Source organism: Phreatobacter sp. (genome assembly GCF_016793595.1).
GTDB lineage: Bacteria > Pseudomonadota > Alphaproteobacteria > Rhizobiales > Phreatobacteraceae > Phreatobacter.
In genome coordinates, this window is record NZ_JAEULY010000018.1 from 1 (window position 1) to 55,300 (window position 55,300).

Annotated in this window: 53 protein-coding genes (1 of these 53 cut by a window edge); 27 read left to right on the top strand and 26 right to left on the bottom strand. The window is 68.1% G+C overall.

What is annotated here, in order from left to right; genetic code table 11:
- Positions 1-136: 136 nt before the first annotated feature.
- Together JNK84_RS18440 and JNK84_RS18445 are read right to left on the bottom strand one after the other, a co-directional pair.
- Complete coding sequence (locus JNK84_RS18440; RefSeq protein ID WP_293426423.1) at positions 137-547, bottom strand: GFA family protein; 411 nt, start codon at positions 545-547, stop codon at positions 137-139.
- Positions 548-638: 91 nt separating this feature from the next.
- Complete coding sequence (locus JNK84_RS18445; RefSeq protein ID WP_293426426.1) at positions 639-6,905, bottom strand: hypothetical protein; 6,267 nt, start codon at positions 6,903-6,905, stop codon at positions 639-641.
- A 194-nt stretch (positions 6,906-7,099) separates the two neighbouring features.
- Here JNK84_RS18445 and JNK84_RS18450 point away from each other — a divergent pair, with 194 nt between their 5' ends.
- From JNK84_RS18450 to JNK84_RS18485, 8 genes are all read left to right on the top strand, one after another.
- The gene (locus JNK84_RS18450) at positions 7,100-7,399 is read left to right on the top strand and encodes a hypothetical protein (RefSeq protein WP_293426429.1); all 300 of its coding nucleotides are present in this window, start codon (positions 7,100-7,102) and stop codon (positions 7,397-7,399) included.
- Between the two features lie 161 nt (positions 7,400-7,560).
- The gene (locus JNK84_RS18455) at positions 7,561-7,935 is read left to right on the top strand and encodes an Hpt domain-containing protein (protein ID WP_293426432.1); all 375 of its coding nucleotides are present in this window, start codon (positions 7,561-7,563) and stop codon (positions 7,933-7,935) included.
- Positions 7,936-8,141: 206 nt separating this feature from the next.
- A complete protein-coding gene (locus JNK84_RS18460) occupies positions 8,142-8,462 on the top strand; it encodes a 2Fe-2S iron-sulfur cluster-binding protein (RefSeq protein ID WP_293426435.1) in 321 nt (106 codons plus the stop codon).
- A gap of 154 nt (positions 8,463-8,616) precedes the next feature.
- Entirely contained in the window at positions 8,617-9,492 is an 876-nt protein-coding gene (locus JNK84_RS18465) for a DMT family transporter (RefSeq protein WP_293426438.1), read from the top strand.
- Between the two features lie 70 nt (positions 9,493-9,562).
- A complete protein-coding gene (locus tag JNK84_RS18470; RefSeq protein ID WP_293426440.1) occupies positions 9,563-10,087 on the top strand; it encodes a SixA phosphatase family protein in 525 nt (174 codons plus the stop codon).
- A complete protein-coding gene (locus tag JNK84_RS18475) occupies positions 10,088-11,524 on the top strand; it encodes a YcjX family protein (RefSeq protein WP_293426443.1) in 1,437 nt (478 codons plus the stop codon).
- Positions 11,521-12,540 (top strand): YcjF family protein, encoded by a 1,020-nt coding sequence (locus JNK84_RS18480; protein ID WP_293426446.1) that lies wholly within the window; start codon positions 11,521-11,523, stop codon positions 12,538-12,540. The genes JNK84_RS18475 and JNK84_RS18480 overlap by 4 nt, the downstream gene beginning before the upstream one ends.
- 139 nt (positions 12,541-12,679) lie before the next feature.
- Positions 12,680-13,117, top strand: a complete 438-nt coding sequence (locus JNK84_RS18485) for a universal stress protein (RefSeq protein WP_293426449.1) — start codon at positions 12,680-12,682, stop codon at positions 13,115-13,117.
- Here the strand turns inward: JNK84_RS18485 and JNK84_RS18490 are convergent.
- Positions 13,089-13,724, bottom strand: a complete 636-nt coding sequence (locus tag JNK84_RS18490; protein WP_293426452.1) for a hypothetical protein — start codon at positions 13,722-13,724, stop codon at positions 13,089-13,091. The two genes, JNK84_RS18485 and JNK84_RS18490, sit on opposite strands and share 29 nt — an antisense overlap.
- Before the next feature lie 162 nt (positions 13,725-13,886).
- Between JNK84_RS18490 and JNK84_RS18495 the strand changes: the two genes are divergently transcribed.
- Complete coding sequence (locus JNK84_RS18495) at positions 13,887-14,315, top strand: hypothetical protein (protein WP_293426455.1); 429 nt, start codon at positions 13,887-13,889, stop codon at positions 14,313-14,315.
- A gap of 38 nt (positions 14,316-14,353) precedes the next feature.
- Here JNK84_RS18495 and JNK84_RS18500 read toward each other — a convergent pair whose 3' ends face one another.
- From JNK84_RS18500 to JNK84_RS18515, 4 genes are read right to left on the bottom strand one after another with little or no spacing between them, the layout of a single operon-like run.
- Positions 14,354-15,529, bottom strand: a complete 1,176-nt coding sequence (locus JNK84_RS18500) for a vWA domain-containing protein (RefSeq protein WP_293426457.1) — start codon at positions 15,527-15,529, stop codon at positions 14,354-14,356.
- A gap of 51 nt (positions 15,530-15,580) precedes the next feature.
- Complete coding sequence (locus JNK84_RS18505) at positions 15,581-15,922, bottom strand: hypothetical protein (RefSeq protein ID WP_293426460.1); 342 nt, start codon at positions 15,920-15,922, stop codon at positions 15,581-15,583.
- Positions 15,919-16,158, bottom strand: coding sequence for a helix-turn-helix domain-containing protein (locus tag JNK84_RS18510; RefSeq protein ID WP_293426463.1), 240 nt, complete (start codon positions 16,156-16,158; stop codon positions 15,919-15,921). Before JNK84_RS18510 ends, JNK84_RS18505 begins: the two co-directional genes overlap by 4 nt.
- Positions 16,158-16,721: a hypothetical protein gene (locus tag JNK84_RS18515; protein WP_293426466.1), complete on the bottom strand. Its 564-nt coding sequence runs from the start codon at positions 16,719-16,721 to the stop codon at positions 16,158-16,160. The genes JNK84_RS18510 and JNK84_RS18515 overlap by 1 nt, the downstream gene beginning before the upstream one ends.
- A 74-nt stretch (positions 16,722-16,795) precedes the next feature.
- Between JNK84_RS18515 and JNK84_RS18520 the strand changes: the two genes are divergently transcribed.
- Positions 16,796-17,392 carry a hypothetical protein gene (locus JNK84_RS18520; protein WP_293426469.1) on the top strand — a complete coding sequence of 199 codons (597 nt, stop codon included), beginning with the start codon at positions 16,796-16,798 and terminating at the stop codon, positions 17,390-17,392.
- 7 nt (positions 17,393-17,399) lie between these two features.
- Here JNK84_RS18520 and JNK84_RS18525 read toward each other — a convergent pair whose 3' ends face one another.
- From JNK84_RS18525 to JNK84_RS18535, 3 genes are all read right to left on the bottom strand, one after another.
- A complete protein-coding gene (locus JNK84_RS18525) occupies positions 17,400-17,564 on the bottom strand; it encodes a hypothetical protein (RefSeq protein WP_293426472.1) in 165 nt (54 codons plus the stop codon).
- Between the two features lie 187 nt (positions 17,565-17,751).
- Positions 17,752-18,339 carry a hypothetical protein gene (locus JNK84_RS18530; RefSeq protein ID WP_293426475.1) on the bottom strand — a complete coding sequence of 196 codons (588 nt, stop codon included), beginning with the start codon at positions 18,337-18,339 and terminating at the stop codon, positions 17,752-17,754.
- Positions 18,340-18,386: 47 nt separating this feature from the next.
- On the bottom strand, positions 18,387-19,235 hold the full coding sequence (locus tag JNK84_RS18535) for an AAA family ATPase (RefSeq protein ID WP_293426478.1): 849 nt from the start codon (positions 19,233-19,235) through the stop codon (positions 18,387-18,389).
- A 282-nt stretch (positions 19,236-19,517) separates the two neighbouring features.
- Between JNK84_RS18535 and JNK84_RS18540 the strand changes: the two genes are divergently transcribed.
- Genes JNK84_RS18540 through JNK84_RS18550 form a run of 3 tightly spaced genes read left to right on the top strand, consistent with a single transcriptional unit; the run spans position 19,518 to position 24,391 of the window.
- On the top strand, positions 19,518-20,873 hold the full coding sequence (locus JNK84_RS18540; RefSeq protein ID WP_293426481.1) for a flagellar hook protein FlgE: 1,356 nt from the start codon (positions 19,518-19,520) through the stop codon (positions 20,871-20,873).
- 35 nt (positions 20,874-20,908) lie between these two features.
- Positions 20,909-22,798: a flagellar hook-associated protein FlgK gene (gene flgK / locus JNK84_RS18545; RefSeq protein ID WP_293426483.1), complete on the top strand. Its 1,890-nt coding sequence runs from the start codon at positions 20,909-20,911 to the stop codon at positions 22,796-22,798.
- 9 nt (positions 22,799-22,807) lie between these two features.
- Positions 22,808-24,391, top strand: coding sequence for a hypothetical protein (locus JNK84_RS18550; protein ID WP_293426486.1), 1,584 nt, complete (start codon positions 22,808-22,810; stop codon positions 24,389-24,391).
- A 47-nt stretch (positions 24,392-24,438) separates the two neighbouring features.
- On the opposite strand, the gene flaF is transcribed toward JNK84_RS18550, so the two are convergent.
- From flaF to JNK84_RS18570, 4 genes are all read right to left on the bottom strand, one after another.
- Positions 24,439-24,810, bottom strand: a complete 372-nt coding sequence (gene flaF / locus JNK84_RS18555; protein WP_293426488.1) for a flagellar biosynthesis regulator FlaF — start codon at positions 24,808-24,810, stop codon at positions 24,439-24,441.
- Positions 24,773-25,186: a flagellar biosynthesis repressor FlbT gene (gene flbT, locus JNK84_RS18560; RefSeq protein WP_293426491.1), complete on the bottom strand. Its 414-nt coding sequence runs from the start codon at positions 25,184-25,186 to the stop codon at positions 24,773-24,775. The genes flaF and flbT overlap by 38 nt, the downstream gene beginning before the upstream one ends.
- 108 nt (positions 25,187-25,294) lie before the next feature.
- A complete protein-coding gene (locus tag JNK84_RS18565; protein ID WP_293426494.1) occupies positions 25,295-26,749 on the bottom strand; it encodes an LCCL domain-containing protein in 1,455 nt (484 codons plus the stop codon).
- A gap of 145 nt (positions 26,750-26,894) precedes the next feature.
- On the bottom strand, positions 26,895-28,121 hold the full coding sequence (locus JNK84_RS18570) for a flagellin N-terminal helical domain-containing protein (RefSeq protein ID WP_293426497.1): 1,227 nt from the start codon (positions 28,119-28,121) through the stop codon (positions 26,895-26,897).
- A gap of 331 nt (positions 28,122-28,452) precedes the next feature.
- Here JNK84_RS18570 and fumC point away from each other — a divergent pair, with 331 nt between their 5' ends.
- Together fumC and JNK84_RS18580 are read left to right on the top strand one after the other, a co-directional pair.
- Complete coding sequence (gene fumC / locus JNK84_RS18575; protein ID WP_293426500.1) at positions 28,453-29,844, top strand: class II fumarate hydratase; 1,392 nt, start codon at positions 28,453-28,455, stop codon at positions 29,842-29,844.
- 87 nt (positions 29,845-29,931) lie between these two features.
- Positions 29,932-30,804: a DMT family transporter gene (locus tag JNK84_RS18580; RefSeq protein WP_293426503.1), complete on the top strand. Its 873-nt coding sequence runs from the start codon at positions 29,932-29,934 to the stop codon at positions 30,802-30,804.
- A gap of 50 nt (positions 30,805-30,854) precedes the next feature.
- On the opposite strand, the gene JNK84_RS18585 is transcribed toward JNK84_RS18580, so the two are convergent.
- The 4 genes from JNK84_RS18585 to JNK84_RS18600 form a co-directional block, all read right to left on the bottom strand.
- Complete coding sequence (locus JNK84_RS18585; protein ID WP_293426506.1) at positions 30,855-31,289, bottom strand: flagellar protein FlaG; 435 nt, start codon at positions 31,287-31,289, stop codon at positions 30,855-30,857.
- Positions 31,290-31,460: 171 nt separating this feature from the next.
- Positions 31,461-31,940 carry a hypothetical protein gene (locus tag JNK84_RS18590; protein ID WP_293426509.1) on the bottom strand — a complete coding sequence of 160 codons (480 nt, stop codon included), beginning with the start codon at positions 31,938-31,940 and terminating at the stop codon, positions 31,461-31,463.
- Complete coding sequence (locus JNK84_RS18595) at positions 31,940-32,302, bottom strand: rod-binding protein (protein ID WP_293426512.1); 363 nt, start codon at positions 32,300-32,302, stop codon at positions 31,940-31,942. Before JNK84_RS18595 ends, JNK84_RS18590 begins: the two co-directional genes overlap by 1 nt.
- Positions 32,302-33,423, bottom strand: coding sequence for a flagellar basal body P-ring protein FlgI (locus JNK84_RS18600; RefSeq protein ID WP_293426515.1), 1,122 nt, complete (start codon positions 33,421-33,423; stop codon positions 32,302-32,304). Before JNK84_RS18600 ends, JNK84_RS18595 begins: the two co-directional genes overlap by 1 nt.
- Before the next feature lie 238 nt (positions 33,424-33,661).
- On the opposite strand from JNK84_RS18600, the gene JNK84_RS18605 reads away from it, so the two are divergent.
- On the top strand, positions 33,662-34,102 hold the full coding sequence (locus tag JNK84_RS18605) for a flagellar assembly protein FliX (protein WP_293426518.1): 441 nt from the start codon (positions 33,662-33,664) through the stop codon (positions 34,100-34,102).
- A gap of 185 nt (positions 34,103-34,287) precedes the next feature.
- Positions 34,288-34,704: an RNA polymerase-binding protein DksA gene (gene dksA, locus JNK84_RS18610; RefSeq protein WP_293426521.1), complete on the top strand. Its 417-nt coding sequence runs from the start codon at positions 34,288-34,290 to the stop codon at positions 34,702-34,704.
- Between the two features lie 198 nt (positions 34,705-34,902).
- Here the strand turns inward: dksA and flgH are convergent, their stop codons facing one another.
- The 4 genes from flgH to flgF form a co-directional block, all read right to left on the bottom strand.
- Positions 34,903-35,637, bottom strand: a complete 735-nt coding sequence (gene flgH / locus JNK84_RS18615) for a flagellar basal body L-ring protein FlgH (protein ID WP_441343271.1) — start codon at positions 35,635-35,637, stop codon at positions 34,903-34,905.
- Positions 35,638-35,702: 65 nt separating this feature from the next.
- A complete protein-coding gene (gene flgA, locus JNK84_RS18620; protein ID WP_293426524.1) occupies positions 35,703-36,683 on the bottom strand; it encodes a flagellar basal body P-ring formation chaperone FlgA in 981 nt (326 codons plus the stop codon).
- 8 nt (positions 36,684-36,691) lie between these two features.
- Entirely contained in the window at positions 36,692-37,480 is a 789-nt protein-coding gene (flgG, locus tag JNK84_RS18625; protein ID WP_293426527.1) for a flagellar basal-body rod protein FlgG, read from the bottom strand.
- Positions 37,481-37,492: 12 nt separating this feature from the next.
- Positions 37,493-38,260 carry a flagellar basal-body rod protein FlgF gene (gene flgF, locus JNK84_RS18630; RefSeq protein ID WP_293426529.1) on the bottom strand — a complete coding sequence of 256 codons (768 nt, stop codon included), beginning with the start codon at positions 38,258-38,260 and terminating at the stop codon, positions 37,493-37,495.
- A gap of 319 nt (positions 38,261-38,579) precedes the next feature.
- Between flgF and fliL the strand changes: the two genes are divergently transcribed.
- From fliL to JNK84_RS18660, 6 genes are all read left to right on the top strand, one after another.
- Positions 38,580-39,086 carry a flagellar basal body-associated protein FliL gene (fliL, locus tag JNK84_RS18635; RefSeq protein WP_293426532.1) on the top strand — a complete coding sequence of 169 codons (507 nt, stop codon included), beginning with the start codon at positions 38,580-38,582 and terminating at the stop codon, positions 39,084-39,086.
- A 13-nt stretch (positions 39,087-39,099) separates the two neighbouring features.
- Positions 39,100-40,254 carry a flagellar motor switch protein FliM gene (fliM, locus tag JNK84_RS18640; RefSeq protein ID WP_293426535.1) on the top strand — a complete coding sequence of 385 codons (1,155 nt, stop codon included), beginning with the start codon at positions 39,100-39,102 and terminating at the stop codon, positions 40,252-40,254.
- Complete coding sequence (locus tag JNK84_RS18645) at positions 40,254-40,736, top strand: DUF6468 domain-containing protein (RefSeq protein WP_293426538.1); 483 nt, start codon at positions 40,254-40,256, stop codon at positions 40,734-40,736. Before fliM ends, JNK84_RS18645 begins: the two co-directional genes overlap by 1 nt.
- A 7-nt stretch (positions 40,737-40,743) precedes the next feature.
- Positions 40,744-41,508, top strand: coding sequence for a MotE family protein (locus tag JNK84_RS18650; protein ID WP_293426541.1), 765 nt, complete (start codon positions 40,744-40,746; stop codon positions 41,506-41,508).
- Between the two features lie 166 nt (positions 41,509-41,674).
- Positions 41,675-45,190: a hypothetical protein gene (locus tag JNK84_RS18655; protein ID WP_293426544.1), complete on the top strand. Its 3,516-nt coding sequence runs from the start codon at positions 41,675-41,677 to the stop codon at positions 45,188-45,190.
- Between the two features lie 127 nt (positions 45,191-45,317).
- Entirely contained in the window at positions 45,318-46,520 is a 1,203-nt protein-coding gene (locus JNK84_RS18660) for an MFS transporter (RefSeq protein ID WP_293426549.1), read from the top strand.
- Here the strand turns inward: JNK84_RS18660 and JNK84_RS18665 are convergent, their stop codons facing one another.
- Complete coding sequence (locus tag JNK84_RS18665; RefSeq protein ID WP_293426552.1) at positions 46,521-47,801, bottom strand: MFS transporter; 1,281 nt, start codon at positions 47,799-47,801, stop codon at positions 46,521-46,523.
- Positions 47,802-47,962: 161 nt separating this feature from the next.
- Here JNK84_RS18665 and JNK84_RS18670 point away from each other — a divergent pair, with 161 nt between their 5' ends.
- Positions 47,963-49,153, top strand: coding sequence for a TrmJ/YjtD family RNA methyltransferase (locus JNK84_RS18670; RefSeq protein ID WP_293426555.1), 1,191 nt, complete (start codon positions 47,963-47,965; stop codon positions 49,151-49,153).
- 1 nt (position 49,154) lies between these two features.
- Here the strand turns inward: JNK84_RS18670 and JNK84_RS18675 are convergent, their stop codons facing one another.
- Entirely contained in the window at positions 49,155-50,099 is a 945-nt protein-coding gene (locus JNK84_RS18675; protein ID WP_293426558.1) for a DMT family transporter, read from the bottom strand.
- A gap of 175 nt (positions 50,100-50,274) precedes the next feature.
- Between JNK84_RS18675 and JNK84_RS18680 the strand changes: the two genes are divergently transcribed.
- Positions 50,275-51,777, top strand: a complete 1,503-nt coding sequence (locus JNK84_RS18680; RefSeq protein WP_293426561.1) for a flavin-containing monooxygenase — start codon at positions 50,275-50,277, stop codon at positions 51,775-51,777.
- 6 nt (positions 51,778-51,783) lie between these two features.
- Here JNK84_RS18680 and JNK84_RS18685 read toward each other — a convergent pair whose 3' ends face one another.
- Complete coding sequence (locus JNK84_RS18685) at positions 51,784-52,968, bottom strand: citrate/2-methylcitrate synthase (RefSeq protein WP_293426564.1); 1,185 nt, start codon at positions 52,966-52,968, stop codon at positions 51,784-51,786.
- 74 nt (positions 52,969-53,042) lie between these two features.
- On the opposite strand from JNK84_RS18685, the gene JNK84_RS18690 reads away from it, so the two are divergent.
- Entirely contained in the window at positions 53,043-54,149 is a 1,107-nt protein-coding gene (locus JNK84_RS18690) for a citrate synthase (protein WP_293426567.1), read from the top strand.
- 48 nt (positions 54,150-54,197) lie between these two features.
- Here JNK84_RS18690 and JNK84_RS18695 read toward each other — a convergent pair whose 3' ends face one another.
- Positions 54,198-54,518, bottom strand: coding sequence for a DUF1476 domain-containing protein (locus tag JNK84_RS18695; RefSeq protein WP_293426570.1), 321 nt, complete (start codon positions 54,516-54,518; stop codon positions 54,198-54,200).
- Between the two features lie 307 nt (positions 54,519-54,825).
- On the opposite strand from JNK84_RS18695, the gene purC reads away from it, so the two are divergent.
- A protein-coding gene (gene purC / locus JNK84_RS18700; RefSeq protein ID WP_293426573.1) for a phosphoribosylaminoimidazolesuccinocarboxamide synthase crosses the window boundary here: on the top strand, positions 54,826-55,300 show its 5' portion. It continues 314 nt past the right edge of the window; 475 of the gene's 789 nt are visible here — the first part of the coding sequence; its start codon is at positions 54,826-54,828; the stop codon falls past the right edge of the window.

Consider the following 55,300-nt stretch of genomic DNA (forward strand, 5'->3'; position numbering starts at 1 on the left):
ACGCGGCAACAGAGGCTCGATACGAGCCCATTCCTCATCACTCAGCCATTGAACCCGCTTCGCCATCCCAAGACTCCTTCCAGGAGCCTTGAATCAGCAATGATCGATCCTCGCCAGAGCTTATCGAGTACGGACCCTAGCGGGTCGGCGGCAGCCCCTCGAACCAGGGCAGCCCCTCGGGAATGCAGTGGAACGGCTGCATCTCCGCGGTGAAGATCGCCATCTGCGGCATGCCGTAATCGGCGGGATTGTCCAGAGTGCCGACCTTCAGGATCACCATGGGCAGGCCGGGCCGCCGCGTCGCGACATGCGTGCCGCATTCGGCGCAGAATTCGCGCGTCACCGGGTTGTCGAGATCCTTGCGGGTAAACGTTTTCGGCGTGCCTGCCGTGTAGCTGAAGCCGTCGGGCGGCATCAGCATGAACATGTTCGGGGCGCCGCCGGAAATGTGCTGGCAGGCGCGGCAATGGCACTGGGCGCGCAACATCGGCTTGCCCTCGGCCCGGTAGCGTAGACCGCCGCAGTAACATCCGCCTTCGAGCTTCATGGGCTGCCCCTCACGCCGTCGCGCCCGGCGGAAGCGCCGGCTGCGCGAGAGGATCGCGCAGCCGCCGAGGCATGGCTATCGCCCGTTCGGCTCAGTCGAACCGGCCGCTCGAATGGGCGAGCAGGGTGAAGACCTTGCCCGTCTCCGACGTCAGGTAGGACCGGGCGAGCGAGCCGTCGCGGTCGTTGCGGTCGACATCGGCGAGCAGCCGCTGGAACTCGTCGATGTAGCGGTCGACGGTGTCGCGGAAGTCGCTTTCCCGGCGATAGCGGCGGCGCAGGTCGTCGAAGGTCTGCTGTCCCTGGGCCGTGTAGAGGCGACGCGAGAAGACGTTGCGCTCGCCGCGGCGCCAGCGGTCCCACAGCTCGACCACGGCGTCATGATCGACCATGCGGGCGATGTCCGACGACAGCGCGTCGAGATTGTCGAGGGCAGCCGGCGGCGGGTTCCGGCGCGACGCGGTGCGCATCGGCTGGTTGTCGCCATCCTCCGAGGCACGGGCGAGGAGGTCCGAGAGCCAGCCGGCATTGCGGTCGGCTGCTTTCGGCGCCTCGACGCGCGCTGTCTCGCGGCGGGGCTCGGCTTCGCGGCGCGGCTCCGGCGTGCGCTGGCGGGGCGTCTCGCGCACCGGTTCGACGCGCGGCGCCTCGGTGCGCGTGGGCTCGGCGCGGGGCGCTTCGGCGACCGCGCCGCGCAGCGGCACGGTCGGCTCGTCGCGCATCGCGCGGCGGGGCGTTGCAGGGGAGGCGTCGGTGACGTCGTAGGCGCGTCCAGACTTGGCGACGATGTCGTTCAGCTCGGCCAGGGCCTTGATCTGGTCGGCGACGACGCGGCGCATGGCGGCGGCGTTCTCCTGCGTCTCCTTCGGGATCTCCACCATGCCGCGCGTCAGTTCGGTTCGCGTTTCGGCGAGCTCCCGCTGGATTTCGGAGGTCATCGCCTTCATGCCGGAGGTGAGCGTCTCGAACCGCTCCGCAGCCTCGCGGAACAGCGCGTTCATCTCGCCTGTCGCCTGCTCGTAGGCCGAGCGCATGGCGTGGGTCGTGCGCTCGCGCTCCTTGCCGGTGGCAAGGCGCAGGGTCTCGGCCTGCTCGGAGATGGCCTGGGTCGTCTGGTTGGTCGATTCGACCAGCACGCGGCCGATCTCGCGGGCGCGGCTTTCGGCCGAGCCCAGATTGTCGTCGAGGAGGGCCGTGAACGAGCGGACGAGATTGTCCATGTCCTCGGTCTTGGAGGCGAGGTGGCCGACCAGCGCCTCGATGATTTCGCGGCGCGAGTCGAGCGAGGCGTCGAGGCGACCCTGCATGTCCTCGACCTGTTCGGCGGCGGCGCTGAGGAGCCGGGCCTGGTTGTCGAAGCGCTCGGCCAGCGAGCCGATGTCGCGCAGCACGGCGGTCGCCACCGTCGAAAGCTGACCGACCTGGCTGTTGAGCACGCGCGTCGAGGTCTCGGCGGCCGAGGAGGCCGTCTCGACCGAGGCCGCGAACTGGCCGATGCGCTCGCCGAGCTGGTCGTTGATGGCGGCGAGGTTGGTCTCGGTCTGGCCGGCGAGTTCGCGCAGCGAGCCGTTGGTCTCGCCGAGGCGCGAGATGACGGCGTTGATCTCGCCGCGCAGCTGCTCGTTGGTCGAGGTGAGGGCGAGTACGGATTCGCGCGCGCCGGTCTCGACATTGGCGCGGAAGCTCTCCGAACTCTCCGCCAGCAGGCGCGTGGCCTGCTCGGAGGAGTCGGCGATGCCGCGCGTCACGTCGACGCCGGTCTGCGACAGAGTGCGGGTGATCTCCGCGCCCTTCTGGCCGATGATCTCGGAGATGGCGTTGCCGCGGTTCTCCAGCGTGCGGACCACGAGATCGCCAACGCGGCTGACCTCGCCGGTGACCTGCAGGCCGTTTTCGGCGAGCCGTTCGACGAGGTTGCTGCCGCGATCGTCGAGCAGCGAGGCGAGCTCGGCCGAGCGGGCACCCAGCACCGCGTTGATCTCGTTGACGCGGGTCGAGAGGCCCTGCGTGATGTCGGTCGAAATGGTCGAGAGCGTGCGCTCGACCTCGTCGGCATTGGCGCGCAGCGTCGCGGTGACGGCCTCGACCTTGTCGGTGAGCGTCTCGGCGATATGCGATCCGCGTGCGTCAAGCGACTGCGAGACAGTCTCGAGGCGGCCGACCACGACCTCCTCGAAGCGGGCGACGCGGGTGTCCAGCGTCTCCGCGACCTCGATCGCCCGGCCGCCCAGCGTCCGGTTGATCTCGTCGGCCTTCTCCGACAGCGTGGTGGTGATGACGTCCGCCTTGGAGGTGAGGGTGTAGGTCACCTCGTCGGACTTGTCGGACAGAAGGCGGGTGATCTCCTCCGACTTGGCGGTCAGCGAATAGGCCACCTCGTCGGACTTGTCAGTGAGCAGGCGGGTGATCTCGCCGGACTTGACCGCCAGCGTGTAGGTCACGTCCGCCGACTTGTCGGACAGGACGCGGGTGATGTCCTCGGAGCGGGCGGCAAGGTTCTGCGCGATGTCCGCCGACGTGGTCGCCAGGTTCTGCGCGATCTGGTCCGACTTGGTCGCGAGGTCGCGGGCCATTTCCTCGGAACGGGACGTCAGATTGTAGACGATCTGGTCCGACTTGTCGTTGAGCAGGCGTGCCAGCTCGTCCGACTTGGTGGTCAGGTTGGAGGCGATCTCGTCCGAGCGGCTGGCGAGCGTCGAGGTGATCTCGCCGGAGCGGGTCGCCAGCGTGTTGGCGATCTCGTCCGACTTCGAGGCCAGCGTCGACGTGATCTCGTCCGACTTGGCGGTGAGGTTGAAGGTGATCTCCGCCGACTTGTTCTCCAGAGCTTCGGTCACCGCCTTGCCGCCTTCGCCCAGAACCTGGGCGAGTTCCAGCGTGCGGCTGGCGAGCGTGGCGTTGAACGCCTGCGCGCGGGTGTCCAGCGCCTGGTCGATGCGGGCGAGGCGGCCGTCGAGGGCCTCGGTGATCTCCGTCGACTGCTGGGCGACGCGATCGGCGAACTCGCGGGCATCGCCGGCGATCCGGTCGGCGAGGGCGGTGCCCTTGCCCGAGATCGTCTGGTCGAGGGCGGCGATATGGCCGGTCAGCTTGTGGTCGAGCAGGGCGGCATGGTTGGCGACGGACTCGGTCATGGTCGTCGCATGGCCGCCGACGCGGGCCTCGAAATCGGCCGACAGGCGGCCCACCGCATCCTCGAGATTGAGGGCGTGGCGGGAGACGGCGTCCTCCATGCCGGTCGCGTAGTGGGCGACACGGCCCTCGAACGCAGTCGTGTGGCGGCCGAAAGCCTCGTCGAAGTTCGATGCGTAGCGCGCGAGGTTCTCCTCGATGGAGGAGGCGTGCTGGCCGATGCGGCCGTCGAGATTGCCGGTGTGGCGGCTGAGCGTGTCCTCGAACAGGTTCGCGTGGCGCGACAGCGTCTCGTCGATGGCCGAGGCGTGCTGGCCGATGCGCCCTTCGAGAGTGCCGGCGTTGCGGCTGAACGTGTCCTCGAAGGCCGTCGCATGGCGCGACAGGCTTTCCTCGATGGCGGAGGCGTGCTGGCCGACGCGCCCGTCGATGTCGCCAGCATGGCGGCCGAAGACATCCTCGAAGGCCGCGGCGTGGCGCGACAGGCTCTCCTCGATGACGGAGGCATGCTGGCCGATGCGACCGTCGAGGCTGCCGGTGTGGCGCGTCAGCGTCTCGTCGATCCGCGCCGTGTGGTTGCCGAGGCGCGTGACGAAATCGGCGGTGTGGCGCGTGAACACGTCCTCGATATGGGCCGTGTGGTGCGCGGCGCTGGTGTCGAAGCCCGAGGCATAGCGGCTGAACGCATCTTCCAGCGCGCCGGTGTGCTGGGCGACGCGCGCCTCGAAACCGGAGGTGTGGCGGTTGATGGCATCGTCCAGCTGGATGACGTTCTGCGCGATGCGGGTGACGATGGCCTCGCCGTGGTCGGCGACGGCGCCGGAGATCTGCGCCGCCGTCTCTTCCATGCGCTGGGTGACGAATTCGCCGCGCGCGGAGAGGGCATTGGTGACCTCGGCGCCGATATGGCCGATGCGCTGGGTGAGGTCGGTGCCCTGCGAGGCGAAGCTCGCAAGCACGTCGGTACCGGCCAGTTCGATCTCCTGCCGCAGGTTGGCGGTGCGTTCGGAAATGGCTGTCGTGACCGTCTCGGAGGCGCGGTGCAGGGCGAGTTGCACGTCCTGCGCCTTCTCCGTGAGACTCTCGACCACCTGGATGCCGACATCGCCGATGGCGCCCTTGGCCTCGGCGGTGCGCTGGGTGATCGCCTCGGCGATGAGCTGGCCGGTGACGGCGAGGCGCTTGTCCAGCTCGTCGCCGTGGGTGGTGACGGTCTGGTGCAGCTTGTCGCCGGTCTCGGCGATGCGATCGGCAAGGGCGCCGCCGCGCACGGTGATGGTCTCGGCGACGTAGCTGCCGGTCGTGTCCAGCTTGGACGCGACTTCCGAGCCGCGCTCGGTCAGTTCGCCGACGAGACGCTCGCCGGTGTCGCGCAGGCGCGACGTGACCTCGTTGCCGCGCAGCGACAGTTCGGACACGAAGGCCTCGCCCGTCTCGCGGAGCGTCGAGGTGACCTCGCCGCCGCGGGTGGAAAGCTCATAGACCAGCGTCTCGGCGGTCGATTTCAGCTGCGAATTGACCTCGCCGCCACGGGTCGAGAGTTCGTAGACGAGGCTCTCGCCGGTGTCCTTCAGGCGGCTCGTGACCTCGTTGCCGCGCGTCGACAGCTCGGTGACGAAGGCTTCGCCCGTTTCGCGCAGGGTCGAGGTGACCTCGCCGCCGCGCGAGGACAGTTCGGAGATCAGGTTCTCGCCGGTCTCGCGCAGCGTGGACGACACGTAGTGGCCGCGCGTCGAGAGCTCGGTGATGAGGTTCTCGCCGGTTTCCTTGAGGGTGGAGGAGACGTAGTCGCCGCGCGACGACAGTTCGGAGATCAGCGCCTCGCCGGTGTCCTTGAGGGTCGCGGAGACATAGCCGCCGCGCTCGGACAGCTCGCCGATCAGCGCTTCGCCGGTAATCTTGAGGGTCGAGGAGACTTCGCCGCCGCGGGTCGCGAGTTCGCCGATCAGCGCCTCGCCGGTCTCGCGGAGCGTGGAAGAGACCTCGCCCGAGCGCATGGACAGTTCGGCGACGAGATTCTCGCCGGTTTCCTTCAGGCGCGAGGAGACGTCGTCGGCGCGGCTGGCGATGGCATGGGTGATCTCGGCGCTGGTCGCGGCGAGATGGTTGGTCATGGCCGTGCCGGTCTCGGAGAGCTTGGCCGCCATGGTGGTGCCGGTATCGGCCATCGTGACGGTGACGATGTTGCCGGTGTCGGTCAGCACCGAGGTGACGCGGTCGCCGGTGGTCGACAGGGCGCGGGTCACCTCGTCGCTGGTCGAGGCGAGGCGGTCGACGATGTCGGAGCCGCGACGCTGGATCTGGTCGATCATCGTGTCGCCGGCGCGGCCGAGCGCCAGCGTGATGGCTTCCGCCTTCTCGCCGAGCGAGCCGGTGACGCGCATGCCGGATTCGTCGATGCGGCGGGTCAGCTGGTCGCCGGCATCGGCGATCTGGCCGGCGAGCTGCTCGTGGACGCCGGTAATGGCGCCGCGGACGCGGTCGGCATTGGAGACGATGGCCTCGCGCTGGGTGACCAGCTCCTCGATCAGCGCGCGCACGCGCAGCTCGCTGTCGCTGTAGGCGCGCTCCAGCGAGGCGACCTCGTTGTGGACGAGGGATTCAAGCTCGCCCGCGCGGGCGAGCGCGCGCTCGACGCCGTCGCCCATGGCCGCGACCTCGCGGCGGATGGCCTGGCCGACCGAGACGACGCTCTCGCGCGCCATGGCCTCGGGCTCGGCGAGACGTACCGCGACCTGGCTCATGGCCTGGGCGACGAGGCGCATTTCCTGCGAGCGGCGGATCAGCGCGCCCATGACGAAGAAGAACAGGACGGGCAGGAAGACGACGGCGGCGAAGGTGAGGGTGGAGGGGGCGAGCAGGTCCGGCATCTGGCCGGCGAACATGCGCGAGCCGACGAACAGGCCGGCGCCGACCCAGGCGATGGAGAGGAACAGGGCGGTCCAGAGCGGCGTCGCGGAGGGCTTGCGCGTGAGGCTCTCGAGCAATTGGGCGATGTCGCGGCGATCGTCGTTGGCGGCCGGCTGGCTGGGCGCGACGACCTGATCGGAGCGGCGGGTGTCGGAAAACAGGTCGTCGTCGACCCTGACGTCGGGCGAGGGCGCCGATGCCTGGGCATTCGCACGCCCGGCCTTGCCCTGGTCCTCGTTGGCGAGATTCAGGGCATCCTGGATGGCGGCGAGAGCCGCTTCGGCCGGATCCTGAGCCTTCTTCGGAGTGTTCGCCATGGTGTCGCCCGCATCCTCAACTCACGCAGACAGGCATCACCCACCCAGGCACGCGCGCCCCAAGTGCCTCTTGGACGCAAACGCCACGGATGGCAGACAACGGTCCGCCGCAATGTGTAATCTACCGGTCGGTCCTTAGGAAAGAAACCAGCAGTCGCCGCAGTTTCCGAATCATCGTTAACGGATGAGTAACCATGTCCACGCGGAAAGACGGCATCAGAGACGGCGGAACGGCGAAGGGCGCTGCGTCACCTCACTCTCCGCCTACCGATGCGCAGCGCCGCTGGCTCACTCGTGGCGCGGACCAGCCCGGTGGAAAACTCCCCCTGTTCGACCGGCAGGGCCGTGAGATTCCGAGCGCGACGATCAGGGCCTGCATCGAGGCTGGCTGGGCCGAGCCCTGGTTTGCCAATCCGGTCAAGCCGGACTGGCTCGTGTGCAAGCTGACGACCGAGGGGTACCGGGTGATCGGGCGGCCGGCCGCGCCCCGCTGACATTTACCTGCGGTCAACCGCGCCGGGCATTTCCGCGCTCCCACACCCCGATTTTAACCCGTCATTGCCGGGATGACGCCGATCATCCGTCGCATCGGGGAGAGAGGGACAACCTCCTCAAGGCCAGAAAGGCCGCGTCAAAAAACGGGGACACGATGACCATGGCACGCATGATGAGCGACGACTTTCCGGGTGGCGGCAACGGCAAGCCCGTGGACCTGACCCATCTCTCCCGCCAGACCTTCGGCGATCATGCACTGGAGCGCGAGGTGCTGGTGCTGTTCGAGCGGCAGTCGCAGGCGATGATCGAGCGGCTGCGCGGCGCGACCACCGCCAAGAGCTGGGCGGAGGCGGCCCATACGCTGAAGGGCTCGGCGCTGGGCATCGGTGCCTTCCAGGTGGCGTCCGCGGCCGAGACGGTCGAGTGCGACCAGGTCGATCATCTCTCCTCGAAGGCCTGGGACGATCTTGGCCGGCTGGAAGATGCGGTCCGGCAGGCCAATGCCTTCATCGCCGACATCCTGAAGGCCGCCTGATCGGCGCGTTCGGGCCGAAATAGCTGTCATTCGGGCACGCCTCTGGCGTGCCGGCACGGCTTTCGCTATGTGAGCCGCATCGTTTGGAACCGCCGCAAACTAGCCGAGCGGCGGTTTCGTTTTGTCGGGAGCGGCGCCAGCCGAGGCCGGCAAGGCGGCGCTCACGACACAAGCCAGCACGGCGCAGACAGCAAGGCCTCCGACCCATGCCTCAGATCACCTTTGTCGACCATACCGGCGAAAAGCGCACCGTTTCGGCCGATACTGGCGCAACGGTGATGGAAGTCGCCATCAAGAACGGCATTCCCGGCATCGTCGCCGAATGCGGCGGGGCCTGCGCCTGCGCCACATGTCACGTCTATGTCGACGAGAGCTGGATGCCGACGGTCGGCGAGCCCTCGCACATGGAAGAGGACATGCTGGACTTCGCCTTCGAGGTGAAGCCGACGTCGCGCCTGTCCTGCCAGATCAAGATCACCGACGCCATGGAAGGCCTGACGGTGACGACGCCGGAGCGACAGGGCTGAGGCCTTCGGACGCTCGATGAGGCGGCGCTTAGCGCGCCGTCTCCAACATGACCGCCATATGGCCTGTACGCGCACGGCCACCATGCCCTGACGGCCCTTGGCTTCCGCGCGGGAGACCCTAAACCGGGAGGCAACGCGCGGAGAGAACAGCGCCATGCCCCCTCAGACGGCCGAGCGCCCGCTCGCCGCCATTGCCAGTCAGTTCGTCTGCTTCACCTTCATCTCGGCCAACGACGTGATCCTCAAGATCATCGTCGCTGACCTGCCGAGCTGGCAGATCATGACGATACGCTCGGGTTTCGGCATTCTGCTGCTGTTGCCCTTCGTCGCCGCGCAGGCGTTTCGCGGAACGGGAAGCATCCTGACGCGCCGTCCGGGCGCCCATCTGATGCGCGCGTGCCTGTCGGCCGTGTCCATCGTCAGCTATTTCGAGGCGCTGCGCGAACTCGACCTGCCGGTGGCCACCGCCATCCTGTTCGTCACGCCCTTCTTCGTCGTGGCTCTGTCAGGCATCGTGCTGCGCGAGCCGGTGACGCCCAATCGCTGGATCGCGGTCATCATCGGCTTCGTCGGTGCTGTCATCATCATCCGGCCGGGACCGGCCGGCGTTTCCGTCGCGGCGCTGCTGGCGGTGCTGTCGGCCGCGACATGGGGCTCGGCCATGGTCGCGATGCGCAATCTCGGCCGCACCGAGGGCACTTTGTCGGTGCTGTTCTACTTCAACCTGTTCATCTGCTGCATCGCCGGGGCCTTCGCCTATCCCGGCTGGCAGCCCGTATCGGGTCGGCTTGTGGCGATGATCGCGCTGGTCGCGGCGATCCAGCTGATCGCGCAGTTCTTCATGATGACCGCCTTCCGCTTCGCCTCCGCCTCGGTGACGGCGCCGGTGCAATATTCCCAGTTGCTCTGGTCGGTGGCGGCCGGCTGGTTCGTCTTTTCGGTGGTGCCAGGGCCGCATGTGGTGCTGGGCGCGGCTGTCATCGTGGCGAGCGGTCTCTATCTCATCCTGTCGGAACGGCGGGCCTCCTGATCTGTCGGGAGCCTTGCGGCCTTGCTTCGCGGGGGCGCTTCGCTCACATGAGAGACGAACGGGAGTGACCATGCGCCGGCTGATCCTGCTGCGCCACACCAAGTCGGACTGGCCGAACGGCATGGTCGATCGCGACCGGCCGCTGGCCAAGCGAGGCCGCCGCGCCGCGCCGCTGATGGGCCGCGTGCTCATCGAGCGGGACTTCGTGCCGGACAAGGTGCTGGTGTCGACGGCGCAGCGGACGGTGGAGACATGGGCGCTGGCCAGCGCCGGCCTGATCCGGTTCCCGCCGGCGACGCCGGAGCCGCGCATCTACGAGGCTGCGCCTCACGTTCTCGCCAATGTCATCCGCGAGACGAGCGACGAGGTGCGGACCCTGCTGCTCGTCGGCCACAATCCCGGCATCGAGGCCCTGGCCTACGATCTGATCGCAGAGGGGCAGGCGGACCTGCGCCAGCGGCTGTCGCGCAAATATCCGACCGGCGGCCTCGCCGTCATCGACTGCGCGATCGACCGCTGGACGCAGCTGGCGCGCGGCTGTGGCACGCTCGTCGCCTTCGTCGCGCCGTGCGATCTGGACCCGGAAGCCGAATAGATGGTCTGGACCGGCTGGTGGAACGAGACCCGGCTCGCGGCCAATTCCATCGCGGCCTATGCGACCGACTGGGTAAGCCCGACGCTCCGGCTCGGCGTGACCGGCCTGTCGCGCTCGGGCAAGACCGTGTTCATCACGGCGCTGGTTCATGGCCTGCTGACGGCCGCGCGCTGGCCGGTTTTCGAGGCACAGGCCCAGGGGCGTATCGCGCGGGTGCGCCTGGAGCCGCAGCCGGACGACGGCGTGCCGCGCTTTCCCTATGAGGACCATCTGGAGACGCTGACCGCCCGCCGGCAATGGCCCGAAGGCACCAAGCGAATCAGCGAAATCCGCCTTGCCATCGATTTCGCCTCCAATGCCGGGATCATGCGCGGCTCCGAGAAGACGCTGACGCTCGACATTGTCGACTATCCCGGCGAGTGGCTCCTGGACCTGCCGCTGCTGGCGCAGAGCTATGCCGAGTGGTCGCGCCTCGCCATCGAGGCGGCGCGCCGGCCGCCGCGCGCGGCGCTGGCGGCGCAATGGCTGGCCGCGACGACGGCCGCGCAGCCCTTCGACAAGGCGTCGGAGAGCGATGCGCGCAGGCTGTCCGAGCTGTTCACCGCCTACCTCAGGTCCTGCCGCGACGAGCGCGTCTCGCTCTCGACCCTGCCGCCGGGCCGTTTCCTGCTGCCGGGCGAGATGGAGGGTTCGCCCGCCCTGACCTTCGCGCCGCTCGACCTCGAAGGCCGGGAGCCCGCCGGCGACAGCCTCGCGGCGCTGATGGAGAAGCGGTTCGAGAGCTACAAGCGCCTCGTCGTCATGCCGTTCTACACCAGTCATTTCGCGACGCTGGACCGGCAGATCGTGCTGGTCGACGCGCTGGCGGCGCTGAATGCCGGGCCGGCGGCGCTTGCCGACCTCGAAATCGCGCTGGCCGATGTGCTGACCGCCTTCCGACCGGGCGCGAATTCGATCCTCTCCGCCATGCTGTCGCGGCGGATCGACCGCATCCTGTTCGCTGCCACCAAGGCCGATCATCTGCACCAGACCAGCCACGACCGGCTGGAAGGGCTGCTGAAGCGATTGACCGACAGGGCGATCAGGCGCGCCGAGTTCGCGGGCGCGCGGGTGGATGCGGTGGCTCTTGCCTCGCTGCGGGCGACGCGCGAGACCACGGTCACGCGGCTTGGCCGGCCGCTGTCCTGCATCGTCGGCACACCCATGCCGGGCGAGGCGACCGGCGGGGAGACCTTCGACGGGGCGTCCGAGGTCGCCGTCTTTCCGGGTGAGCTGCCGGCCGACCCGACCGGGCTCTTCGCCGGACCCGATGCGTTCCGGGGCGATGACTACCGCTTCGTGCGCTTCCTGCCGCCGAAGGCCGACCCGTCGCAGCCCTTGCCGCATATCCGCCTCGACCGCGCCGTGGAGTTCCTGATCGGGGACCGCCTCGCATGACCAGAAATTCGCCGCAGCGCCCGCAGGCCTTCCGCCTCGACGCCGAGGATGTCGAGATCGCTCCGCCGAGCGATGCGCCGGTGCCAGTGCACTCCGGCCCGTCTGCCGAGGCGCAGCTTGCGCCGCCCGGCCCGCCGCCGAAGACCGGTTTCTGGGTGAAGCTGTTCTGGACCGGGCTCGGCGGCATCGTTTCGCTGGCCTTCGGCATGGCGGTGTCGCGGCTGGTCGACGATCTCTTCGTGCGGGCCGAATGGCTCGGCTGGATCGGGGTTGCCGCCGTCGCGCTGTTCCTGCTGGCGGGGCTCGTCCTCGCGGGGCGGGAGATGCTGGCGCTGCGCCGTTTGCGGCGGCTCGACGACTTGCGCCAGCGCGCCGGCAGGGCGCTTGGCGAGAAGGACGACCGGGCGGCGGCCGCTGTCGCCGCCGACATCGTGACGGCGATGGCCGGCAATGCCCGCACCGCGAAGGGCAGGGCGGCCGTGGCGCTCGCCTTCGCCGACGGCGTGATCGATGGCCTGCAACGCCTGCGCATCGTCGAGCGCGAGATCATCGAACCGCTGGACCGCGAGGCGACGCGCCTCGTTGCCGAAGCGGCGCGACGCGTTTCGGTGGTCACCGCCATCTCGCCGCGCGCCGCGCTCGATCTTGCGGTGGTCTTCGGCACGGCGATGCAACTCATCCGGCGCATCGCAGAGCTTTATGGTGGCAGGCCGGGAACGTTCGGCCTGTTCAAGCTGGTGCGCCACGTGCTCGCCCATATGGCGCTGACCGGCGGCATGGCGGCGGGCGACACGATCCTCGATCAGCTGGTCGGCCATGGCCTCGCGGCCAAGCTCTCCGCGAAGCTCGGGGAGGGCGTGCTGAACGGCCTGCTCACGGCGCGGCTTGGCATTACCGCCATCGCCGTGACGCGGCCGCTGCCCTATATCGGCGCGCCGCGGCCGGATGTGCGCGACCTCGTCGGCGACGCCATCACGCTGACGCGGCAGAGCGAGGACGCCCGTTCGCCGGCTTGACGTGGCTCAATGCCGGAAATGCCGGGCCTGCGACGATGATCGAAAGCGGCTCGGCCATTCCTTTCCGGCCGATCTTGCCCGCCCGCGCGCCGGAACCGCGTGGGACGAGGTGCGCCGCTACGGCCAAAGAGGAGCAGCCATGTTCGCGTCCATTCTCTGCCCGGTCGACCCGAGCGAACTCGGCTTCGAGCAGAAGGCCGTGACGGCGGCCCGCCAGATGGGGGAAGCCGGGGCACTGGTCACGCTGGTCACGGTCATTCCCGCGCCGCACGCGGCGGTCGATCACTACCTGCCGGCCGATGTCGTCGCGCGGCAGGCGTCGGAGACGCAGGAAGCGATGGAAGCGATCGGCCGCGCCCTCGGCTTGCCAGAGGGGCGCGTCCAGATCCGTGTCCGGCATGGCCGCGCCGCCAACGAAATCCTGGAGGAGGCGAAGGATTCCGGAGCCGACCTGATCGTCATGGCCTCGCACCGGCCGGGCCTTGCGACCTATCTGATCGGTTCGACGGCGACGCATGTGGTGCGCCATGCGAACTGTTCCGTACTCGTCATCCGCGAGGAGAAGCCGGCGGCGTAGCTGGCTCCGGAAGCAGCGCTTCCGGCGGCGTCAGCGGGCTGAACTCCGCGGGCGGATTTTTCCTCAGCCACAGCGACATCTGCCAGACGGCATAGCCGCCGATGAAGGCAACGAGACCGATCAGGCCCCAATTGACCGTGGTCAGGGCGTTGAAGGCGAGATAGGCGAGGGACAGGCCAAGGCCGCTGCTGGCCCCCACCATGGCGATGTAGCGCCACAGCGGCTCGCCGGCGAGGAACCGCGCCTTGGGCGAAGCAGCCGCGACCGCGGCCAGCACCTCGCGCACGAAGGCGGAGTAGGCGTCGTCGTGCGCCTCCACCTCGATCATGTTGCGCCACGAGACGTTCGAGAACCAGATGCGCCGGCCGAGCCGCTGGCGCAGCTCGAAGCGATAGCGCTTCAGATAGAGATTGGACGGGCGAAAGGTGAGGCGGACATAGTCGATCTGATGCAGCGGAACCTTGCCGGAGAGGCGTCCGTCGGTCCAGGCGAGGTCGCGCTCCTCCAGCGTGAAGACGATCTCGCGGCCGACCAGCTTGGGACGGTGGCGGAAGATCGGTCGGCCGTCATGGTCGCGCCAGAGGGCGTCGGGGGTGGAATGGGTCATGCCGTCGAGCGAACCCGAAACAGGGGTGAAGGGAAGCTGATGGTCCGCTCGGTATCGCCGCAGCGGACACTTGTCGATAGCCGCGTCGATATGTAGTCGACCGAATGCGCGCATAGATTGAAATCGGTAGTGTCGCCCTTCTATCTAGGGCCGGAGACCACGATGAGATCGGTTTGGCTGAGCGTAGTCATTGCTCCTCTCCTGGTGTCGGCCGCTTCTGCGGCGGTTTTCGACTGCCAACTCTTCAGGGACGGCAGTTCGGTCTCCACCTGCACGATGGATTCCAGCGTGCCGAATGCAAAATGCGTTCTGAGTTATACAACCGCGCTCATGTCGGCTTGCGTGGCGCGCGGCGAGGGAACCAATGCCGATCAACTGATCTGCATGTTCACCAATCCGCAGGAGGCGCAGGCGCTGGCTTCGGGGGCTCTGCAGCCGGGCGATCAGGCCGACCCGGCCGCGCGGCTGGCGCCCAGAGGCTTTCTTGCGGCTTCGGTGACGATCGTGAACCCGTCCAGCCGCGTTGCGCGGCTTGTCTATAAAGAGAAGACAGGGGAACCCACGCTCAGCACGGTTTGCACTCGCCGCTAATCTCTGTGTCGCGGGTCCGGCATTCGGGCCGGGGCCTGCTACCGCACCAGTTCCTTCATCGCCTTGTCGAGTCCGTCCAGCGTCAGCGGGAACATGCGCTGCTCCATGATGTCGCGCATCATGCCGATGGAATGCGTGTAGTCCCAGTGCTTCTCCTTCACCGGGTTCAGCCAGACCATGGACGAGTAGATGCCGGCGATGCGCTTCATCCAGACGACGCCGGCTTCCTCGTTGAAATGCTCGACCGAGCCGCCGGGCTGGGCGATCTCATAGGGTGACATGGAGGCGTCGCCGACGAAGATCACCTTGTAGTCGTTGCCGTATTTGTGCAGCACATCCCAGGTCGGCTGGGTCTCGTCGAAGCGGCGGACGTTCTTCTTCCACACCTTCTCGTAGAGGCAGTTGTGGAAGTAGAAATATTCCATGTGCTTGAATTCGGCCTTGGCGGCCGAGAACAGCTCCTCGCAGAGCTGGATGTGCCAGTCCATGGAGCCGCCGACGTCGAAGAAGATCAGCACCTTGATGGCATTGCGCCGCTCGGGCCGCATCTGCACGTCGAGGAAGCCGTGGCGCGCGGTCTCGCGGATCGTGCCGTCGAGGTCGAGTTCGTCGGGAGAGCCGGTGCGGGCGAACTTGCGCAGCCGGCGCAGCGCGATCTTGATGTTGCGCGTGCCGAGCTCGACCGTGTCGTCGTAGTCCTTGAACTCGCGCTTGTCCCAGACCTTCACCGCGCGGAAATTGCGGTTGCCGTCCTGACCGATGCGGACGCCCTCGGGGTTGTAGCCATAGGCGCCGAAGGGCGAGGTGCCACCCGTTCCGATCCACTTGTTGCCGCCCTGATGGCGACCCTTCTGCTCCTCGAGACGCTTCTTCAGCGTCTCCATCAGCTTGTCCCAGCCGCCGAGGGCCTCGATCTGGGCCTTTTCCTCCTCGGTGAGGAATTTCTCGGTGAGCTTCCTCAGCCATTCCTCGGGAACATTGACCTCGATGCCCTCCGCGAGGCTCTCCAATCCCTTGAAGGTCGCGCCGAACACCTTGTCGAACTTGTCGATATTGCGCTCGTCCTTCACCAGCGCGGAGCGCGAGAGGTAGTAGAAGTCGGTCGGCGAACGCTCGATGATATCGGCGTCGAGCGCCTCCATCAGCGTCAGATATTCGCGCACCGTCACCGGCACGCCCGCCTTCTTTAGGTCGTGGAAGAAATTGATGAACATGAAGCGAGTGTAGGCGCTCGTCGGCGCTCCGTCATCCCGCCCTTCGGCGGATCAGCCGCCGTCGCCCGCGCTGCCGCCGCCGCAGTCGGCGCCCGCGGCGCCGCAATCGGCGCCCGCGCCACCCCCGGTCGAGACATGGCCGATGCCGGCCGCGAGGAAGAGGCTGCCACTGGGGTCCGCAATGACCCGATCCCGCGTGGGCGACCTGTCCTGACGGTGAAGAAGCCACCACGACAGGGGCAGCGAGACGAGGATTGCCAGAAATGCGAAGGCGCTGAGCACGGTCCTCATGTGGCAATCATAGGCGTTTTGTTGCTGTTTGGCAAAGCGGAACTGTTGGAGGCCGTGACGAGGGCACTGATCCCTCGTCACGGTGCGGGATTCGACGGTCACTCCCGGGAGTGCGGATCGAGGCGCGGATCGCCGTCGGCGACATGCTCCAGAAGGTCGCCCGGCTGGCAGCCGAGCGCTTCGCAGATGGCGTCCAACGTGTCGAAACGGACGCCCTTCACCTTGCCGGATTTCAGCAGCGACAGATTGGCTTCGGTGATGCCGACATGGGCGGCGAGCTCCTTCGACCGCATCTTGCGGCGCGCCAGCATCACATCGAGGTTCATCAGGATCGGCATCAGATGAAGCTCGCATTCTCCTCGGCGATTCGGGCCCCCTCGCGCAGCGTCCAGCCGATGGCGACGAGCAGCGCGCCAACGATGCCCCAGAGGACGTCGTCGAGGCCGATCGTGATCGCCAGGATCTTCTGGCCGGAGGGATTGGCCAGAGTCAGGATCACGCCCGCGGCCGCCCGCCATAGCGGCATCAGCACGCCCTTGGCGATCAGAATCCAGCCGATCCGTGCGACGCGGATGGCGACGAGGTCGGTGAAGCGCTGGCCGGTCGCGAAACCCTCGAACACCGCGCGCGCCTGCAGCAACAGGTAGACAAGCAGCGCGACGGGCGGCGCCGACAGTGCGAGGCCAGAAAGCTGCACCATGGGAGTGATGGTGATCGGGTGCCCGGCGAGACCGAAGTGCGGGGCAAGCAGCGAGGCGATCAGCTGCTTGTCGGTCCACACCCAGAAGGTGCCGGCCACGGCCGCCACGATGCCCGCCAGCGTTATCCCGGACATCCAGGCGGCAAGTCTGGAGTGACGCGCATCCACTCCGGCGGGGCGTCGATCGACAATGTGCGTCACAAGGGCATCTCCGTTTGACTCAGTAAGAAAATATCGTAAAACAATAAATCATTGTCGTCAAATGGAAGGTCCCCATGCGCGCTGCCTGCCTCGTTCGCCGTTCGGCCGTCATCGCCGCCGCCCTGTTTCTCGGCGGCTGTCTGTCCACCCCGATCACCAGCCTGCCGAGGCTGATGCGGCTCGACTTCGTGTCCATGGACATGGACGAGGTGCGCGCCGGCCTGAGGCTCCCGGACATGTTGCGCATACGCCCGGGCGATGCCGTCATGACCGTCCGGACAACCGGAGCCGGGCAGCCTGCCACCGAGGACCGCTTCGTTCTTGTCGAGACGACGGAGGAGCAGGACAGGGTGGCCATCGCGAGCGAGGCGCGACGCGGCCATGCGCTCAGCGTGTGGCGCGTCGCGCCGGCCGACGTGCCGCGCATCGCCGCGATCCAGCAGCGTGTCAGGGAGTCGCTGGTGCGCGGGCCGCGGGTTCGCGGCAGCATGGAGATCAAGGTTTCCGGCGGCTGCCGGACGGCGCCCATTCCCGCCGGGCCGGTGCCGATGTCGAGTTTCCTCAAGCCGGCGCGCGGCGAGACCTACATCACGCTCACCGACGGGCTCGATCTCAGGCAGGTCATCCCGCAATCGGACTGGCAGGCGAAAATGCCGGCCTGCGGGCCATGACGGGCTGCTAATCGCCGCCACCGCCGCCGTCGCCACCTCCGCCGCTGTCACTGCTGTCGGAGGAGTCGCTGCTGGAGCTGTCGCCGTCGGACGAACTGCTGCCGAACAGCACCGCAAGAAGCGCGATGCCGGCGCCGCCGACTGCCAGAAGGACCGCGAGTGTATTGCTCATGATCTCTTACCTTCCGTAGCGTCAGTATGCCCAATCCGACCCGTTGCGTATAGCTGTCTCGTTGCGGTTGAGCGGAAGGCCGGCTGTCAAACGGTTGTGCCAGGGGAGGGGCGTGGTCGTGACGGCGGTTCAAGCCGCCGCAAGTTTCGGCGGGTCCTGCGGCGGAACGCCGATTCCGGCAGGCGGCTCAGCTGGGCTCCCAGACGCCGCTCTGCGCCCGGCAGAGGCGCTGTTCCTCCAGCGTGGTGACCGGCGGTGCGCCGAGCAGAGCGCCCGCGGCATCGCCGAAGACGGTCAGTGTCGCGGACACCGTCCGGCACGGACGACCGGCGCTGGCTCCCGCCGGATAGACCGACAGCACGATCTCCCGCCGTGCGCCGGCGCGGCTCTGCCAGTTCGTCTCGAGGCCGCGCGCGCTCGCGGCGGTTGCCTGCGTCAGCGTGCGGATTTCTCCGACATCCTCGTCGGTTAGCGCCAGGACCGGGCCGCAGCTCTCGGGCGAATCCGTGCGCGATACGGCCGTGACGCCGCCGAACACGAACAGGCCACCGCCACCCGCCATCCCCGCGCGTGCGCCGCCGGATTGGGTCGCCCGGCAGCGGGCGACCTGCTGCTCGATGGCCCATGCCGATGCGCCGGGGCCGGACATGGGAAGGGGCGGGGAGGCATCGAGACCGGCCGAACAGCCGGCCAGAAGCAGGGCACCGCCCAAAAGGGCGGCACGGGCAGCCGAAGCGGAATGGCCGTTGGTCAGGAACATGGCACCTAGCGACATGTCAGGCGAAATCCGTCGCCGAGACATAGTGCGGCGCGCGGCGTCCCTCAACCGCGGCGCGCGAGAAAGGCGAGCCGCTCGAACAGGTGCACATCCTGCTCGTTCTTGAGCAGCGCGCCATGCAGCGGCGGGATCGCCTTGCGCGGGTCCTTCTCGCGCAAGGTATCGCCGTCGATGTCCTCGACCATCAAGAGCTTCAGCCAGTCGAGCAGTTCGGAGGTCGAGGGCTTCTTCTTCAGGCCCGGCACCTCGCGCACTTCGTAGAAGATGCGCAGGGCCTCGGCGACCAGCTTCTGCTTGATGCCGGGAAAGTGGACATCGACGATGGCCTTCATCGTCTCGGTGTCCGGGAACTTGATGTAGTGGAAGAAGCAGCGACGCAGGAAGGCGTCCGGCAGTTCCTTCTCGTTGTTCGAGGTGATGATGACGATCGGGCGCTGGGCGGCCTTCACCGTCTCGCTCGTCTCGTAGACGAAGAACTCCATGCGATCGAGCTCCTGCAGGAGATCGTTCGGGAACTCGATGTCGGCCTTGTCGATCTCGTCGATCAGCAGGACGGGCCGCTGCGGCGCGGTGAAACCTTCCCAGAGCTTGCCGCGCTTGATGTAGTTGGCGATGTCCTTGACCTTCTCGTCGCCGAGCTGGCTGTCGCGCAGGCGCGAGACCGCGTCGTATTCATAGAGGCCCTGCTGGGCCTTGGTGGTCGATTTGACGTGCCACTCGATCAGCGGCGCGCCGATCGCCTTGGCGATCTCGATGGCGAGCACGGTCTTGCCGGTGCCCGGCTCGCCCTTCACCAGCAGCGGACGCTGGAGCGTGATCGCCGCATTGACCGCAACCTTCAGGTCGTCAGTCGCGACATAGCCGCTCGTCCCCTCGAAACGTCCGGACGCCATGGAATTTCCTCGTATGGATCGGTTGGCGGGACAGGAGCCCCGCATGTGGGCGGCAGGGTAGGGGCCGGCAGGGGCGGCTGCAACACCCGGCAGAATCTGCCGATCGGCACAGGCGATACTGCCTCGCTGACCACCGGAAACGATCTGTTTACCACCTAAGCCTCTGACAAATAACGGCCTGGCCCGGCGAGCGACTGTGGCATGCCCGCTGCTAGGCATGGGACCGAATGCGGTGGCGCTCCATCGTGATCGGGTACCGGCAAGACGCCGGCGGAGGGGTTCATGGGTATCTTCGGCGCAATGACCACGGCGGTCAGCGGCCTCTCGGCGCAGGCCTATGCCCTGGAGAACATCTCCGGCAACATCGCCAACTCGCAGACCACCGCCTTCAAGCGGATCGAGACCAGCTTCATCGATCTGATCCCCGATTCCGGGCCGAAGCGCGAACTGTCCGGCTCGGTCACCGGCCAGTCGCGGGCGACCAACACGATCCAGGGCCAGATTTCCGCGACCTCGATCACCACGAACCTCGCCGTCAACGGCGACGGCTACTTCATTGTCCAGCAGCCGCAGGGCTTCGTCGACGGTCAGCCGAGCTTCGGCGCCGTCAACAATTTCACCCGGCGCGGCGACTTCACGATCGATGCCAACGGCTACATGGTCAACGGTGCCGGCTACTATCTGCGCGGCCTGCGTCTGGACCGGACGACGGGCAACCCGCTCGGCTCCTCGCCCGTGCCGATCCAGGTGACCAACGACGTCATCCCCGCGCGCGCCTCCACCCAGATCAACTACCGGGCCAGCCTGCCGACCGTGCCGGCCACGGCGAATGCCAGCTCGACCGTGCCCGGCAGCGAGCTGATGGCGTCCACGCTGATCGGCTCGGCGACGATCGGTCCGTCCAATTCGTCCGCCTTCGTCTCGACCTCGGTCGCCGGCGGCTCGGTGACGGTCTACGACGCGCTCGGCAACCAGGCCAACGTCCAGGTCCGCTGGGCGAAGACGGCCAATGCCGCCGCCGGTCCGCCGGCGGTTTCCGACACCTGGAGCGCCTATTACCAGTCCAACTCGGCCGCTGGCTCGGAAACCTGGACGCGGATCGGCGGTGATTTCACCTTCGGCCCGACCGGTCAGCTGACCTCGCCGACCACCAACCCCGTCATCACCGGCCTGACCGTCAACGGCACCAGCGTCGGCAACGTGACCCTCGACCTCGGCACCAGCGGCCTGTCGCAATATGCGCGCGCCGACGGCACGGTGCAGGTCACCGATATCGGCCAGAACGGCTACGCCGTCGGCGAGCTGATGAACGTCACCATCACCGATGCCGGCCGCGTGCGCGGCAACTATTCCAACGGCCAGTCGGTGGACCTGTTCTCGATCCCGCTCGCCTCGTTCAACGGCGACAACATGCTGAAGCGCCTCGACGGCGGCGCCTTCGCGGAGACGTCGGGCTCCGGCCCGCCGATCATGGGCGCGCCGGGCCGGATCATCTCGCAGAGCCTCGAGGGGTCGAACGTCGACATCTCCGAGGAGTTCACCAAGCTGATCATCACGCAGCAGGCCTATGCGGCCAATACGCGGATCGTCACGACGTCCAATTCCATGCTGCAGGAAACGATCAACATGATCCGCTGAGGCGGATCATGAGCCTCGTCAAGGAGTGACGGATCATGCTCACTAGCGCTCTGAACAATGCGCTGTCGGGGCTTCGGTTCACCTCGATCGCCACGTCGCTGACGTCGGCGAACATTTCGAACGCCGGCAACCCGTCCTATACGCGCAAGAGCATCGATCCGGTCCAGCTGCTTGCCGGCGACCAGATCTCGGGTATCGCGGTCGGGTCGATCCGGCGCGAATACGATGCTTTCGTGCAGCGCCAGCTGGTCACCGAACAGGCCAATGCGGGCTATGCCTCGACGCGGTCGCAGTTCCTGTCGCGCCTCGACCAGATGTTCGGCGCTCCGGGCTCGGCGCGCGCGCTCGACACCGTGCTGAACGATTTCTCGTCGTCGTTCCAGACGTTGCTGACCTCGCCGGAAAGCCAGACGGCGCGTTCCGGCGTCATCAACTCCGCCACCGTCGTCGCCCAGACGCTGCGCAGCCTGTCGACCTCGACGCAGGCGATGCGCCTCGATGCCGAGAAGGGGCTGGCCGACGCCACATCGCGCCTCAACAGCCTCCTGACCGACCTGTCCAAGGTCAACGGCCGCCTGAAAGTGTCGTTCGACGACGAGTCGCGCGTCGGCCTCCTCGACCAGCGCGACCAGCTCGTTTCCGAGATCAGCAGCTATGTCGATGTCCGCTCGGTCTATGACGATCGCGGCGCCGTGCAGCTCTACGGCGGCAGCGGTTTCGTCCTGCTTTCCACCAGCAAGCCGGAACTGAGCTTCGACGCCCGCGACATCATCGGCCCGACCAATCACTATGACGCGGATCCGGCGAAGCGGACGGTCGGCACGATCACGGCGGATACACCGTCCGGCAAGGTCGATCTGATCGCCGCCGGCGTGTTCAAGTCCGGCAAGATCGCCGCGCTGATCGATCTGCGCGACAAGGCCTTGCCGGCCGCCCAGGAGCAGCTCGATCAGATCGCCGCGGGCCTGGCGCAGGCGCTCGGAAGCTCGGCGACGACCACTCCGGCGACCGTTGCCGGACCCGGGCCGACGACCGGCTACGACATGGCGCTGGGCACGGGCCTTGCCGACGGCGATACGGTGACGCTGCAGCTCACCGCCAACGGCGTCACCCAGAAGATCACCTTCAAGCGGGTCGACGATACGACCGTGCCGATGTCGGACGACATGACGGCCGACCCGAACGACATCGTGTTCCGCCTGACGGGTTCGTCAGCCGCTGGTCATGCCAGCCAGATGCAGGCGGCGATCGACACCTGGGCTGCCAGCGCCGGCGCGCCGGCCGGCGCTTTCGGCGTATCGGTCAATGGCGGCAACCTTCGGCTGCTCGCCGACCCGACCGTGGCCGGTGGCGCGACCGTCAACAACGCAGCCGCCAACGTCACCGCGCAGTCGCTGACCGGCGGCGGCGCCGCCATGCCCTTCTTCGTCGACAATACGGCGGTCGGCGGCATCTATTCGGACCGGATCACCGGCTCGGGGTCGCAGTTCACCGGTCTCGCCGCGCGGATCGACGTCAATGGTGCGCTGAAGGCCGATCCGAGCGCGCTGGTGAAGATGAATTCCACGACGCTGGAGTCGGATTCGACCCGGCCGTCCTTCCTGGCCACCGCGCTCTCCCATGCCGGGCGCTACTACATGCCCGCCGGCGGGCTCGGCACCGAGACCAATCCGATGCAGGGCTCGGTGCTGTCCTATGCCCGCGCCGTGATCACCAACCAGACCAACGAAGCCGCGACCGCGAAGCAACTCGCCGAAGGCCAGCAGGCCGTCGTGACCCAGCTTCAGGCCCGGTTCGACAGCGTGGCGGCGGTCAATATCGATCAGGAAATGATGATGCTGATCACGCTCCAGACCTCCTACGGCGCCAATGCGCGCGTCATGTCGGCGGTGCGCGAGATGTTCGACATGCTGCGGCAGATGTGAGGATAAGCCATGGCCATCCGCACCTCCGGCATCCTGACGGGAATGGGTCCGAGCGACTTCGTCCGGATGAAGAACCAGGTCGCCGACCTGCAGCGCCAGCTTGGCTCCGGCCAGAAGTCGGAGACCTATGGCGGCCTCGGCGCAGACCGGGGCTTCGCGCTCGCTTTTCGCGCCTCCATGAGCCAGATCAGCTCGTGGCAGCAGAACATCTCGCTGGTCAGCACGCGCATTTCGATCATCGAAACTTCGCTCAACGGCGTGCAGAAGACCGCCGCCTCGGCCAAGACCTCGCTGCAGCCGAACGAGTTCACGCTGTCCTCAGGCCGGACCATCGGACAGGTGGCGGCGGCCGACGGCCTCGACGCCGTCGTGTCGATGCTGAATGCCAATGACGGCAGCCGCTACGTGTTCGGAGGTCGCAAGACCGCGACGCCGCCGGTGCGCGACAGTTCGGTCTTCCTCAACGGCGAGGGCTCCAAGAACGGCTTCAACACGACGCTGCTCCAGCGCATGCAGGCCGACCTCGGCGTCGCCACGGCGTCGCCGGAGCGCAATCCAGCGGCGACCGGGCGGCTCACCGTCTCGGCCTCCGGCGTCCAGCCGGTGACGATCGCCGAGGATGGCGCGCATCCGTTCGGCCTCAAGATCGGCACGGTTTCGGGCGCGGTGGACGGCATCGCGGCGACCACCACGGCCGGTCCGCCGGCCTCGGTGTCGATCGCGGCGGGCTCCGGCAATGCTTCGGTCGGGCAGTCGCTCAAGTTCAATTTCACCCTGCCGGACGGCACGACCGAGACGATCAGCCTGACGGCGACGGCCGCGGACGCCGATGTCGTCGCGTCGAACGAGTTCAGAATCGGCGCCACATCGGCCGAGACGCTGGACAATCTGAGGGGAGTGCTCGGCACCCAGCTGGGCAAGCTGGTCGGCGGCAAGCTGGCCGCCGCCTCCGCGGTGAAGGCCGGCGAGGACTTCTTCAAGGGCGAGACCAACCCGGCGGCGCTCGCCGGCCCGCCGCCGGTCGAGACCGGCGTCCCGAAGCGCCTCGTGGCTGGCGTCTCCGGAACCATGGCCGACGCGGTCGCCTACGACACGCCGCAGAATGCCGATGCGACCACCGTCCGCTGGTATCAGGGCGACCGGGAATCGACCAATCCGCGCCTCACCGCCTCCGCCGAGGTCGACAGCGCGCAGACCGTCTCATACGGCGCGCGCGCCGACGAGGAGGCGCTGCGGACGACTGTGCAATATCTCGCGGTGGCCGGCTCGCTGCGGTTCGACGCCAGCGATCCGAACGCGCTGGAGCGCTACCAGGCGCTGACCCCACGTGTCGTCTCCGGTCTCAGCATGGAGAAGGCAACCCAGACGGTCGAGTCGATCCGCGTGGAGATCGCGGCGGCCAATACCGGAGCGGCTTCCGCGAAGAAGCGGCACACCGACAGCACCGCCATGCTGGGCGGTCTGCTGACCGACATCGAGGGCGTCGATGACAACGAAGTCGCGGTGCAGATCCTCGCCATGCAGACGAATCTGCAGGCGAGCTTCCAGACGACGTCGATGCTGTCGCAGCTGTCGCTGTTGAAATATCTCTGACGGGGTCGGCGCGCCGGAGGGCGCGCCCCGCGCGATCCGGCTTGCGCTCAGCCGCGGCCGGCGAGGCCAGCGGCGATATTCGAATTGATCGACACCAGAATGCCCAGCTTCTCCGGCGCGGGCTCGATCTCGATATCGACCGTGCGCTGGAAGATGAACAGGCCGAGATTGGCGATGTTGTTCTTGATGGCCAGCGGCAGCGGATTGTCCGGCTTGGTCGCCGAGGTCGACAGGATGGTCCAGAGCTTGCGGTTATAGGCCAGCGCCGCGCCGAGCTCGCCGGCCTTCTGCGGCCACTGGTCCTTGACCGACTGGATCTTGGCGGCCGCCTTGAGCAACAGGCTGGCTTCCAGCTCGCGCGGACTGGCCGTTGCGGTGACCCTAGCCGTCGACGCGTACGCTGCTGCCCCGTGATGCATGACCCAACAGAGTCCCTTCGTACTCGATGAGGCCCTTGGTGGCCTTCAGGGCTTTGTAGAGGGAACCGGTTAATATGTAATTGTTGATCTCGTCGACAAAGCGAAGTGTTGAGGGCGCAGCCTTCACCACGTCGTTGACCAGGTCGAAATACATCTTGTGGTGCGCCGCAGGCTCGCGGGACAGGTACATGAGCTGGACGATCAGGTAGATCTTCTTGCAGGGCGTGTCGGCGGCCTCGACCGTCATCACGTCCTTCTCGCGCAGGATCGGCGCCTCTCCCTCGATGGTGAGCCGGGTGCGCTGATCATCGTTGACGATGACGCTGTCGCCGAGGATGAATTTCTCGCCGGGCTTCAGTTCGACCTTGAGCGCCATGCGGGCCTCCGCTCGATTCGATTCAGCGGCGATCCTAGCACGGCAGGCAGGGAAGGGAGCAGCGCGGCTGCACCCTTCCGCCAGGTGGTTAAGTGATGCCGACGGGCGCTACAGCCTGAGAGCCTGAACGCGGCGGTTCGCCGCGCGGCCGAACTCCGTGGCATTGTCCGCGAGGGGCTCGTTCGGGCCGCGCCCGTCGACCTGAACCCGGGCCGGCGAGATGCCCTGCGACATCAGCCAGTTGCGGACCGACTCGGCGCGGCGCAGCGACAGGGTCAGGTTGTGCTGCGGGGATCCCGTCGCGTCGGTGTGGCCGACCAGACCCAGCCGCAACGCGGGATCGTTCTTCAGGACATTGGCCAGCTCCTGCAGGGAGGCGGCCGCGGACAGTTCCAGCTCGGCCGAGTTGAGGCGGAACTGGATGTAGAGATCGACCTGACCGCGCTCGCGCAGGCCGGCGGTGATGTTCTGCTGCACCGGAGCAGCGCTCGGCGCCCGGACAGGTGCCGCGCGGACCACCGGCTCGCCCGCGAAGCGGAAGCTCGCGCCATAGCCGCCGAAATTGTTGGAGGAGACCCCGTTGCGGGTCACGCCGGGATAGGCGTTGCGACCGGCCTCCGGCACCACGGAAACGCGGCCGCCATTGCGGGCGACCATGCCGGCGTGGAGCGCGGCGCGGCAGATCGAGGAATCGGCCGTATAGACATCCGTGCCCCAGACCGCACCGCGGGCAAGCGCGTCGGAATCGCATGTGCAGGCCAGTGTTGCCCCCGAATCCGCCAAGGCGGCGAAATCGTCCGGGCAGACGGTGACCGCCGCCGCGGTGGCGGGCGCTGCAGCGCGCGGTTCGCCGGCGAAGCGGAAGCTTGCGCCGTAGTCCCCGTAGTTGCTGGAGGTGACGCCGTTGCGGGTCACGCCGGGATAGGTGTTGCGGCCGGGCTCCGGAACGACCGACACCTGGCCGCCATTGCGCGGGATCATGCCGGCATGGAGCGCTGCGCGGCAGATCGCGGAATCGGCGGTGTAGACACCCATGCCCCAGACGGCGCCGCGCGCTATCGAGTCGCCGTCGCAGGTGCAGGTCAGCGTCTCGCCGCCTTCGGCGAGGGCCGAGAAATCGTCCGGGCAGGGGCCGACGGCCGCGACCGGGGCAGAGGATCGCGCGGCACTCGTCGGCGTGGCCGGAGCGCCCGAGCGCGCGAAGCGGAAGCTCGAACCATAGGAGCCGTAGTTCGACGAGGAAATGCCGTTGCGGGTGATGCCGGGATAGCTGGTGCGCCCGGCTTCGGGCACTGCCGTTACCGTGCCGCCGCGCTGCGGGATGGCGCCGGCATGGGCGGCCGAGCGGCAGATGGAGGAATCGGCGGTATAGACATCCATGCCCCAGACCGAGCCGCGACGGACGGCGTCGGCATCGCAGATGCAGGTCAGTGGTTCGGCGTTGTTCGCGAAGGCCGCGAAGTCGTCCGGGCAGGCGGTGGGCGCGGATGATTGCGCGAAGGCGGATGAAACGGGAGCCGAAAGGAAGAGGCTGGCTGCGAGCAGCCAGAATGTGCGTGCCATGTGAAAACCGCCTGATTGCATGTGAAAGTCGCCACCGGCGGCTCATGCAGCATGCGACTTCCCCATGGTCAAGCTGACGTGCCGGGGCATGTCCCGTGGCAATTTCAGCCGCCTGCCATCCCGATCGGCAGTGCTCCGTGGACGGTTAGCCGCCGAAGAGGCGCAGCACGCTCTGGTCTGCCTGGTTGGCGAGGGACAGGGCCTGCGTCGACAGCTGCTGGCGGGTCTGGAGCGCCAGCATGTTGGCGCCTTCCTCGTTCATGTCGGCGAGGACGAGGTTGTCGGCGCCGGTCTTCAGCGTGCTCGCCATTTCCTGCGTGAACTTCTGGCGGATCTGCACCAGCGCGAGGTTCGAGCCGAAGGCACTCGACTGGGAGCGCAGCTTGGCCATGGCCTGCGACAGATCGGCCATCGCTTCGTTGATGTCCTTGTCGGTCTGGAAGCCGTTCATCTGGTCGCGGATCGCGAGGTCCTCGCTGACCGTGAAGCGCACGCCGGTAATGGTCAGCGACGACGTCTGCCGTTCGTTGAACATCGCCTGCAATGTGTCGGCCGCCAGCAGGTTCACGCCGTTGAAGCCGGCATCCTTGGCGAGCTGGTCGATCTGGCGGCGCAGTTCCGAGAACTGGGCGGCGATGTTCGTCCGCGTGACGTTCATCTCGCCCGCAGGCTTCGTACGGTCGGAGAGGGCAGGGAAGCCCATGTTGCTGAGCGCCGCGCCGGCATTGCTGGACGAGATGGTCAGCGGCTGGGTGCCGACGGTCTGGACGATCAGGCGGCCGTCGGGCGACAGAAGGGCGCGCGCGTCGGCGCCCGATGTGGAGCCGACCGCCACGCCGGCGCCGGTCGCCGTGCCGGCGCTGGTGTTGTTGTTGATAGCGTCGACGAGATCGCCGACCGTCGAGCCGGCGGCGATCGTCAGCGTCGTCGTCCGGTTGGTGCCGGTGTCGAGGGTGATCGTCTCGCCCGCCGCGAAGCCGATCGAGGTGAGGGTGGTGGTCGTCGTCAGCGCGCCCTGCACGCCACCGATGGTCGGCAGAATGCCGCCGAGGCGGGCGGTGGTCGCGGCCGAGCCCTGGGCCTGCCGGGCGAGGGCCTGCGCGTTCTCGACCACGCGGACGATGGAGCGGATGCCGTTGTCGGCGGCTTCCAGCGTCTTGATGGCGGTGCCGATGCCGTCCAGCAGATTGGTGATGTCGGTGGCGCGCGAGTTGAGCATCGCGGCCGAGAAGAAGTTGCCGGGATTGTCGAGCGCGGTGTTGACCTTCTTGCCGGTGGACAGGCGATACTGCGTGCGATCACGCAGATCCGCCGTGCTCATCAGCGAGAGGAGGTTGCCGCGAATGCCTTTCGAAAGGACGATATCGCTCATTCTGATGTCCCCGGCCGAACCCCGGCGATTCTCGCGGGGCCTTATTGATGAGGCAATCTGGCCCGTTAACCCTAATCAAAGGTTAATTTCCGTCTCGGAGGCGTTTTCGCGGGCGATTTTAATGCCTTAGGGCAGGGATGTGTGTCGCCTCCGACACGGCAATTGTTAACCCGGCAGGTTTTGCCGGGCGGCAGGAATGCCCGGGGCGGCCGCCGCCGCGAATTGCCTCCCGTGCCCGGCAGGCTTATCTCAGCGCCGATCGAGACCGCGCGGAAGGCGTCCGCGACGTCGATGACCCGCCAGCATCAGCCCGTCTCGAGGAGGCCTATCCATGCCGACAACCCGCACCGAAACCGATACGTTCGGCCCCATCCAGGTCGTCTCCGACCGTTACTGGGGCGCGCAGGCCGAGCGCTCGCTCGGCAATTTCAGGATCGGCTGGGAAAAGCAGCCCGTGCCGATCGTCCGGGCGCTCGGCATCGTCAAACGGGCCGCGGCCGAGACCAACATGGCGCTTGGCCGGCTGGACCGACCCATCGGCGAGACCATCGTCAAGGCGGCGCAGGAAGTGATCGAGGGCAAGCTCGACGCACATTTCCCGCTGGTCGTCTGGCAGACCGGCTCGGGTACCCAGTCGAACATGAACGCCAACGAGGTGATCTCGAACCGCGCCATCGAGATGCTGGGCGGCGAGATGGGCTCGAAGAATCCGGTCCATCCCAACGACCACGTCAACATGAGCCAGTCGTCGAACGACACCTATCCGACGGCCATGCACATTGCCTGCGCGGAGGAGATCGTTCATCGCCTGCTGCCGGCGCTCCAGCTGCTGCGCAACGCGCTGAACGACAAGGCCGTCGCCTGGAAGGACATCGTCAAGATCGGCCGTACCCACACGCAGGATGCCACGCCGCTCACCCTCGGGCAGGAGTTCTCCGGCTACACCCAGCAGATGGAGAACGGCATCGCCCGCATCGAGCAGACGCTGCCGGGCCTGATGCAGCTCGCGCAGGGCGGCACGGCGGTCGGCACCGGGCTCAATGCGCCGGTCGGCTTCGCGGAGATGGTGGCGGACCGCATCGCCGCGATCACCGGCCTCAAGTTCACCTCCGCGCCGAACAAGTTCGAGGCGCTGGCGGCCCACGACGCCATGGTGTTCTCGCATGGCGCGATCAACACGGTCGCCGCCTCGCTGTTCAAGATCGCCAACGATATCCGCTTCCTCGGCTCGGGCCCGCGCGCCGGCCTCGGCGAACTCTCCCTGCCCGAGAACGAGCCGGGCTCCTCGATCATGCCGGGCAAGGTCAACCCGACCCAGTGCGAGGCGCTGACGCAGGTCTGCGTGCAGATCTTCGGCAACAATGCCGCGCTGACCTTCGCCGGCAGCCAGGGCCATTTCGAGCTGAACGTGTTCAATCCCGTGATGGCCTACAATTTCCTGCAATCGGTGCGGCTGATGGCCGACGCGGCGGTGTCGTTCACCGAGAACTGCGTCGTCGGCATCGAACCGCGCGAGGACAATATCAGGGCCGGCGTCGAGCGCTCGCTGATGCTGGTGACCGCGCTCGCGCCGAAGATCGGCTATGACAACGCCGCCAAGATCGCCAAGACCGCGCACAGGAACGGCACGACGCTGAAGGAGGAGGCGCTGAAGACCGGCCTCGTCACGGAAGCCGACTACGAGACGCTCGTCGATCCCCGCAAGATGATCTCGCCGGGCTGAGCTTTCGCTATTCGAAAGGATGAGCGCATGACTGCCGCGCGGCGTCCGCCGTTGCGCGGCAGGCCCGCCAGTCGCTAGGCGAAAAGGATGCTCGCCCGCGACTTCGCGATCCTTGTCTTCGTCTGCTTCGTCTGGGCGACCAATTTCGTCGCGACCAAGCTGGCGCTGACGGTGCTGCATCTGCCGCCGCTGTTCTTCTCCGCCCTCCGCTTTGCGGTTGTCTTCCTGTTCGCGTTGCCCTGGCTGCTGCCCTGGCCGCGGCCGCGCCTGCGCATCGTCATGGTCGGCCTGTGCATGGGGGCGGGCGGCTTCGGCCTGGTGTCGATCGGCCTCATGTCCGCGACGCCAGCGAGCGCGGCCGTGGTCACGCAGCTCGGCGTCCCGATCACCGCCCTGTTGTCGGTCTTCATGCTCGGCGAGCGGATCGACTGGAGGCGCGGCGTCGGTATCGCGCTCGCCTTTCTCGGCGCGGTGACCGTCATGTACGACCCGCGCGGCTTCACGCTGTCGTTCGGCCTGATCTTCGTGCTCGCCAGCGCCATGACGTCGGCGCTCGGCATGGTGCTGATGAAGAAGATGGAGAACGTCCAGCCGATGCAGTTTCAGGCCTGGGTCGGGCTGTCATCCTCCGTGCCGCTGGCCTTCGGATCGCTGGTGCTGGAGACCGGGCAGGTGGAGGCCGCGCTGGCGGGCGGCTGGCTCTTCGTCGGGGCGCTCGCCTATGTCGCGCTGGCCGTATCGCTGCTCGGTCACAGCCTGTTCTATACGCTGGTGCGGAAATACGAAGCCAACCTGATCTCGACGCTGACGCTGATGTGCCCGCTGATGGCCATCGGTCTCGGCGTGATCGTCACCGGCGACCGCTTCGACCTCAGGATGGTCCTCGGGACCGCGGTGGTGCTGACCGGTGTCGCCCTGATCCTGCTGGCGCCGAGGAAGGCCGCGGCCAGGCCGCGCTGAAGCACCGAAAACCGCCCAGCGGCGGCTGCGACGTGCGGAAGGCTCAACCGTCAGGCGACGCGTTCGACCCGCTGCTCGGCGGACTGGGCCTCGTCCTTGCGCGCCATTTCGCGGGCATAGGCCTTGAGCTTCAGCACCATGTCGTCGGGAAACTGGCGAACCACCTCGCCGGTGACCTTGTCGACGGTGCGATAGACCAGCATGCCGGCGGCGTCGTCCTTCTCGATCCGGCGCTGGAGCGATTCCCGCACCGTATCGGCGATCCGCTCCATGCGCGCCTTGCGGTCGGCAAGAATGCGCGCGTCGCGCGCCGCGAAATCGCCCGCGCGACGATCGTCAGCGCCCGTCGATGCTCCCGCACCGACAGGCTGCGTAACCCGCTGCTCGCGGGGCAATTCCGTCCGTACCGCCTCGCGGTACTGCACGGCTTCCGGCCGCCCGGCTGAATTCGATCCGACGGCCGGTCGATGGGACGCGATGTCCATGACCGGAACTCCCTGTGGGGGTGGGACCTCGTGATCCCTCTTCTCCCGAGTGCCGGACAATACGGGGCGTGTCCTAAGGTGACGTTAGGACATATGGTGAATCCGGGCGGAAAAAATCCCGCGCAATCTTAACGAATTGGCTTCTGCGATATCGCCGGACTTGCCGATATCTCAGAGCTGGCGGGTGATTGCCATCGGCGAGCCGATCATCGGCGGCGGGGTCGTGGCCCGGCCGCTCGCGCCGTAGCCCGCCGGCGCGCGCTTCGCCTGAACCGCCGACGAGACATGGCGGATGATGCCCTCGGCCACGGCATGGGCGGTGGCGAGGACGGCAAGGTTCACTTCGAGCGCCCTTTGCAGCGCCTCGTTCTCCGCCCGGACCATGGCGAGGGCAGGTCCGGCGACCCGCTTCAGATAGGCGGCATTGGCCTTCAGCACCGAAAGCTCGGCCATGTATCGACGCGACAGCTCGGCCTTGCGTGGTTCCAACGGAGCGGCGTCGCGCATGCGCGCCGCGCGGACCGCGGCCGCCTCGTCGGCGAGAACGGCGGCAAGCTCCGCCATGGTATGGCGCAGGCTCTGGATGAAGGCGGCCGCCTCGGCGATCGTGGCGATGGCGGCGGACGGCTTCAGATCGAGCGGCTCGTTCATCACGACCTCGGCAGGGCGGTGGAGGCGGGGAGGGCCGGCGTCGCCGGCAGGCGCCGGGCGCCGGCCTCCTGCGCACTGACGAGTTCGCGGTAGATGTGGTTGGCGAGGCCGACGCCGCCCTGCGCGCTGACCGACTTGGCATATTCGTCGACCAGCATGCCGCGCCAGGCTTCGCTGTGCTTGCCGCCGAGCGGGGATTCCGTGCCGATGCCGGTGAACATCTGCCCGAACATCGTGTTGAGGAACACCTGCTCGAAATTCTGCGCCTGGCCCCAGGCGCGCTGCTCCCGGGAGCCGGCGACCTTGGCGGCGGCGGGCGTGTAGGTGTTGAGGACGGCGCGGTCGGCAATCGTGCTCGCCATCACATCACCTCGATTTCGGCCTGGAGGGCGCCGGCCGCCTTGATCGCCTGCAGGATGGCGATCATGTCGCGCGGGCCGATGCCCAGTGCATTGAGCCCGTCGACCAGTTCCTGCAGCGAGACGCCCTCGCGCACGAGCGCGAGACGCTTGCCGTCCTCGGTCGCCTGGATCTGGGTGCGCGGGGTGACGACGGTCTGGCCCTGTGCCAGCGGGTTCGGCTGGCTGACCTGCGGACGTTCGGAGATGGTCACGGTCAGGTTGCCCTGCGCCACCGCCACGGTCGAGACGCGCACGTCCTTGCCCATGACGATGATCCCGGAGGCCTCGTCGATGACGACCTTGGCGACCTGATCGGGCTGCACGCGCAGCTGTTCGATCTCGGTCAGCAGGTTGACGATATTGCCCTCGAAGCGCTGCGGCACCTTGACGTGGATCGTGCCCGGATCGGTCGGTTCGGCGGTCGGCGCGCCGATGAAGTCGTTGATCGCGCCGGCAATCCGGCGGGCCGTGGTGAGGTCGGGGTTGCGCAGGGCCAGCTTGATCGAGGCCATGCGGTTGATCGAGAAATTGACCTCGCGCTCGACGATCGCGCCGTTGGAAACGCGGCCGACGGTCGGAACGCCGCGGGTGATGCTGGCGGCCGCGCCCTGCGCCTGGAAACCGGCGATTGCGACGGCGCCCTGGCCGACCGCATAGACCTCGCCGTCGGCACCGACGAGGGGGGTCACCAGCAACTCGCCGCCCTGCAGCGAACGGGCATCGCCCATGGCCGAGACACGCACGTCGATGCGGGTGCCCTGCGTGGAGAAGGGCGGCAGGTTGGCGGTGACCATGACCGCCGCGACATTGGCCGTGCGCAGGTTCATGCCGCGCGTGTTGACGCCGAGCCGTTCCATCATCGACTGGATCGACTGACGGGTGAACGGCGAGTTGTTCAGCGTGTCGCCGGTGCCGTTGAGGCCGACGACGAGGCCGTAGCCGATCAGCTGGTTCTCGCGCACGCCCTCGACATCGACGAGGTCCTTGATGCGCGACGTCGAAGCGGCCGCAGGCGCCGGGACGGCGAGGGCGACGAGGGCGAGGGCGATTGCCAGACGGCGGAACATGGCTGCTCCATTCATGTTCCCGCCTGCGTCGCACGATGCGTGCCAAGGCCGATAACTTCGTAAGTCATTGAAATTGTTATCGCCGTTTATCCTGATGGTGACCGGGAGGCGTCCGTTCTCCTGCCGCCCGGCAGCTTTTGCCGGGCATTAACCGCCCCTTAACCATGACCGGGCTCTCTTAACCCTTGAGAAAGGCGGGTTGCGCCTTGATGAAGCGCCCGTCCCGGATGTGGACCTGACAAGGAGGGGACCGATGCGGATCACGACACCGCCGCCGATCGGCGCGGTCCAGACCTCGCAGCAGCCGCAGCGCACGGATCGGCCCCGTTCGGCTTTCGAGTTGCCGGGAGCGGCGAAGCCGGAGACGCAGACCGCCGGTGCCGGCCGGCCGGCGGTCGCCGCCGCGGGCCTCGAGACGCTGCTCGCGGTGCAGGGCATGCAGCCGGACGACCGGCGCGAGCGCCGCCGTCGGGCGATGAGCCGGGGGCGCCAGTCGCTCGACCTGCTTGACGACCTCAAGCTCGCCATGCTGTCCGGCGAGCCCATGCCCTCGGTGCTCCTCAAGCTGCGCGGTCTGACGGCCCAGCACCTGGAAGGCACCGGCGACGACGGCCTCGACGGCCTGCTCGCCGAAATCGACCTGCGAGCTCAGGTGGAACTCGCCAAGCGCGAGGCGGCGGCCAAGACGGGCTGAACCGCGCATCGTCCCGAGCCCTTGAACCGCAGCCGCTGCCTGCCTTCTGGCACGGTTCCTGCTCGACTGTCCCCAAGCGTGACGGTTCCGTGACCGGCTTTGCGGTTGTCTGCTTTTGGGACGGGTGCTATGAGCGCGCCGAAACGCGGGCCTCGCGGCTCGTGATTCATCGAGGGGTTCGTTGAATGACGTTGGCGTTGGAAGCGGACTATCGCCCGAAGGATTCGGAGCCGTTCATGAACGAGCGGCAGCGGGAATATTTCCGCAGGAAACTGCAATCCTGGAAGGAGGACATCCTCCGGGAAGCCAAGGAAACCCTGCAGAACCTGCAGGACGAGAACCAGAATCACCCTGACATTGCCGATCGGGCCTCTTCCGAGACCGATCGCGCCATCGAGCTGCGCGCCCGTGACCGGCAGCGCAAGCTCATCGCCAAGATCGACGCGGCCATCGCCCGCATCGAGGATGGCTCCTACGGCTATTGCGAGGAGACCGGCGAGCCGATCTCGCTGAAGCGCCTCGAAGCACGCCCCATCGCCACCCTGTCGCTGGAGGCGCAGGAGCGTCACGAGCGGCGCGAGCGGGTCTACCGGGACGAGTAAGCCATCACGCACTGGTTCGGAGCAGCGGCCGCCCTCGGGCGGCCGTTGTCATTTCGGGCTGCTGAAACGCCGAACGCCGCCCGTGTGGGAGAGCACGGGCGGCGTCGGTTCGCCGTTGACGCCTGGGGAGCGGGGACGGCTTGGAGCTGGGAAAGGCTTGGAGCTGGGAAATGCTTGGAGCGGGGAAAGGCGGGAGGCTTACCAGGGCAGGAGGACGTCCATGACCTGCTGGCCGTAGCGAGGCTGCTGGACATCGGTGATCTGGCCACGGCCGCCGTAGCCGATGCGGGCCTGGGCGATCTTGGCGCTGTCGATGGTGTTGTCGCTCTCGATGTCCTCGGGCCGGACGATGCCGGCGACGATCAGTTCGCGAACCTCGAAATTGACGCGGATCTCCTGTTTGCCCTCCAGCACGAGATTGCCGTTCGGCAGGATCTGCGTGACCACGGCGGCGACATTGGTGACCAGCTGTTCGGAGCGGTTGATGGCGCCGCGGCCCTCATTGCCTGTCTGGCCGTTGAGGGCGACGAGATTGGACGGATCCATGCCGCGCAGGCGCGCTGCGTTCTCCAGCCCGAACAAGCCTGTCATGCCCATGTTCTCGGTGTTGTTGCGCGAGCGGGTCGTGGTGTTCTGCACGGTGGCCTGGTCGGTGATCTTCACCTTGATGGTGAGGATGTCGCCGACGCGCTGGGCGCGCTGATCGCGGAAGAAGGCGCGCGAGCCGTTGCGCCAGAGCGAGTTCGGATTGTGCGAGACCGGCTGCGGCTCGGGCATCGGCATGGAGACCGGCCGGTAGCCCGGCTGGGCCTGCGGGTTTTCAACCGCCGACAGGGCAGGCGCGCGGCCGATATTGCGGAGGCGGTCCGGCGCGCCGCAGGCGGCTGTCGTGAGCGCCGCGGCGGTGATCAGCAGGAGGCGGGACATGCGCATGGCGGATCCTGACGCGGGACGGGTCGAGGGAAGGTGGGAAGCGGGAAGGTGGGAATCGGGAAGGGTCATGGCGCGCGGCTCGCGGCGACGATGGGCTGGCCGCGCATCTGGACGGTGACGCGGCCCGGGCCGGTGACGACGCCCAGGAGCGTCTTGCGCGACTGGAGGTTCTGCACCTGCACCGTGTCGCCCTCGGCGCCGGCTTCCAGCGCCTTGCCGCGAACGGTGAGGGTGAGGCCCGGCACGTCGAGCAGGATCAGGACATTGCCGTTGCGCTCGACGATCTCGGGCCGCATCAGGTCCATGGCGCGGAACGAGCGCTCGGGCTGGAGCGGCCGGCGGGCCGCCATGCCGACCGCCTGGGTCAGCGCGATGACCGCGTCGGAGGCGAGCGACGCCATCTCGCTGCGCGGCCGTCGCTCGACCGCAAGGTCGCTGGCGCGCAGCACCTCGCCACGGTTGATGACACGGGCCGGCACGACGAATTCGACGAGTTCGTTGGCCGCGCCGGCGATGCGGAACGGGCCGGTGTTCTCGGCGCCGGCGACCGCCAGCATGGCCTCGAAGCGGCCGGACCTGACATCGTGGTCGATGCGCTGGACGTGGATTTCGCCGCTCTGCGACAGTTCGAGCGCAAGCGGGCGCGTGCCCCGGTCGAAGGCCACCTGGACGCGGGTGGAATCGGCGAGCCCCAGCGAGCGCGCGAGGTTGGCGGCAATGCGCTCCTCCATCTCGACCAGCGGCACGATCCGGGCGGCGCGGCTGACCGAGACCTCACGGATGCTTCCCGCCGCGACATGGGCGAGGCCGGCGCGGCGGGCCGCATCGATCACCTGGGCAGCGGGAACGCGGCCGGTATGGCCGAGGTCGGGCGAGCGGAAGACGGCGGTCTGGGCATGGTCGCCGGCATTGTCGAGGAGGTCGCCGAGCCGGACCAGATCGGCGGAGACCGTTACCTCGGCGCGCAGCGCGGGTGTCTGGGCCAGCGCCGCTGCCGGCGTGGTGAGCGCTGCGACAAGGGCGAGAAGGGGGGCGAAGCGCTTCATGATCCGGCTCAGCGCATCATCTGCGAGGTGGACTGCAGCATCTGGTCGGCAGCCGAGATGATGCGGGCATTCATTTCGTAGGCGCGCTGCGCGGCGATCAGGTCGGAGATTTCCGAGACCGCCGTGACGTTGGACTGTTCGAGGTTCTTCTGGAGCAGTGTGCCCGCGCCTTCGGTGCCGGGCGTCGTGGTCGTCGCCTGGCCGGAGGCGGCGGTTTCCATGAACAGGTTGTCGCCGATCGATTCGAGGCCGGCCTTGTTGACGAAGCGGGCGAGCTGGATCTGGCCAATGGTTTGCGGCGCGGTCTGGTTCGGCAGTGTCGCCTGCACCACGCCGGCAGCCGAGATGGTCACCGAGGTCGCGTTGTTGGGCACGGAGATGCCCGGCTCCAGCGGATAGCCGTCGACCGTGACGATGTGGCCTTCGGCATTGCGCTCGAACGAGCCGTCGCGGGTGTAGGCGGTGCGGCCGTCCGGCATGGTGATGCGGAAGAAGCCCTCGCCGCGGATGGCGATGTCGTAGTCCTTCTCGGTCGGCAGGACGTTGCCCTGGCTCATCACGCGGGAGGTCGCGGCCGGCTTGACGCCGGAGCCGATGGAAATGCCGACCGGCAGGAGGTTGCCCTGTTGCGAGTTCTGCGTGCCGGCGCGGCGCTGGTGCTCGTAGAGCATGTCCTGGAACTCGGCCCGCTGGCGCTTGAAGCCGGTGGTCCGCATGTTGGCGATGTTGTTGGAGATCACCTCGACGGTGAGCTCCTGGGCCTTCATGCCCGTGGCGGCGGTGTGGAGGGCGCGCATGGATCAGGCTCCTCAGGTCAGGCTGCCGAGCGAGCGGATCGCGTCGCGGCGGAGCTGGTCGTGGCGTTCGATGCTGGAGGCGAGCGACTGGTAGGCGCGCGTCACCTCGATCATCCGGGACAGGGCGAGGACCGGCGTGACGTTGGACTTCTCGACGAAGCCCTGGCGCAGGTCGCGGTCGGTGACTGGCTGCACCTGCGCGCCGGCGGTCAGCGAGAACAGGTTGTCGCCGGCCTTCTGCAGGCTGCCGCGGCCATTGGCCTCGACGAGCCGCAGGCGGCCGCGCGTCTGTGCCGGGCCGGTGGCGGTGCCGTCGCGGGCGCTGATCGTGCCGTCGCGGCTGATGGTGATGCCGACATCGGTCGTCTCGAAGCTGATCGGGCCGCCCTCGCCGAGGACGAGCTGGCCCTGCTTGGTGACGAGCTGGTTCTGGGAATTGATCTCGAAGGAGCCATTGCGCGTGTAGCGCTCGCCCTCGGGGGTCTGGACGGCGAACAGGCCGCGGCCGGAAATGCCGACGTCGAGCGTGTTGCCCGTCGCCTCCATGGCGCCCTGGCCCATATTCGTGGCGGTTGCGCGGTCCCAGACGAAGGACAGGCGGCGATCGCCGCCGCGCTGGAACGTGTCGTCCCGGGCAACGGGCATCAGGTATTCGTGGAACACGACATCGTCCTGCTTGAACCCGGTCGTGTTCAAGTTGGCGATGTTGTTCGCAATGACGTCGAGCTCGCGCTGCAGGGCGACCTGCCGCGAAAGACCGACGAGACCAATGTTCTCCATTGGACCTGTCCCCGATTGTCCGACCCGGTCTCCGCCTCTCCCAAGGTGGTCCTTCGTCGGTGCTCCCCAGCTCGGGCGCCGGACCGTTCTCCCAAACGGCGATCGGTGCCCGCATCAACACTGGCATCGGGCGTGCCAAGTGGCCGATTCAAGGAAAATCAACCACTTAAGTCAGGAAAGCGTTCACTATGTACCCGGCAGGAATGGCCACCCGGGCGCATTCGGCCCGGCAAATCTTGCCGCGCGTTTACGAAAATAAACGAGCCGTTAACCATTCGGGCCGCAACGTCCCATCGAGAGACTCAAGGGCGCTTAAGTCATGGCGAAGAAACCGAAAAAGCCCGAAGGCGAGATGGACGAGGCCGAAGAGGGCGAAGCTCCGGCGGGCGGCGGCAAGAAGAAGCTGATCATGATGGCCGGCGCTGGCCTCATGGTGGCGCTGCTGGGCGGTGGCGGCTGGTTCTTCTTCCTCAAGAAGAAGCCGGAGCCGGCCCAGGCGCAGCCGGCCGAGGTCGCCAAGCCGGTCGCTTTCGTCGACCTGCCGGACATGACCGTGAACCTGTCCGTGGGGCAGGACCGGCCGCAGTACCTGCGCGTCAAGGTCGCCCTCGAAGTGACCGACGCCAAGGTCGCCGACCAGATCAAGCCGATCATGCCGCGGGTGGTCGACGCCTTCCAGCTCTACCTGCGCGAGATGCGGCCCTCGGACATCGAAGGCTCCGCCGGCATTTTCCGCCTGCGCGACGAACTCACGCGGCGGGTGAACACGGCGGTCCATCCGGCGCGGGTCAATGCCGTGCTGTTCCGCGAAATCGTCGTGCAGTAACGGGCAGGCGGGCATGGCGGGCGATATCGACCAGGACGCACTGGCAGCCGAATGGGGCATGGCACTCGAGGAGCAGGGCTCCGCGGGTGGCGATGCCACCGAGGGCTGGGACACCGTCGGCGAGGACGGTGTCGCCCATGCCCATAGCGGCAAGGGCGGCGCCGAGCGCATCCTCAATCAGGAAGAGATCGACAACCTCCTCGGCTTCTCGATCGAGGACCTGGCGCTCACTGACAATGGCGGCATCCGCGCCATCATCGACTCGGCCATGGTCGCCTACGAGCGCCTGCCGATGCTCGACATCGTGTTCGACCGCCTCGTGCGGCTGCTCACGACATCCCTGCGCAACTTCACCTCCGACAACGTCGAAGTGTCGCTCGACCGCATCCACGCGGTGCGTTTCGCCGACTACCTGAACTCGATCCCCCTGCCGGCCATCCTGTCGATCTTCAAGGCCGAGGAATGGGACAATTTCGGCATCGCCACCGTCGATTCCAGCCTCATCTACTCGATCATCGACGTGCTGCTCGGCGGCCGGCGCGGCGTCACCGCCATCCGCGTCGAGGGCCGGCCCTACACGACCATCGAGATGGGGCTCGTCAAGCGGATGATCGAGGTCATCCTTGCCGATGCGGAAGCAGCCTTCCGCCCGATCTCGCCGGTCAATTTCAAAATCGACCGGCTGGAGACCAACCCGCGCTTCGCCGCCATCTCGCGTCCGAACAATGCCGCCATCCTCGTGCGCTTCCGCATCGACATGGAGGAGCGCGGCGGCTCCATCGAGATGCTGTTGCCCTATGCGACGCTGGAGCCGATCCGCGATCGCCTGATGCAGACCTTCGTCGGCGAGAAACTCGGCCGCGATCCGGTCTGGGAGGGGCATCTGGCGACCGAGATTTTCCAGGCGCGCACGCAGGTCGAGGCAGTGCTCTACGAAAGCGAGCTGCCGCTGCGCCGGCTGATGAACCTCAAGGTCGGCGACACGCTGATGCTCGACATGAAGCCGGACGCGCTGGTCAAGGTGCGCTGCGGCGAGGAAATGCTCACCGAGGGCCGCATGGGTCGCGTCGGCGACAAGGTCGCGGTGCGTATCCAGAAGCCGCTCAGGCGCGGGCGCACGACGCTCACGCAGTTTGAACAGATTTCATCCGCGGGGCAGGAGGCATGATGTCGAGCTTCACCATGTCGATGATCGTGGAACTGCTGGTGGCGGGGCTGCTCGCGGCCACCATCGCCTATTGCGTGCGGCTGAACCGCCGGCTGACGCTGCTGAAGTCCGACGAGCAGTCGCTGAAGGCGACCATTGCCGAACTGATCACCGCCACCGAGATCGCCGAGCGCGCGATCCAGGGGCTCAAGATTACCGTCCGCGAATGCGACGGCACGCTGGGCGAGCGCCTGCGCACCGCCGAGCGTTTCCTGGCCGACATCGATCGCGAGGTGGCCGCCGGACGGGTGGTCATCGACCGGATCGCCAAGATCACCGAGGCGGCCCGGCCGAAGACGCCAGCCCCGACGCTGCCGATTCCGGCCGCCGGGCCCATCGTGCCGGTGACCTTGCGCGATGCCCCGGAGGGCAGCGCGACCGCCGCCTCGACGCTGGCCGCCGCCACGGCCTTCGCGGCGCGCATCCAGACCCGGGCGGCGTGAGGCGGCGATGCGCGACCTCCGTCTTCTGCCCATCGTCACCGTCGCCGCCGGCGGCCTCCTGTTCCTCAAGGCCGTCGGCCTGATCAGCGGCGACCTCTCGCAGACGGGGCCGCGCCCAGTCATGGCGCAGGACACGTCGATCCCCGGCATCGAATCCCCGGCCGACCGTTCGCTGGTCACGGGATCCACGCCTGCCGCGGCCCAACCTGCTGCGGCCCAGCCTGCCGCCGCCCAGCGTCCGGCGGCGGCCAATCCGGCGGCCGCGCCGACGCCGCTGCCCGCGACGGCCCAGCCGCCGACCATCTCCGCGTCCGAGCGCGCCATCCTCGAGCGCCTGCAGGAGCGGCGCCAGGAGCTGGACACCCGCCAGCGCGAACTGGACATGCGCGAGAACCTGCTGCGCGCCACCGAGCGTCGGCTCGAACAGCGCGCCAACGAACTGCGCGAGCTGGAAGGCCGCATCGCCAGCCTCGAGCAGCGGCGCGACGAGGCCGAGCAGACCCGCTTCCGTGGCGTCGTCTCCATGTACGAGACCATGCGCCCGAAGGATGCAGCCCGCATCTTCGACACGCTGGACCTGTCGGTCCTGCTCGAGGTCGCGCGCGCCATGCGGCCGCCGAAGCTCGCCGACATCATCGCCCAGATGCAACCCGACCCGGCCAAGCGCCTGACCACCGAACTCGCGCGCCGCCCGAACCAGACGGCATCGGCCGCTCCGGTCCAGATTTCACCCGACGCGCTGCCGAAGATCGAGGGCCGCCCGACGCGCTGACCGGCGGTTGCAGCGAAACGCCCTGTTAATGACGTTTGCCCACAATGACCCCTGACCGGTGGCACGGAGCGGCCGGACGCCGGTGCGTGTTGCCAGGCGAAGCGTTGCGGGGCGCGATCCCATGGACGGGAACGCGAAATGCGTCTGGCATTGGGCGAGGGGAGGCGTGGTCGCCGCCCTGATCGGCCATGCCGTCATTCTCCTGCCGCCCCGGCCAGCCCTCGGCCAGCCGGCGCCGGCTGGTAGCGGCGAGACCCGCCCCACCCGTGCCAAGGCCGAGGTAACCGCCGCGACGACCGGCGGTTTCGCCCGCGTCGTCTTCCATTTCGACCAGCAATTGCCGGCCGAGGTGAAGATATCGGGCGGCGTTCTGGTCATCACCTTCTCGCAGCCGGTCGACATGCAGGTCGGCCAGTTGATGGGCCAGCTCGGCAGTTACGTCTCGGCGGTCCGCCGCGATCCCGACGGCAAGTCGCTGCGCTTCGCGCTGTCACAGCGCGTCACGGTCAATTCGATGGAGGCCGGCGAGCGGCTGTTCATCGACATGATGCCGGATTCGTGGAACGGCGCGCCGCCCGGCCTGCCCATGGAGGTGGTCGAGGAACTGACCCGCCGCGCCCGCGAGGCCGAACGCCGCGCCCGTGCCGCTGAAGCCCAGCGCGTCGCGCGCACCCTGCCGCCGGTGACGGTGCGCGTCGGCAATCATCCGACCTTCACCCGCTTCGTCTTCAATCTGCCGGAACCGGTCAGCGTCGCCATCGATCGGGCGCAGGACCGGCTGGTTGTCAGGATCGCCAAGCCGTTCACGGCGGACCTGCGTCACGTGCGCGATGCGCTGCCGCCCTTCGTCAACGAGATCGAGGCCGATACCGGCGCTGACGAACTGGTGATCCGCCTTGCCGTTTCGCCGCAGGCCGACGTGCGCGCCTTCCGCGAGGACGGCACCTATGTCGTCGACCTGACCATGCGCGGCCAGCAGCGTCCGGCGCCCGTCGCCCCGCAGGCCGCCGCATCGCGCCCCTCGACCATGCCGCCGGCCGTCACCAGCCTGCCGGGCAATGTGCCGATGCCGGTCCTGCCGCAGCCTGCGCCCCGCGCGGCGGCTGCGCCCGCGCCTGCGGCCCCGGCCGCGCCGCCGTCACCGCCGCCCCAGCTCGCCGCCCGGACAACCGTGCCGGCTCCGGCCGCCGCCGCCCCCGCAGCTGCGGCCGCTCCGCCTTTGCCGCACGTCGAAACGGCTCCGCCCGCGGCGGCGCAGCCGGCGCGGGTCGCGGAAGGCCCCGTCGCCGTTCAGGCGCGCCGGGCCGGCGACACGATCCGTATCCTGCTGCCCTTCTCGAAGGAGACGCCGGGCGCGGTGTTCCAGCGCGGCGACACGCTCTGGCTGGTCTTCGACACGGCCGAGAAGATCGACCTCGCCGGCCTCCAGGGCGATGCGGCGGGCGTCTTCACCTCCGTCGATGCGACCCGCTCGCGCGAGGGCACGGCGATCCGCATCGGACTGGAACGGCAGAGCCTCGCCTCCACAGGCCGCGACGGGGCGGCCTGGATCGTGACGCTGGCCGACACCGTGCTCGAGCCGCCAAGGCCGGTCCACCTGATGCGCGCCACGGGCGACGGCGACAGGCTCATGGCAACCGCCGAGTTTCCCAATGCCGGCGCGGTCCATCGCCTTGCCGATCCGCTGGCCGGCGACGAACTGATCGTGGTGACGGGGGCCGGCCCGGCCCGTTCCTTCATCCAGTCCCGCGAGATGGTGGAATTCGCCGCGCTTGCGGGCAGCCACGGCCTCGTCTTCCAGCCGTTCGCCGACGACCTGACCGTGACGATTGCCGGCGAGAGCGTCCATGTCGGCCGCCCGCGCGGGCTGCTGCTGAGCGCCAGCGGCGCGCGCCCTCCCTCCGTCCAGCGCCTCGTGCGCCGGCCGCGCACCATCACTTTCGATCTCGAATTGTGGGCGGCCGACGAGCAGGCGCCATTTCGCGAGCGCGAGGGCGACCTTGTCTCCACCGCGGCCGCGGTACACGAGACCCAGCGCACCACCAAGCGTCTGGAGCTCGTCCGCTTCTACATGGCGCAGCAGCGCTGGGCCGAGGCCAAGTCCGTGCTCGACGCCATCGTCCGGCAGGACCGGCGTATCGCCGAGGACGGCACGATCCAGGGTTTGCGTGGTGTCGTCTCGATCATGATGCATCGCGCCGACGATGCGCTGCGCGACTTCGCCCATCCCTCCATGGCGACCGCGCCGGATGTCGGCGTGTGGCGGGCGACGGCGCTCTCCCTCGATGGCCGCCCGCGCGAGGCGCATGAGGCGTTCGAGGCCGCCGACACCGCGATTGCCACGCTGCCGGGCCCGCTGGCGCGCCGCATCCTCGTCCATGCCGTGCAGTCCGCGCTCGATGCCGGGGCGATCGAGAAGGCCGTCCAGCATCTGGCCGAACTTCAGGAAGTGGGCGTGCCGAGCGAGGCCGAGCAGCAGTTCGCCTTGCTGCGGGGGCGCGTATCGGAGGCAAGGGGGCAGGATCGCGACGCCCTGGTCTCTTATGCGCGCGCTGCCAACGGCAGCGACCTGCCGGTCCGGGCGGATGCCGAGCAGCGGCATCTGGCGACACGCATCCGGCTCGGCGAGGTCGACCGCAAGGTCGCCACCGAGGAGCTGGAAGCGCAGAGCTATGCCTGGCGCGGCGACGACATCGAAGCGCGCACGCTGGCGCTTCTGGCGAAGCTCTACGCGGAGCAGGGCCGGTTCCGGGATGCGTTTTCGACCATGCGCACGGCCATGCGCGCGCACCCGCGCGCGGAAGCGGTGCGCGGCATGCAGGACGACGTCGCCAAATATTTCGAGGCGCTGTTCCTTGAGGGCAATGCCGACAAGATGAAGCCGGTCGATGCGCTGGCGCTCTATTACGACTTCCGCGACATGACCCCGCAGGGCCGCCGTGGCGACGAGATCATCCGCCGGCTCGCCGAGCGCCTCGCGGCCATGGACCTGCTCGATCAGGCGGCATCGCTGCTCCAGCATCAGATCGACCGGCGGCTCTCGGGTGCTGCCCGCAGCCAGGTGGCGGCGCGACTCGCGCTGGTCCACCTGATGAACCGCAAGCCGGCCGCCGCGCTGACGGTTCTGCGCCAGACGCGCCTCGCCGACCTGCCGGAGGAACTGCGCGTGCAGCGCTACCTTCTCGAGGCGCGCGCCCATGCCGATTCCGGCCGGGCCGACCAGGCGCTGGAACTGATCGGCGAGGTGAGGACGCCGGAAGCGGAGATGATGCGGGCGGATATCCTGTGGAGCGCCCAGCGCCACCGCGAATCCGCCGAGCAGAGCGAGCGCTGGGTCTCGGCGCGGCGTGGCAATGCGCCGCTCACCGAGATGGAGCGACGCCATCTCCTGCGCGCGGCCATCGGCTATGCGCTGAGCGACGACAATCTCGGCCTCGACCGCCTGCGCGCGCGCTGGCGCGACGCCATGAAGGACACGCCCGACCAGCGCGCCTTCGACGTGGTCACCGCGCCGATCGAGGCGCGTGGCGTCGAATACCGCGAAATCGCCCGCTCCATCGCTGACCGCGACACGCTCGACGCCTTCCTGAAGAACTATCGCGAGCGCTATCCGACCGAGACGCCCGGCGTGAACCCCGCCGGCACGACATCGTCGGTGCCCTCGGGCGGGCGGCAGGGCTGAAGCGCCCGCAAAGGCGCGGCGGGATGCTGCCGCGCGCCCGCGGCCTGCCTGAATCCCGCGCGATCCGCTATTGCCGGACGGCTCGCCGTATCGCCGTCCCCTGGGTCGAGCCTGACCTGACCCGACCATGCAGACCTTCGCCGCGCTCCTCCTCGCCTACATCATCTCGATCTTCTTCCGCTCGTTCCTCAGCGTTCTGGCGACGCGGATCATGGCCGACATGAACATCGGCGCGACCGAGCTCGCGGTCATGAGTTCGGCCTGGTTCATCGTCTTCGCGCTGATGCAGTTCCCGGTCGGCTGGGCGCTCGACTTCTACGGGCCGCGACGCACGGTCCTGCCGCTGATGGTGGTCGGGGCCATCGGGGTCTGTCTCTTCCCCTTCGCGCCCAACGCCACCGTCGGCGCCGTCGCGATGGGCCTCATCGGGGTCGGCTGTTCGCCGATGTATATGGGCGCGCTCTATGTCTTCGCGCGCAACTACCCGCCCCACCGCTTCGGCTTTCTCGCATCGCTGCTGATCGGTTTCGGCTCCATCGGCAATCTGATCGGCACGACGCCGCTGGTGTTGTCAGCCGAGCGCTTCGGCTGGCGCGGTACGATGATGATGCTGGCGGGCCTCTACGCCATCGCCTTCGTGCTGGCCGCGGTTTTCTTGAGGGACCCGCCGCGCATCGCCCAGCGCGGCAAGGGCGGTATCCTGTCCGGCCTCGGCGAGATCGTCCGGACGCCGGTCTTCTGGATGTTCGTGCCCATCGTCTTCTTCAGCTACGCCATCATGGTGGCGCTGAGGGGTCTGTGGGTCGCACCCTATCTGGAGCAGGTGATCGGCCTCGGGCCGTGGGAGCAGGGACAGGTTGCCCTGCTCATGTCGCTGGGCATGGCCGCCAGTGCCTTCTTCATCGGCTGGGTGGAAAGCCGCTTCGGCTTCGCCAAGACGGTGACGCTTGCCGGCAATGTCGCGATGGCGGCGATCCTCATCGCGCTGGCAGTCAGCGGCGTGCAGTCCGCGTTCGTGGCGGCGCTTGCCTTCGTCGCCATCGGCCTTTGCGGCTTCAGCTACACGATCCTGATGGCCCATATCCGCCCGTTCTTCCGCGACGATCTCGTCGGGCGCGGCATCACGCTGATGAATTTCATCTTCATCGCGGGCGCGGCGGCGGTACAGACAGGCTCCGGCTGGCTGATCGACCGGGGCAAGGCGCAGGGGCTCGATGCGGCCGGAGCCTTCGCCCAGATGCACTGGGCGTTGGCGGCGGCGCTCATCGCGAGCACCCTGGTCTATGCCTTCACGCCGTCGCAGCCGCGTGCGGAGCGGCCGGCATCCTGATCAGGCGGGCTTCAGCCGACCCGCCACGGCCCTGATCTGGCGCGGCCCGGCGAGCCAGATGGCAGCGGCCGAGACACCGCTCAGCGCGATGGCGATCATGAAGGCCAGGCGATAATTGCCCAGAAGATCGTGCAGGAGGCCGGTGACGAAGGGACCGGCCGCGCCCCCCGCCAGCGCCACGAACATGACCGTGCCGAAGATCGTGCCGAAATGCCGGCCTGCGAAGATCTCGGCGACAACCGCGCCCATGACCGAGGTCAGGCCGTAGCCGAGGAAGCCCTGCACGGCGACCATCAGATAGACCAGCAGCAGGGTCGGAGCGGTTTCCAGCGCGATCAGCGCGGCGAAGCAGACGGCGAAGCCGATACATGAGATGGTCCAGATCCATTCGCGGCCGATCCGGTCGGACAGCGCGCCAAGGGCGATCTGGCCGGGAATGCCGAGCAGGCTGACGAGGCCGAGCGCCCATGCGGCGGCGGTCGAGCCGAAGCCGATCTCGACGAGATACTTGGTCTGGTGGACCTGTACCGCGTACCAGACGTAGAGCCCGCAGAAATAGCCGAGCGCCAGCCACCAGAACCGCGCGGTGCCGAGCGCGCGCGACAGCGTCCAGTCCGTCGCGGCCCAGCTGGCGTCGAGGATGTTGGAGGGCGGGGCCGAGCCGCCGGGCAGGGGCGCCGCATCGCCGTCGGGCCTCAGGCCGATATCCTCCGGGCGCTTGCGCAGCAACAGGTTGAGCGGTGCAAGCACGACGAGGATCAGAATGCCCATGGCGAGGCTCGCCTGCCGCCAGCCCGCGCCGTCGATCATCGACTGGACCCAGGGCAGCAGCGTGATCGAGCCGACGCCGACGCCCGCGAAGGCGATGCCGACGGCAAGCCCGCGGCTTCTCACGAACCAGTTGGGCAGGAACAGCGACTGGCCGGAATAGCCGAGGCAGACGGACCCCGAGCCGACCAGCACGCCGATGGTGAGGTAGAGGTGCCAGGGCTGCGTCGTCAGCGGCGCGATCAGGAGGCCGACGCCCATCAGCACGACGCCGAGCTCCATCACGGTGCGCGGGCCGGTGCGATCCATCAGCTTGCCCATGAGCGGCGACAGCACGGCGGAGACGAGGAAGCCGAAGGAGAAGGCCCCTGCGGTGACCCCGCGTTCCCAGCCGAATTCGTCGATGATCGGCGAGAAGAACAGCGAGAATGACGTGCGAGCATTCACGCCGATGCCCATGGTCACGAAGGTCACCGCGACGATGACCCAGCCGTAGAAGAAGGGCAGGCGCATGGACGTTCCTCATTTTGGGGCGTCTGATTGCGCCGCTCGGAGCCATCATGGCCGCCGATGGGCGGCCCGCCAATTCCCTCGGAGGTCATTTCCCGATAGAGGGTTCGCCCACTCCGTCAGAGCGCGCCCGATCAGGCGGGCCAGCCAACATTTTCGAGCCCATGTCCGTCGATATCACCCAGCCCGCGCAGATGAAGGGCAGCCCCATCGTCATCCTCGTCGAGCCGCAGATGGCCGAGAATATCGGCACCACGGCGCGCGCCATGGCGAATTTCGGCCTGACCCGCATGCGCCTCGTCAGCCCCCGCGACGGCTGGCCGAACGCGCGTGCCTATCCGGCCGCCTCCGGTGCGAACCGCATTCTCGACGAGGCCGAACTGTTCGCGACGCTGGAGGAGGCCATCGCGGACCTGACCTTCACCTATGCCGCCACCGCCAGGCCGCACGATCAGGTGAAGCCGGTGGTCGGCCCCCGCGAGGCGGTCGGCGCGCTGGTGCCGAAGGTCGCGGCGGGCGAGGCGGTCGGCGTCGTCTTCGGCCGCGAGAGGAACGGCCTGCTGGCTGGCGAAGTCGCGCTCGCCAACGCGATCCTGACCTATCCGGTCAATCCGGCCTTTTCCTCGCTGAACCTCGCGCAGGCCGTTCTGGTGCTCGGCTACGAGTGGTTCAGCCAGGCCCACGACGCGGCGCTGCCGCACGTCGCCGAGGAGCGTTCCGAGCCCGCCAGCAAGGCGCAGATGCTCGCTCTCTTCGAGACGCTGGAGCGCGAGCTCGACCGCGTCGAGTTCTTCCGCCCGCCGGAGAAGCGCGAGGGCATGGTCATCAACCTGCGCAACATCTTCCAGCGCATGGACCCGACCCGTCAGGACGTGGCGACGCTGCATGGCGTCATCACCTCGATCGCGGAGGGCGCCAAAGGCCCGGCGCGGGGCGGCACCTTTACCGCCGAGGGCGCCGAGGCGCTGCGCAACTTCCTTGCCGATTCCACAAAAGGCCTGACGGGCGGCACCGCGCCGGTGCGCGGCATTTCCCGGCTCATCCGCCGCAACCCGACCGAGGCCGAGCGGGCACTGTGGGACGTCATGACCAAGGACCGGCGCTTCGCCGGTCGTGGTTTCAAGCGCGCCGTGCCCATCGGCCCACATGTCGCTGACCTCGTGTCGTTCCCGCTGCGCGTGGTGGTCGATTTCGAGCCGCATACGCAAGGCGACGACGCGGCCGAGCGGCGCACGGAGAAGCGCCACTGGCTTGCCGAGCGCGGCTACCGGATCATCGTCATGGAGGCGCGGGCGGTGGAAGCCGATCCCCCCGCAGCCCTGGATGTGCTGGAGCAAGAACTGGCGGCGGGCTGAGTTATGCTGGTCTATCGGCCCGGAGCGCCACGGTCATGCCGGCCATGACGATGGCCATGCCGGCGATCTCCGGCCATGACGGATATTCGCCGAGCAGGACCGCGCCGGCCGTGAGCGTGACGATCGGCACCAGCGGCAGGAACAGCGCCGCGCGGGCCGAGCCGAGAATGGCATTGGCCTTGGCGTAGAAGAACACCGAGACGACACCGGCGAGCAGGCCCTGATAGAGCGCCTGCAGGACGATGGCGCCAAGGGCTGCCGAACCCATGCGGAGCGGCACGGCCAGCACCAGCAGCGGCATGACCAGCACCGACAGCATCGACAGCGTGATGGTCACGTCGAAGGCGTCGGCCTGCCACTTGCGCGCGAATGTGCCGAATAGCGCCCACATCACGGCCGCCAGCACGAACAGGAGGTCGCCGCGCCAGACGCCGTCGCCAGCCGGGGCGGCGGAGGCCGCATGCCAGAAGAACAGGCCGATGCCGCTGACGATCATGGCGAGGCCGGCCAGGCGCATGGCCGGCGGCCGCTCGCCCAGCACCGCATAGGCGAGGGCGACCGACACGACCGGGATCAGGCCCGGACCGATCACCGCCGTATGCAGGGCAGGCGCGAAAGTCGAGCCGCCGACGAGAACGAGGCTGAAGGGCGCACCGGCGAACAGGGTGAGCGTCAGCCCCCGCCGCCAGCCGAGCCGGCCGACCGGAAAGGGCTTCAGCCGCAGCAGCGCGAGCGGCAGGAGGGTGAAGGAGGCGGTGAGGAAGCGCAGGACGGTGACGTCCGCCGCCGTCAGCCCGTCGATGGCCGACTGGCGCGACACCACGGCCTGCACGCCCCAGATCAGCGCGGCGCCCGCGCCGCAGGCAAAGCCGACGAGCGGGCCGGAGGCGCTGATCGCGCGGGCGGCAACGGCATCGGCGGGCGCCTTTTCGGCCGTATCGGTCACGGGGCGGGTCTCTCGGGGAGCCGGAGGCGGGCCGTTGACATGCCCGGTGCGAGGGCGCTTCGGCAAGGTGGCCGGCCGCAGGGCTCCTGCGCGGCGCTCCATCGCCCGTTCCGCCGATATGGCTTTCCCCGCCATCTGCCTATGCTGCCCCGGCCGTTCCCGGAGCCCGCGCCGCATGACAGACGCCGCCCGTCGCCCGCCCACCGCCCCGGATTCCCCAGAGCATGTGGACGTTCTGATCGTCGGGGCGGGGGTCTCAGGCATCGGCAGCGCCTGGCAATTGCAGAAGCGCCTGCCGGATGCGCGCTTCGTCGTGCTGGAGACGCTCGGCACGTTCGGCGGCACCTGGGTCACCCATCGCTATCCCGGCATCCGCTCGGACAGCGACCTGCACACCTATGGCTACAGTTTCAAGCCCTGGACCGGGCCGCCCATCGCCACGGCGGCGGAGATCAAGGCCTATATGGGCGAGATCATCGCGGAGGCGGGGCTCGACAGCCACATCCGCTACCACCACCGCGTCGTCTCGGCGGACTGGTCCAGCGCGGAAAAGCGCTGGACGGTCATCGCCGAGCGGCTCGACACCGGCGAGAGCGTGCGCTTCACCGCCGGCTTCCTGTGGATGTGCCAGGGCTATTACCGCCACGATGAGGGCTATGCGCCGGAATGGCCGGGCATGGACGAATTCGGCGGCAGCATCGTGCATCCGCAGACGTGGCCCGAGGAGCTCGACGTGACGGCCAAGCGCGTCGTGGTGATCGGCTCCGGCGCGACCGCCGCGACGCTGCTGCCCGCCATCGCCGGAAAATGCGCCCACGTCACCATGCTCCAGCGCTCGCCGACCTATTTCCGCACCGGCCGCAACGCCATCGATCTCGCTGAGACGCTGCGCGAACTGGCCATCGACGAGGCCTGGATCCATGAAATCGTCCGACGGAAGATCCTGTTCGATCAGGACGCCTTCACCCGGCAGACCTTCGCGAAGCCGGACAAGGTCAAGGCCGAACTGATCGGCGCGATCCGCACGATCATGGGACCGGACTACGACGTCGATGCCCATTTCACGCCGCGCTACCGGCCCTGGCGGCAGCGCATCGCCTTCGTGCCGGACGCCGACCTGTTCGAGGCGGTGAAACGCGGCGAGGCCTCCGTCGTCACCGACACGATCGACCGGTTCACGCCGACAGGCATCCGGCTTGGTTCGGGGGACGAGCTTGAAGCGGATGTCGTGGTCACCGCAACGGGCTTCCATCTCAGCGTGATGGGCGACATTCCGTTCTCGGTGGATGGCAAGGCGGTCGATTTCGCCGATACCGTCACCTATCGCGGCATGATGTTCACCGGCGTCCCGAACCTCGTCTGGGTGTTCGGCTATTTCCGCGCGAGCTGGACCCTGCGGACCGATCTCGTCGCGGATTTCGTCTGCCGCCTGCTGCCCCACATGCAAGCGAAGGGTGTTTCGGCCGTCGAGGCGGCCCTGCGGCCCGACGAGGCGGGAGCGCCGCGCATGCCATGGGTGGACGAGGAGAACTTCAATCCCGGCTATCTCCAGCGCGGGATGCACCTGCTGCCCAAGGCCGGCCCCGGTCCCGACTGGCAGCACAGCCAGGATTACTGGGCCGACAAGGATGCCTTTCCGGCGATCGATCTCGGCGACCCCGTTTTCGTCTACCGCTGAAGCCCGTCATTCCGGGCGCCCGTCATAGCGCGCGCGGGGGCGGATGAGCTTGCCCGTGGCGCGCTGTTCCAGCGCGTGGGCGATCCAGCCGACGGAACGGCCGACCGCGAAGACAGCGAGCGCCGAGCCTTGCGGCAGGCCGAGCGAGCGGCGCATCGAGACGGTGGCAAAATCGACGTTCGGCCGCTTGCCAAGGCGATCCATCGCCGCGATGAGGTCGGCGCGCAGGGGATCGGCGGGCAATCGCGCGAGCAGGGCGGACGCGCGCGGGTCGCCTTCGGGATAGAGCGGGTGGTCGAAGCCGGGCAGGCGGTCTCCGCGCCAGAGCCGGCGGTCGATCAGCGCCGCAGCGTCGCCGGCACGCTCCGCCTCCTCGAACAGGGCCTCGACGAGGCTGGTCTGGCCGCCATGCAGCGGCCCGCTCAGTGCGCCGAGGCCGGCGGACAGGGCCGAGGCGAGCGAGGCGCCGGTCGAGGCGACCACCCTGACGGCGAAGGTCGAGGCATTGAGCTCGTGGTCGGCCAGCAGGACCAGCGCCGTCCGCAATGTGTCCGCGCCCGCCGCATCGATTCCCCATGCCGCGCCGAGCTGGCGATGAACCGGTTCGGAGGAAGGCAGGCGTCCTGTCGCCGCCGCCGCGATCGCGCGAACCAGCGCCGCGCCGCTGGGCCAGAGCCGCCGTGTCTCGCGCTGCCATGTGATCTGGGTCGCGTCGCGCACGAGCGGCAGCAGCGCCGCCGACCGCTCGAAGACCGACAGGCGCGCGAGGCCGCCGGCAAGTTCTGGCCAGACCGGGTCGATCTCGGGGGCGGGATCGGCGAACGGATCGTCCGCGCCGCAATCCCAGAGCAGGCGGGCGGCATCCTCGAGGCTCGCGGTGGCGGCGACATCGGTCGCATCGCGCCCGCGATAGGCGAGGCGACCGTCGGCGATGCTGGTGATCCCGGAGGCGAGCACCGGCAGGCCGAAATCAAGCGTCGCATTGGCGACCGATTCCGGCTTGCGGCTGCGGGTCTTGCGGTCGGCGAGAGCTGCGATGTCGGCGGCGTTGTAGAGGCTGCGGCGGGGATCGTCGGTATCCGCGACAGCGCGGACGAGGCCGCGGCTGACATAGGCGTAGAGCGTCGCGCGACTGATGCCGAGGCGCTGCGCCGCTTCGGGGGCATCGATATGGGCAGCGGTGCTTTTCATATTGATCATATGAATCAAGATTGACGATCAACTATCACACATCAAGATCAAGGCGACAATGAAGGAGTGAAGTCATGTCATCTGCGATCAGCCCGCCAGCGATCAGTTCTCCCGGCCTTGACGATGTCGTCGCCGCCGAAACCGTCCTGAGCCATGTCGATGGCGAGGCGGGCCGCCTGATCATCCGCGGCTACGACCTCGACGAACTCGCCGGCCGCTGGAGCTACGAGGCCGTCGCCGGCCTGTTGTGGAGCGGCTTTGCCGCCGAGGATAATGAGGCGGCGGTGAAGGCCGGTCTCGGGCGGGCGCGGGTCGCGGCGTTCGACACGGCGCTGGCGCTGCTGCCGCAGGCAAGGGCGCTGTCGCCGGTGGAGGGGCTGAGGCTGATGCTGGCGGCGCTGCCGGACGCCTCGCCGGTTCCTGCGCATGTGCTGGCGACGGCGGCGGTGCCGGTCTTCGCGGCCGCCATCGTCCGGCAGGGCCGGGGGTTCGCACCGCTCCCGCCGGATGCGACGCTCAGTCAGGCCGAGGATTTCCTGCGGATGGCCAGGGGTGAGGCTGTGCCGGCCGCCCATGCGCGGGCGCTCGACACCTACATGGTCACCGTCATCGACCACGGGCTCAACGCGTCGACCTTCGCGGCGCGCGTCGTGGCCGCGACCCGCGCCGGCATGGCCTCATCGGTGGTGGCGGGGCTCTGCGCGCTGAAGGGTCCGCTGCATGGCGGTGCGCCGGGGCCGGTGCTCGACATGTTCGACGCCATCGGCACCGAGGCGGCTGCCGGCGCCTGGCTGGGCGATGCGCTCGACCGCGGCGAGCGGCTGATGGGCTTCGGCCACCGCGTCTATAAGGTGCGCGACCCGCGCGCCGACGTGTTGAAGGCGGTGGCGGCCAGCCTCAAGGGCGGCAGCAACCGCGTCCGTCTCGCGGAGGCGGTGGAGGCGGCGGCGCTCGACCTGCTCAAGGCCCGCAAGCAGACCAAGCCGCTGCAGACCAATGTCGAATTCTATACGGCGCTGGTGCTGGAGGCGCTGGAACTGCCGCGCGAGGCCTTCACAGCGGTCTTCGCCGCCGGCAGGGTCGCCGGCTGGGCCGCCCACGTGATGGAGCAGGAGCAAACCGGCCGGCTGATCCGGCCGCAGTCGCGCTATGTCGGTCCGCTGCCCCGGCGCGCCGCCTGAGGCTCAGAGGGACGGCGGGGGTGGCCCCGCCGTCGCCCGGATGGCGGATCAGCCCGCCTTGATCTGGTCGATGGCGGTTGCCATCAGTTCGTCCATGGTCCGGCGGATCTGGTGCTCGGACTGGTCGACGCCGGCGGCCTCGAAGTCGCCCTTCACCTTGCGCAGCACGTCGTGATCGCCTGCTTCCTCGAAGTCCGACATGACGACCGACTTGGCATAGGCCTCGGCGTCCTCGCCGGTCTTGCCGAGCTTGCCGGCCGCCCAGAGGCCCAGCAGCTTGTTGCGGCGAGCGGTCGCCTTGAAGCGCAGCTCCTCGTCATGGGCGAACTTCTTCTCGAACCCTTCCTCGCGCTTGTCGAAGGTGCTCATCCGCGTCTCGTCCTGTCCTATTCGCTGGCCCGTCTGGACCGTTGAAGCCTGTTCGGGAAGGTCCCGGCAGGCTTGCATATAGGCGGCCAGCCCCCACCTTGGCGAGTGCAAAGGCGTCGCAGCGACGCGATTTCGGCCCCTCGCGGCTTCATTGTGCAATGGCGAACGATCGGATAGGAAGACAGGTGCGGGCAAAGGCGTCCGCGCGCGCGATTCTGTCTCTGCCACGATGGTCGGCCATGACGCGTGCGATGATCGCCCGTCTGCGCCGTCGCCGGAGACCGGCAACCCGGAACCCTGGTGAGAGATGGATTTCCTCAAGACACGGTATATTCCCATGAGCCGCCGACGCCGCATCTACGAAGGCAAGGCCAAGGTCCTCTATGAAGGTCCGGAGCCGGGAACCCTGATCCAGCATTTCAAGGACGACGCGACCGCCTTCAACGCCAAGAAGCACGAGGTGATCGACGGCAAGGGCGTGCTCAACAACCGTATCTCCGAGTACATCTTCCTGAAGCTCAACGATATCGGCGTTCCCACGCATTTCATCCGCCGGATGAACATGCGCGAGCAGCTCATCCGCGAGGTCGAGATCATTCCGCTCGAAGTGGTGGTGCGCAACGTCGCCGCCGGCTCGCTGTCGACGCGTCTCGGCATCGAGGAGGGCACGCAGCTGCCGCGCTCGATCATCGAGTTCTACTACAAGAACGATGCGCTCAACGATCCGATGGTCTCGGAAGAGCACGTCACGGCTTTCGGCTGGGCGACGCCGCAGGAGATCG

Excerpts from the sequence above, each read along its gene's own strand:
- JNK84_RS18440 (WP_293426423.1), bottom strand. The coding sequence starts at position 547 with ATGAAGCTCGAAGGCGGATGTTACTGCGGCGGTCTACGCTACCGGGCC.
- JNK84_RS18445 (WP_293426426.1), bottom strand. The coding sequence starts at position 6,905 with ATGGCGAACACTCCGAAGAAGGCTCAGGATCCGGCCGAAGCGGCTCTC.
- JNK84_RS18450 (WP_293426429.1), top strand. The coding sequence starts at position 7,100 with ATGTCCACGCGGAAAGACGGCATCAGAGACGGCGGAACGGCGAAGGGC.
- JNK84_RS18455 (WP_293426432.1), top strand. The coding sequence starts at position 7,561 with ATGGCACGCATGATGAGCGACGACTTTCCGGGTGGCGGCAACGGCAAG.
- JNK84_RS18460 (WP_293426435.1), top strand. The coding sequence starts at position 8,142 with ATGCCTCAGATCACCTTTGTCGACCATACCGGCGAAAAGCGCACCGTT.
- JNK84_RS18465 (WP_293426438.1), top strand. The coding sequence starts at position 8,617 with ATGCCCCCTCAGACGGCCGAGCGCCCGCTCGCCGCCATTGCCAGTCAG.
- JNK84_RS18470 (WP_293426440.1), top strand. The coding sequence starts at position 9,563 with ATGCGCCGGCTGATCCTGCTGCGCCACACCAAGTCGGACTGGCCGAAC.
- JNK84_RS18475 (WP_293426443.1), top strand. The coding sequence starts at position 10,088 with ATGGTCTGGACCGGCTGGTGGAACGAGACCCGGCTCGCGGCCAATTCC.
- JNK84_RS18480 (WP_293426446.1), top strand. The coding sequence starts at position 11,521 with ATGACCAGAAATTCGCCGCAGCGCCCGCAGGCCTTCCGCCTCGACGCC.
- JNK84_RS18485 (WP_293426449.1), top strand. The coding sequence starts at position 12,680 with ATGTTCGCGTCCATTCTCTGCCCGGTCGACCCGAGCGAACTCGGCTTC.
- JNK84_RS18490 (WP_293426452.1), bottom strand. The coding sequence starts at position 13,724 with ATGACCCATTCCACCCCCGACGCCCTCTGGCGCGACCATGACGGCCGA.
- JNK84_RS18495 (WP_293426455.1), top strand. The coding sequence starts at position 13,887 with ATGAGATCGGTTTGGCTGAGCGTAGTCATTGCTCCTCTCCTGGTGTCG.
- JNK84_RS18500 (WP_293426457.1), bottom strand. The coding sequence starts at position 15,529 with ATGTTCATCAATTTCTTCCACGACCTAAAGAAGGCGGGCGTGCCGGTG.
- JNK84_RS18510 (WP_293426463.1), bottom strand. The coding sequence starts at position 16,158 with ATGCCGATCCTGATGAACCTCGATGTGATGCTGGCGCGCCGCAAGATG.
- JNK84_RS18520 (WP_293426469.1), top strand. The coding sequence starts at position 16,796 with ATGCGCGCTGCCTGCCTCGTTCGCCGTTCGGCCGTCATCGCCGCCGCC.
- JNK84_RS18525 (WP_293426472.1), bottom strand. The coding sequence starts at position 17,564 with ATGAGCAATACACTCGCGGTCCTTCTGGCAGTCGGCGGCGCCGGCATC.
- JNK84_RS18530 (WP_293426475.1), bottom strand. The coding sequence starts at position 18,339 with ATGTCGCTAGGTGCCATGTTCCTGACCAACGGCCATTCCGCTTCGGCT.
- JNK84_RS18535 (WP_293426478.1), bottom strand. The coding sequence starts at position 19,235 with ATGGCGTCCGGACGTTTCGAGGGGACGAGCGGCTATGTCGCGACTGAC.
- JNK84_RS18540 (WP_293426481.1), top strand. The coding sequence starts at position 19,518 with ATGGGTATCTTCGGCGCAATGACCACGGCGGTCAGCGGCCTCTCGGCG.
- flgK (WP_293426483.1), top strand. The coding sequence starts at position 20,909 with ATGCTCACTAGCGCTCTGAACAATGCGCTGTCGGGGCTTCGGTTCACC.
- JNK84_RS18550 (WP_293426486.1), top strand. The coding sequence starts at position 22,808 with ATGGCCATCCGCACCTCCGGCATCCTGACGGGAATGGGTCCGAGCGAC.
- flaF (WP_293426488.1), bottom strand. The coding sequence starts at position 24,810 with ATGCATCACGGGGCAGCAGCGTACGCGTCGACGGCTAGGGTCACCGCA.
- flbT (WP_293426491.1), bottom strand. The coding sequence starts at position 25,186 with ATGGCGCTCAAGGTCGAACTGAAGCCCGGCGAGAAATTCATCCTCGGC.
- JNK84_RS18565 (WP_293426494.1), bottom strand. The coding sequence starts at position 26,749 with ATGGCACGCACATTCTGGCTGCTCGCAGCCAGCCTCTTCCTTTCGGCT.
- JNK84_RS18570 (WP_293426497.1), bottom strand. The coding sequence starts at position 28,121 with ATGAGCGATATCGTCCTTTCGAAAGGCATTCGCGGCAACCTCCTCTCG.
- fumC (WP_293426500.1), top strand. The coding sequence starts at position 28,453 with ATGCCGACAACCCGCACCGAAACCGATACGTTCGGCCCCATCCAGGTC.
- JNK84_RS18580 (WP_293426503.1), top strand. The coding sequence starts at position 29,932 with ATGCTCGCCCGCGACTTCGCGATCCTTGTCTTCGTCTGCTTCGTCTGG.
- JNK84_RS18585 (WP_293426506.1), bottom strand. The coding sequence starts at position 31,289 with ATGGACATCGCGTCCCATCGACCGGCCGTCGGATCGAATTCAGCCGGG.
- JNK84_RS18590 (WP_293426509.1), bottom strand. The coding sequence starts at position 31,940 with ATGAACGAGCCGCTCGATCTGAAGCCGTCCGCCGCCATCGCCACGATC.
- JNK84_RS18595 (WP_293426512.1), bottom strand. The coding sequence starts at position 32,302 with ATGGCGAGCACGATTGCCGACCGCGCCGTCCTCAACACCTACACGCCC.
- JNK84_RS18600 (WP_293426515.1), bottom strand. The coding sequence starts at position 33,423 with ATGAATGGAGCAGCCATGTTCCGCCGTCTGGCAATCGCCCTCGCCCTC.
- JNK84_RS18605 (WP_293426518.1), top strand. The coding sequence starts at position 33,662 with ATGCGGATCACGACACCGCCGCCGATCGGCGCGGTCCAGACCTCGCAG.
- dksA (WP_293426521.1), top strand. The coding sequence starts at position 34,288 with ATGACGTTGGCGTTGGAAGCGGACTATCGCCCGAAGGATTCGGAGCCG.
- flgH (WP_441343271.1), bottom strand. The coding sequence starts at position 35,637 with ATGCGCATGTCCCGCCTCCTGCTGATCACCGCCGCGGCGCTCACGACA.
- flgA (WP_293426524.1), bottom strand. The coding sequence starts at position 36,683 with ATGAAGCGCTTCGCCCCCCTTCTCGCCCTTGTCGCAGCGCTCACCACG.
- flgG (WP_293426527.1), bottom strand. The coding sequence starts at position 37,480 with ATGCGCGCCCTCCACACCGCCGCCACGGGCATGAAGGCCCAGGAGCTC.
- flgF (WP_293426529.1), bottom strand. The coding sequence starts at position 38,260 with ATGGAGAACATTGGTCTCGTCGGTCTTTCGCGGCAGGTCGCCCTGCAG.
- fliL (WP_293426532.1), top strand. The coding sequence starts at position 38,580 with ATGGCGAAGAAACCGAAAAAGCCCGAAGGCGAGATGGACGAGGCCGAA.
- fliM (WP_293426535.1), top strand. The coding sequence starts at position 39,100 with ATGGCGGGCGATATCGACCAGGACGCACTGGCAGCCGAATGGGGCATG.
- JNK84_RS18645 (WP_293426538.1), top strand. The coding sequence starts at position 40,254 with ATGTCGAGCTTCACCATGTCGATGATCGTGGAACTGCTGGTGGCGGGG.
- JNK84_RS18650 (WP_293426541.1), top strand. The coding sequence starts at position 40,744 with ATGCGCGACCTCCGTCTTCTGCCCATCGTCACCGTCGCCGCCGGCGGC.
- JNK84_RS18660 (WP_293426549.1), top strand. The coding sequence starts at position 45,318 with ATGCAGACCTTCGCCGCGCTCCTCCTCGCCTACATCATCTCGATCTTC.
- JNK84_RS18665 (WP_293426552.1), bottom strand. The coding sequence starts at position 47,801 with ATGCGCCTGCCCTTCTTCTACGGCTGGGTCATCGTCGCGGTGACCTTC.
- JNK84_RS18670 (WP_293426555.1), top strand. The coding sequence starts at position 47,963 with ATGTCCGTCGATATCACCCAGCCCGCGCAGATGAAGGGCAGCCCCATC.
- JNK84_RS18680 (WP_293426561.1), top strand. The coding sequence starts at position 50,275 with ATGACAGACGCCGCCCGTCGCCCGCCCACCGCCCCGGATTCCCCAGAG.
- JNK84_RS18685 (WP_293426564.1), bottom strand. The coding sequence starts at position 52,968 with ATGAAAAGCACCGCTGCCCATATCGATGCCCCCGAAGCGGCGCAGCGC.
- JNK84_RS18690 (WP_293426567.1), top strand. The coding sequence starts at position 53,043 with ATGTCATCTGCGATCAGCCCGCCAGCGATCAGTTCTCCCGGCCTTGAC.
- JNK84_RS18695 (WP_293426570.1), bottom strand. The coding sequence starts at position 54,518 with ATGAGCACCTTCGACAAGCGCGAGGAAGGGTTCGAGAAGAAGTTCGCC.